Below are 55,356 nucleotides of genomic sequence, written 5' to 3' on the forward strand. Positions count from 1 at the left end.
GTGTGAAGAAATTCGGTGGAGCGGTAGTTCAGTCGGTTAGAATACCTGCCTGTCACGCAGGGGGTCGCGGGTTCGAGTCCCGTCCGTTCCGCCACTTATTAAGAAGCCCTGAGTATTTACTCAGGGTTTTTTTTCGTCTTAATAATTATTATTGCGAATCAAACAAAAAACTCCTGCTTTTATTACTCTTTTTCATCTCAATCATTCCTCTCATAATCTCTTTATATTCAGAAGAGAGGTAAAACATGAGAGTTCCTGCATTCGGTTTAGGTACGTTCCGTCTGAAAGATGACGTCGTCATCGCATCGATAAAAGATGCTCTTGATGTGGGCTATCGCGCCATCGATACCGCACAGATTTACGATAACGAAGCGGCAGTAGGCCAGGCGATTAAAGAAAGTGGCGTGGCACGCGATGAGCTATATATCACCACCAAAATTTGGACTGAAAATCTGAGCAAAGATCGCCTGATCGTAAGTTTGAAAGAGAGCCTTCAGAAATTGCGGACAGATTATGTGGATCTCACGTTGATTCACTGGCCTTCACCAGGAAATGCTGTAAGCGTTCAAGAATCTCTGGAGGCATTGCTTGAAGCCAAAGCACAGGGCCTGACGCGTGAGATTGGTATCTCTAACTTTACGATTGCGCTGATGCAGCAAGCAATAGATGCCGTGGGCATTAATAATATAGCAACCAATCAGATTGAGCTGTCGCCTTATCTGCAAAACCGTAAGGTGGTTGAATGGGCGCAGGCACAGGGGATTCATATCACTTCTTATATGACGCTGGCCTATGGCAACGCGCTCAAGGATGAAACGATTATCCGAATCGCGCAGAAGCATAATGCTACGCCTGCGCAGGTCATCCTCAGTTGGGCGATGGCACTGGGCTATTCAGTGATCCCGTCCTCAACGAAGCGTGAGAATTTACAAAGTAATCTGGGCGCTTTGTCGCTTACGCTGAATGCTGACGATATGTCGGCTATCGCCGCTCTCGATCGTAATGATCGTCTGGTGAGTCCTGATGGCCTGGCACCAGACTGGGATTGAAACTAGCCCCTGTTGGGGCTATTTTTTTATCCATTCACTCAGAAAATCAATGAAGGTCCGGATTCGCGTACTCACAGCCCGATCGCTGTAATAGACTGCACTAAAGGGCATTTCTACCGGCAATCTATACTCCGCCAATAACTCGACAAGTTTTCCCTGTTCGATTTCTTTATCAATCATAAAGTCAGATAAGCACGCGATCCCATTACCGGTAAGGCACAGTTGCTTGAGCGTTTCGCCGCTGTTCGAAGTCATTCCCGGCGTAATTTCCAGTAGCTGGCCATCTTCACAGGCAACCGGCCAGGTGTTCAAAGATACGGGTTCGGTAAAACCCAGACAGACATGATCGTTGAGCTCGCATATATTTTTCGGCACGCCATAACGCTCAAGGTAATCGGGAGCAGCAACGATTTTCCGGTAACTGGTAAAGAGCGGTCTGGCGCGCAGGCTGGAATCCGTCAGCGTACCCGCACGTATGGCTACGTCTACTTTGCGCTCAATCAGGTTGATAAACGTCTCGGAAGAAACCAGCGACAGCGCGACTTCAGGATAGCGCTCGCGAAAGGGCTTGATCATCGGTATCAGCAAATGAAGGATCACAGGCGTAGCGGCATCGATCCGTAACAGCCCGCGCGGCGTCTGACGGCTTTCCATCAGCTCGGTTTCAGCTGCCGCCATCTCCTGTAACACCTGCTGAACGCGGCGAAAATATCGTTCGCCTTCCTCTGTCAGACTCAGCTGGCGCGTTGTGCGATTAAGCAAGCTGACACCAAGTTTCATCTCAAGCTTCTTCACTGCGCGACTGACCGCTGAATTCGCGAGGTTGAGCTGTTCTGCCGCCCGGCTAAAACTTCCGCTCTCTACCACAGCGACAAAAATAATCAGTTCATCAGAAGAGGCTTTCATTGTTGCTCCACAGGCAAAATTTGCATGGCATTTTAGAGAATTCGGTTATTTAACCACAGCGTTTTATAGCACGCCATGTACGAACTGATGCGCTGATATAACCGACGACACTCACGCGCGGCTTTCATCCCGCCCATTGCATCCGTGAGCTAAAATCCCTATAACAGGTAAAGGTCGCTTATCTTGCGAACACATCTACAGGGGTTAGCAGCGAAACGTGCGAAAAAATACTTATGCCATGCGCTATGTCGCCGGTCAGCCAGCAGAACGTATTCTGGCGCCAGGATCGTTTGCGAGTATAGGAAAGGCATTACCCGCCGGCGCTCCCTTGCCCGGAGATGGCTCTCTCCGGGTGCTGGTCTGGAATATCTTCAAGCAACAGCGTGCTGAATGGCTTTCTGTCCTGCAAAATTTCGGCAAAGAGGCGCATCTGGTCTTATTACAGGAGGCGCAGACCACGCCTGAGCTGGTGCGCTTCGCGACAACCAACTATCTGGCTGCGGATCAGGTTCCTGCCTTTGTGCTGCCGCAACACCCGTCAGGCGTGATGACGCTCTCTGCCGCACATCCGGTCTATTGCTGCCCGCTGCGTGAGCGTGAGCCTATCCTGCGTCTCTCTAAATCGGCGCTGGTCACGGTCTATCCGCTGCCCGATGGCCGCTTACTGATGGTGGTGAACATTCACGCCGTCAATTTCAGCCTGGGTGTGGATGTCTACAGTAAACAACTCGGCCCTATCGGCGACCAGATCGGCCATCACAGCGGCCCGGTCATTATGGCAGGTGATTTCAACGCCTGGAGCCGCCCGAGGATGAATGCGCTTTACCGCTTCGCGCGTGAAATGTCACTGCGTGAAGTGCGTTTTACCGATGACCAGCGCCGTCGTGCGTTCGGTCGCCCGCTCGATTTCGTGTTTTATCGCGGTCTTGCCGTACAGGAAGCTTCCGTCCTGGTGACGCGCGCCTCCGATCACAACCCGCTACTCGTCGAATTCAGTCCCGGCAAACCTGAGCAGAAGTAAGGTGTGTCAGGTCTGCCGTTGGGCAGACCCTGCGCCTGCCCTTTCTTTTACTCAACGCAAGGACATGACAATGACAACACACTCTCATCACGACAACGTCGAAAAGCAGTTTGGCTCCCAGGCGAAGGCCTATTTGACCAGCCAGGTGCATGCTACAGGGCGCGATCTCGTTCATCTGCGCGCGCGGCTGGCGGCATTCCCGCAGGCGCGCCTGCTCGATCTGGGTTGTGGGGCAGGGCATGCCAGCTTTACGGCCGCGGAACAGGTACGCGAAGTGGTAGCGTACGACTTGTCCTCTTCCATGCTCACGGTCGTGAAAGAAGCGGCGCGTGAACGCGGGCTTAAGCATCTGTCGACCTGTCAGGGTTATGCCGAGTCGTTGCCTTTTGAGGCGGAGAGTTTTGATATCGTCATCAGCCGCTATTCGGCGCACCACTGGCACGATGTCGGTCTGGCGTTGCGTGAGGTAAAGCGTGTTCTGAAGCCCGGCGGCATGATGATCATGATGGATATTCTCTCGCCCGGCCATCCGGTGCTGGATATCTGGCTGCAAACGATCGAAGCGCTGCGTGATACCTCGCATGTTCGTAACTATGCCAGTGGCGAGTGGTTGCAGATGTTCAATCAGGCCGGGCTTATCACGCGGGATGTGCGTACCGACAAACTGGCGCTGGAGTTTGGCAGCTGGATCGCACGAATGCGTACACCCGACACGCTGTCGCAGGCTATTCGGGTTTATCAGCAAAGTGCGTCAGCAGAAGTGCAACGCTATTTCGCGCTGCAGGAGGACGGATCTTTTACCAGTGATACGATTATCATTGAGGCGAGCAAGGCGGCATAACGCCAGATAAAGAAAAAGGCACCGGGGGAATCGGTGCCTTTCTTGTTTATACGGCTTGTCGTCAGGAATCTGGCGTCGAACTGTTCTTAACAAACAGGGTGATTTGATCGCCCGGTTGCAGATTGTCCGTATCGCTGTTCCAGCGCAACACATCCTTAATGTTAACGCCGTGACGCTTAGCAATGCTTGCGAGCGAATCGCCCTTGCGCACTTTATAGGTGATACTGTCGTTATTGCTTGCCAGTTCACCCGCGCCGCTAACCGTGCCGACAGAGAGCGTCTGGCCTGGTTTCAGTTTCGCGCCGCGCAGATTATTCCAACGCTGCAAATCTTTGGTGCTGACGTTCATCCGTGCGGCAATCGCGGAAAGCGTATCGCCAGAACGGACTTTATACGTCCGCGCAGACAGTGAATTGTCCGCAACCATAGTCGGCTGAACCGCAGCGATTTCACCGGCGGCCAGAGACGTACGCAACTGCTGCGCATGTTTCTGTGGAACCATCACGTACTGCGGCCCGCTTACGCCGAGGGTTGAGCCCTTAACGCCTGCGTTGAAGGTTTTCAGTTTATTCACTGAAATCCCGGCCATTTCCGCCAGTTGTTCCATTTCCACCGGGTTATTCACCTTCACGCGTGCCAGCGCGCGGCTTTCATCCGTTGTTGGTAAACGCACCCCATACCGCTTGCTGTTTTTGAGTATGTCACTCAGCGCCAGCATTTTCGGCACGTAAATTTTGGTTTCCTGTGGCAGTGAGAGCGACCAAAAATCCGTGGGTTTGCCACGTGCTTTATTCGCTTTCATTGCCTTCAATACACGACCTTCACCGCTGTTGTAAGCCGCGACAGTGAGTAGCCAGTCGCCGTCAAACATCCGGTTCAGACGTTGCATCATGTTGAGTGCGGCAGTGGTTGAGGCCACCACGTCACGACGCGCGTCATAATTTCGGGTCTGTTTTAAACCATAATTCCGCCCCGTGCTCGGGACAATCTGCCAGATGCCTGCGGCATTCGCGCCAGATGTCGCGTGGGGGTTAAAAGCGCTCTCCACTATGGGTAGTAGTACCAGTTCCATTGGCATATTACGTTTTTTAATCTGCCCGGCTATCCAGTACATATACGGCTCTGCCCGTAAAGTTACATCGTGGAGATAGCTCTTATTACTCAAGTACTTCAGTTTTTGTTCGCGGATCCGGTCATTTTCCGGAATCCCCATCTTTAGCTCGTCGCCAATGAAAGTCCACAGGTCCTGATCTTGCGCGAGGAAAGTTCCATCATCCATCCAACGCGCAGAAGCCGCTCGACCAGCGAACTTTCCTGCTTCCCCTTGACCAGCCGCAGAAAGGCTCTGTGCATGCTGTTGAACGCCGCCGTCATGTTGAGACGCCTGGCACCCCACAAGCAGGACAGAGGCGAGTAAGATCGCTTTTGCCTTCATGTGTGTGTCAATAGTTGCTTAAAAGACGAGCAATGATAACGGCGAACTTTCCCGAATACAAGCAAGAATTTCTAGAAGTTATCTTTCTTTGACCTTAACCATGCAAATCTCTCTTCAGGAGTGGACAACCGAAGATCTGGATTAATTTTATCAATTAAATCATCGTCTTCTAATCGCAGGTAAAGATTTATTTGGCGCTCATTTTTAAGAATTGAGGGTAGTGTTTTTTGATTTTTTGCACGTAACTCATTAACTTCTCGATAATATTGGGTTAAAGCGGGATCGTCCGGTAAAATAGCCACTAAAAACTTAAGATTGCTTAATGTGTACTCATGCGCACAGCAAATAAGCGTATCTTCAGGCAGCGCGTTTATTTTCTGAAAGGAGTGATACATCTGCGCGGGCGTGCCTTCAAACAGGCGACCACAGCCAGCGGAGAACATCGTGTCGCCGCAGAAAAGATAAGGGAAACTGAAATATGAGAAATGTCCTAAAGTGTGACCTGGCGTAGAGAATGCAAGGAATTCGCAGCCAAGGATGTTGAACTTCTCCCCATCGTTGACTACAACCTGCGCGCCTTTGCTGCGGGTCTCTTCCGGCCCGTACACAGTAATATCCGGGAACCGCGCCACTAAGGCTTTCACGCCGCCCGTATGGTCGTGGTGATGATGCGTAAGCAGGATAGCCACCGGCTGCCACTGGTTTTCCTCAAGGGCGCGAAAAACGGGTTCTGCCTCGCCAGGGTCGACAAGCAGGCATTTTCCTTCATCATCATTCAACACCCAGATGTAGTTATCCTCGAAAGCAGGAATACTGTTAAGATTCATAAATCACCTCTTATGCGTTACGGAAGGTAGTGATGAAACCGGCACGGACACCCGCGACACTCAGCGCTCCGGCCCACTGGGATGCGTTTTCCTGGGGCGACCATTATCGCGCGACGCTTGAGCGGGAACTCCAGCCCTGGCTTGGGAAAATGTATGGCTTTCATTTACTTAAGATAGGCAATCTCAGCGCGGAGATAAACACCGAAGCCTGCGCGATTTCACATCAGGTCAATGTCGCCTTACAGGGCGACGCATTACAGGTTAAGTGCGATCCGCTGCATCTGCCGTTTGCCGCGAAATCCGTGGATGCCTGTCTGCTGGCGCATACGCTGCCCTGGTGCCCCGATCCGCACCGTCTGCTTAATGAGGCGGACCGCGTGCTGATTGACGACGGCTGGCTGATTATGACGGGATTCAATCCCGTCAGCCTGCTCGGGGCGGCCAAACTTCTGCCGTTTGTGCGCAAACGTGCGCCCGTAAATAGCCGCATGTTTACCATGATGCGTCAGATGGACTGGCTATCGCTGCTCAATTTCGAACTGCTCCATTACAGCCGCTGCCAGGTATTGCCGTGGTGTCGGCAGGGCGGAAAGATGCTGACCAGGCATCTGCCGGCACTCGGATGTTTGCAGGTGATGGTAGCGCGTAAGCGCACCATCCCGCTGACCATTAACCCGTTAATGAAGCCGCGCGCCCGTACGCATCTGCGCCCGGCGGTCGGCGCCACGCGCCAGTACCGTAAACCTTAGCTGGCTGTCGCTTCAGGCTGATAGCCGGTATCTTCCAGCGTCGGGGCCATTGCGGCTGCGCGGGCCAGTTCGTCGCAGCGTTCGTTTTCCGGGTGACCGGCATGGCCCTTCACCCACTCCCATTTGATTTCGTGCTGGCTCAGCGCCGCATCCAGCCGCTGCCATAAATCGACATTTTTTACCGGTTTCTTCTCGGCGGTTTTCCAGCCGCGTTTTTTCCAGTTATGGATCCACTGGGTGATGCCCTGGCGGACATACTGGCTGTCGGTACTGAGCGTCACAATGCAGTGCTCACGAAGCGCCTCAAGGGACACAATCGCCGCCATCAGTTCCATACGGTTATTGGTGGTCAGACGATAGCCAGCGCTGAAGGTCCGCTCATGCTGTTTATAGCGCAGGATAGCGCCATAGCCGCCAGGCCCCGGGTTGCCGAGACAAGATCCATCGGTGAAAATTTCTACCTGTTTACGCATCTCTGGTAGACTTCCTGTGAGTAAAAAGCCAAGTCTGACATAAACGAGCGCTATGAGCACAGCTATTACACGACAGATCGTTCTGGATACCGAAACCACCGGTATGAACCAGATAGGCGCCCATTATGAAGGGCACCGCATTATTGAGATCGGTGCGGTTGAAGTCATCAACCGCCGCCTGACCGGCAATAACTTCCACGTCTACCTGAAGCCCGACCGGCTGGTGGACCCGGAAGCTTTTATGGTTCACGGAATTTCCGATGAGTTCCTGATGAATAAGCCCGTGTTCGGCGATGTAGTGGATGATTTTCTCGATTACATCCGCGGCGCTGAGCTGGTCATTCATAACGCTTCGTTCGATATCGGCTTTATGGATTACGAATTCGGCATGCTCAACCGCGGCATTCCGAAAACCGAAACGTTCTGCAAAATCACCGACAGCCTGGCGCTGGCCCGTAAGATGTTCCCGGGCAAGCGCAACAGCCTCGATGCGTTATGCTCGCGTTATGAAATAGACAACACCAAACGTACGCTGCACGGGGCGTTGCTCGATGCCCAGATTCTTGCGGATGTCTATCTGGCGATGACCGGCGGGCAGACGTCTATTGCGTTCGCGATGGAAGGTGACGGGCAACAGCAACAGGGCGATACCGGCATTCAGCGCGTGGTACGCCAGGCCTCTCGCCTGAAAGTGGTCCGGGCGTGCGATGAAGAGCTGGCGGCGCATGAATCACGTCTCGATCTGGTACAGAAGAAGGGCGGCAGCTGCCTCTGGCGCGCCTGATTGTACTGAAAACGCTGACAAAATCGCCGGGCGGGCGATTTTTAAAGCAAACGATTCAAAATGTGAGAAAAAGCGTTGACGGCACAGGGGGCAGCCCGTAATATTCGCCCCGTTCCCAGGGGAACACAACGCGGAGCGGTAGTTCAGTCGGTTAGAATACCTGCCTGTCACGCAGGGGGTCGCGGGTTCGAGTCCCGTCCGTTCCGCCACTATTCAGAAAGCCCGAATCAGCAATGATTCGGGCTTTCGTCATTTCAGCGTCAGGAAAAAACGCGGGCCGCAAACGACCCATAGCGTTTTACTCAAGCGTAAAACGGTCGGCATCCTGCCAGGCGGGGAATTTCTCGCGGTACTCTCTGAGCGACTCCAGCGACAATTCGGCTTCCACACGCACTGCCTGGTGTGGCTCGCTGGCGGCGATGATGTCGCCCTGCGGGTTGATAATACGGCTGTCGCCGCGGTAGTGGTGACCGTTACCATCGCTGCCGACGCGGTTACAGCCCGCGACATACGCCTGGTTCTCAATAGCGCGTGCGGTCAGCAGCGCCTGCCAGTGCAGGGCGCGCGGAGCGGGCCAGTTCGCCACATACAGCGCCAGGTCGTAATCGTCGCGGTTGCGCGACCACACAGGGAAGCGCAGGTCATAACAGACCAGCGGCAGAATGCGCCAGCCGCGCCACGCCACCACCAGGCGCGTGTCGCCCGCCACATAATGCTGATGCTCATCGGCCATGCGAAACAGATGCCGTTTATCGTAGCGATGCACCGCGCCCTGCGGCTCCACCAGCAGAAAACGGTTCACCGGCCCGCGCTCGCTCTGCAACGCCGCGCTGCCGGCCACCATCGCGCCGGTCTGGCGGGCTTTTTCCTGCATCCAGGCGACGACGGTCTCTTCGGGCAGCGATGACTGCGCGGCTTCCATCGCAAAGCCCGTGGTAAACATCTCCGGCAGCACAATCAGATCCCGTCCCTGGACCTTCTCCAGTAGCAGGTCGAAGTGGCGCAGGTTAGCGGGCCCGTCCATCCAGCTGAGTGGCTGCTGCATCAAAGAAATTTTTAAACCAGACACGTTCAGACTCCCCCGTCATTGGCAACTCAGGTCACTTTATCATGCACGCGACAGGATGCGAGGCAATAAAAAACCCCGCCGGAGCGGGGTTTTTAACAGGCCAGAATCAGGCTGCTTCGACTTTACGTACCGTCTCCGGCAGCTTTACCGGCTGTGTCGCCAGCGCGTCCGGTTCGAAATCGTCTACGTTAATACTGCGCAGACGGCTCTCTTCGGCGCGGATAAGAATGGCGGCCTCATCTTCATTGATACGGCCTTCTTTCAGCGCGCGTTTCGCCAGCTCATCAAGGCGGGTGAACGGCAGGTTTTTGCCCATCTCTTTGCAAATGCGCTGGTGGATAGGATCGGCGGCCATCACTTCCAGCAACGCCTGTTCCAGCAGCCCGACCGGGTTATGCTCGCTCGGCGTCAGGTACTGACCACGGCCGATGCGCGAGCGGGTCGCCGACGGCGTTTGCAGGATCTTCGCAAGCTTATGGTCGAGCTTATCGGAAGGCGCGTCGTAACGGCGGCCCGCCGGGAAAATCGCCAGGCTCAACAGGCCAGCCACCGCGCCATTCGGGAAGTTACGCAGCAGATCGCTGATTGCCTGCTCGGCCTGATGCAGCGCATCCTGCACGCCCCAGTGCACCAGCGGGAGATCCGCTTCCTGGCGGCCTTCGTCGTCATAGCGCTTGAGCACCGCCGAGGCCAGATAGAGCTGGCTCAACACATCGCCCAGGCGCGCCGAGATACGCTCGCGACGCTTCAGGCTGCCACCCAGTACCGCCATCGACACGTCGGAGAGCAGGGCCAGGCTGGCGCTCAGGCGGTTGATATGCTGATAGTAGCGGCGCGTGGCGTCTCGGGTCGGGCTGCGGCTGGTCAGGCCGTTGGTCAGGCCAAGCCAGAAGCTGCGCACCAGGTTGCTGCCCACGTGGCCGATATGGCGGAACAGCAGTTTATCGAAGGCGTTCACGTCGTTATTCTGCGCCGCCGCCATCTCTTCCAGTACATACGGATGGCAGCGGATCGCGCCCTGGCCGAAGATCATCATGGTGCGGGTCAGGATATTCGCGCCTTCCACCGTAATCGCGATAGGCGCGCCCTGATAAGCGCGGGCCAGGAAGTTGCCCTCGCCAAGCATAATGCCTTTACCGCCTGCGATATCCATCGCGTCAATAATGGACTGCTGACCGCGGTGGGTGCAGTGATATTTCACAATCGCCGACAGGACCGCCGGTTTTTCGCCAAGCATAATGCCGTAAGTAATCAGCGACGCCGCGGCGTCCATCACGTAGGCGTTACCGGCGATACGCGCCAGCGGCTCTTCAATCCCTTCCATCTTACCGATAGAGACTTTGAACTGACGGCGAATATGGGCGTAGGCACCGGTGGCGAGCGCAATCGACTTCAGGCTACCGGTCGAGTTAGACGGCAGCGTAATGCCGCGGCCCACCGACAGGCATTCCACCAGCATACGCCAGCCCTGACCGGCCATTTTCGGCCCGCCGATAATGTAATCGATAGGGACGAAGATATCTTTGCCGCGCGTCGGCCCGTTCTGGAACGGCACGTTGAGCGGGAAGTGGCGACGGCCGATTTCCACACCCGGCGTGTTTGTCGGGATCAGCGCGCAGGTAATGCCGAGTTCCTGCTCGCCGCCCAGCAGGCGATCCGGGTCAGAGAGTTTGAACGCGAGGCCCAGTACGGTGGCGATAGGCGCGAGCGTAATGTAGCGCTTGTTCCAGGTGAGGCGCATGCCGAGCACCTGCTCGCCCTGCCACTCGCCCATGCAGACCACGCCGGTATCCGGGATAGCACCGGCGTCAGAGCCCGCTTCCGGGCTGGTGAGCGCAAAGCAGGGGATTTCCTGGCCACGCGCCAGGCGCGGCAGGTAGTGGTTTTTCTGCGCGTCGGTGCCGTAGTGTTGCAGCAATTCGCCGGGGCCGAGGGAGTTCGGCACGCCAACGGTGATGGCGAGAATGCCGGAGACGCCAGCGAGTTTTTGCAGCACGCGGGACTGCGCGTAAGCCGAGAACTCCAGACCGCCGTACTCTTTTTTGATGATCATCGCGAAGAAGCGATGCTCTTTCAGAAATGCCCACAGCTCCGGCGGTAGATCCGCCATTTCGTGGGTTATCTGGAAGTCGTTCGCCATGCGGCACGCTTCTTCCACCGGGCCGTCGAGAAACGCCTGCTCTTCGGCGGTCAGCTTCGGCTGCGGGTAGTTATGAAGCTTCTGCCAGTCCGGGTTGCCGCGGAACAGATCGCCTTCCCACCAGGTCGTCCCGGCGTCGATCGCTTCTTTCTCCGTGCGCGACATCGGCGGCATCACTTTACGAAAGCCGCGGAACACCGGGGCGGAGATCAGCGATTTACGCATCGGCGTAACGTTGAGAGGCACCAGAATGATCGCCAGCGGCACCAGCAGCCACAGCGACCAGAGGCCAGCGGCGCCGAGCGCGGCGGTCCAGGCGAGCAAAATCAGGCTGCTGAGCGGCAGGCTGACGCGATGGTAAAACAGCGCACCGATAAGAACGAGGGTGGCAACGATACTCAAGATCATCATAAAGAAAAGCTCCCTTGCTTGTAGGAGGTCTGACCACTTGTGATGATATGGTTGTAGAGGATGTTGCTTTTTTTAGCAATGCGTTCACAAAATAATTACAACCTGGCTCACATTGTTGCCGCACGTAAACGCAAAACCTGTATGCCCGGCGCGGTGTAGCGCTTCTCGCTCCCGGCGCTATCCGGTACACTGCATCCGGTTACTTTTTAATGCTGAAGGATATCCCTCATGTACCAGGATCTGATTCGTAACGAGCTGAACGAAGCGGCCGAAACGCTGGCTAACTTTCTGAAAGATGAAGCCAATATTCACGCTATCCAGCGTGCGGCGGTGTTGCTGGCAGACAGCTTTAAAGCGGGCGGTAAAGTGCTCTCCTGCGGTAACGGCGGCTCGCACTGCGACGCGATGCACTTCGCCGAAGAGCTGACCGGGCGCTACCGTGAAAACCGTCCGGGCTACCCGGCGATCGCGATTTCCGACGTCAGCCACATCTCCTGCGTCGGCAACGACTTCGGTTACGACCACATCTTCTCCCGCTATGTCGAAGCGGTGGGGCGCGAAGGCGATGTTCTGCTCGGCATTTCTACCTCCGGCAACTCCGGCAACGTGATCAAAGCGATCGACGCCGCGCGCGCCAAAGGCATGAAAGTCATCACGCTGACCGGTAAAGACGGCGGCAAAATGGCGGGAACGGCGGATGTGGAAATTCGCGTACCGCATTTCGGCTATGCTGATCGTATTCAGGAAATTCACATCAAAGTGATCCACATCCTGATCCAGCTTATCGAAAAAGAGATGGTCAAAGCCTGATAAGGCGCTGTCGCCGGGCGCGCGACGCACGTCCGGCATGCCCCAGTGACGCCTTCCGAAAGGAGGGCGGCGTGTGATGAGGTGATTTATGTGCGAACTGCTCGGGATGAGCGCCAATGTGCCGACGGATATCTGCTTTAGCTTTACCGGCCTCGTGCAGCGGGGCGGGGGAACCGGGCCGCATAAAGACGGCTGGGGCATCACCTTCTATGAAGGCAAAGGCTGTCGCACGTTTAAAGATCCACAACCGAGCTATAACTCGCCCATCGCGAAACTGGTGCAGGACTACCCCATTAAATCGTGTTCCGTGGTGGCGCATATCCGCCAGGCGAACCGCGGCGAAGTCGCGCTCGAAAACACCCATCCGTTTACCCGTGAGCTGTGGGGCCGCAACTGGACTTATGCCCATAATGGCCAGCTGACCGGCTACCGCTCGCTCGATACCGGCCCGTTTCGCCCGATTGGCGAAACCGACAGCGAAAAAGCGTTCTGCTGGCTGCTGCACAAACTCACCACGCGCTACCCGCGCACGCCAGGCAACATGACGGCGGTCTTTCGCTATATCGCGGAACTGGCGGGTGAACTGCGGGAGAAGGGCGTTTTCAATATGCTGTTGTCAGACGGGCGCTATGTGATGGCGTTCTGCTCCACCAACCTTTTCTGGATAACGCGTCGCGCGCCGTTTGGCGTCGCCAAACTGCTCGATCAGGATGTGGAAATTGATTTTCAGGAAGAGACCACACCTAATGATGTGGTCACGGTGATTGCCACTCAGCCGCTGACGGGCAATGAAACCTGGCACAAAATCATGCCAGGCGAGTGGGCGTTATTTTGTCTCGGGGAGCGTGTAGTTTGACGCCAGCTGCGGGTGCACCACGCTGCTGCTGAGCGGTTTGCTGACCACGTAACTGCCGTTCACCACAGAGACCACCGGCGGCTGACGGGTCGCCATAAAGTAGTCGTAGCCTGGCTTAAGCTGTTTCCAGAAGCCGATGTAGTACGAATACTTGTGGCGCTCCATATTGGCGTCGGTCATGCGGAACGGATAGATGCTGACCTGCACGTTCGGCTGACCAAACACCAGCGCGCCGGTGACGAACTGGAAAATCTCATCGATATTTTTATCGGTCATCGCGTAGCAGCCCACAGACACGCACGCGCCGTGGATCATCAGATATTTCCCTTCATACCCGTTAGCGCGGTCAAACGCGTTCGGAAAACCGATATTGATCGCTTTATAAAAACGGCTGTCGGGTTTGAGCTGGCTGCGCTGCACGCTATAGAAGCCTTCCGGGCTTTTGAAATCGCCCTGGCGGCGTTTCGGCCCAAGACCGCCGGAATAGTTGCAGATGCGGTAGCTATCCAGTAACTGATACTGCTCGCCCATCTTGACGTACAGCTCAAGCGTGCGCTCTTCCTTAAAGATCTGGATATAAACCGGGGAACCCATTAACTGCTGTTTTAATTCTTTTTTTATTGGGGTAACGCTGTCGCTACTGACTGTACTGGCCCATGAAAAGCACGACACCAGAAGCATTGCGATTAACAATGCGATTTTACGCATACTGCTTGTTTCCTTGATAAAGCTAAGACCGATGCCGAAAGGCGAAGGGACCCAAAATAAGACTATTCTGGTTCAGGAGCGCTCACATTAGCATCGCTGTTATTTTTCGCAAGCGCTGCCTGCAGCGTTTACAATTAAGTTTTGCTTAACTTCCTTACGCCCCAGAGAATTTACGCAATTATGGCGGAATAAGGAAGGTTGCCGCCGCCCCCATTTTTTGCCAGACTGTATGGACATACAGTGCGGGGCGTGGCGATGCGCAAAATCATTCATGTCGATATGGACTGCTTTTTCGCGGCGGTAGAGATGCGCGATAATCCAGCCCTGCGCGATATTCCGCTCGCCATTGGCGGCAGCCGCGAACGGCGCGGCGTTATCAGCACCGCCAACTATCCGGCGCGTAAATATGGCGTGCGCAGCGCCATGCCCACCGCGATGGCGCTCAAGCTCTGCCCGCATCTCACGCTGTTGCCGGGGCGTTTTGACGCCTATAAAGAAGCGTCTGCCCATATCCGGGAAATATTCTCGCGCTATACCTCGCTGATTGAGCCGCTTTCGCTCGACGAAGCTTATCTGGATGTCACCCACAGCCCGCACTGTTACGGCTCGGCGACGCTGATGGCCAAAGAGATCCGCCAGACGATTTTCGACGAACTCCAGCTCACCGCGTCGGCGGGTATCGCGCCGATCAAATTCCTCGCCAAAATAGCCTCCGATCTCAACAAGCCCAACGGGCAGTATGTGATAACGCCTGAAGAGGTGCCGGCGTTTTTGCGCACGCTGCCGCTTGGCAAGATCCCGGGCGTTGGCAAGGTGACGGCGGCGAAGCTTGAGAGCCTCGGCCTTCGTACCTGCGAGGATGTGCAAAAGAGCGATCTCGCCGCGCTGCTCAAACGCTTTGGCAAGTTCGGGCGCGTGCTGTGGGAGCGCAGCCAGGGGATAGACGACCGTGAAATCAGCAGCGACAGGCAGCGTAAATCGGTCGGCGTCGAGCGCACGCTGGCAGAGGATATCCACGAATGGACGGAGTGTGAGGCGATTGTGGAGCGGCTCTACCCGGAGCTTGAGCGCCGCCTCGCCGCCGTTCAGCCGGATCTACGCATCGCCCGCCAGGGCGTGAAGCTCAAATTTAACGATTTTCAGCTCACCACGCAGGAGCATGTCTGGCCGAAGCTCAATAAAGAGGATTTGCTCGCCACGGCGCGTAAAACCTGGGAAGAGCGCCGCAGCGGGCGCGGCGTGCGGCTGGTGGGGCTGCACGTGACGCTGCTTGACCCGCAAATCGAGCGGCAGCTGGTGCTGGGGTTGTAGGGGCTTTTCCTCGGGCCCGGTGGGTGCGCTCCGCTTACCCACCCTACATGGCTGACGTTGCAGCTTTTTGTCGTCGGGACTGACGGGTGCGCTCCGCTTACCCACCCTACAAGCTGAAGTTGTCGATTCTTGTCATTAGGTCTGGTGGGTGCGCTCCGCTTACCCACCCTACATGATGATAGCCGTCGGGAAGCGTAGGGCGGGTAAGCGTAGCGCACCCGCCTTTTAAACCCGCCCTGCCAAAACAAAAAAGGCGGCCCCAGGGCCGCCTTTCTTTTACATCAAACGCTTATTTCGCCGGGATCGCTTTCAGCAGCTCGGTCAGCAGCGTCCAGTAGTGGCCCACGCTTTCAATATGCACCTGCTCATCCGGCGAATGCGGCCCGGTAATGGTCGGCCCGATGGAGACCATATCCATCTGCGGGTACGGTTTCTTGAACAGCCCGCACTCCAGACCCGCGTGGATCACCTGGATATTCGGCGTCTTGTTAAACAGACGCTGATAGGTTTCACGCACCAGCGCCATCACCGGCGAGCTGGCGTCCGGCTGCCAGCCAGGGTAGCTGCCCTTGGCCACGGTTTTCGCGCCTGCCAGCGCGCCGAGCGATTCCAGCATGCTCACCACGTAATCTTTACCGCTGTCGATAAGCGAGCGGATCAGGCAGATGATTTCCGCCTGCTCGTCGGTCATGGTCACCACGCCCACGTTCAGGGAGGTTTCTACCACGCCTTTCGCCACGTCAGAATTGCGAATCACCCCGTTCGGCGTCGCGTTCAGCAGCGCGATAAACGCATCGCGGCTCTGCGCGGTCAGCGCGGCTTTATCGGTCGAGGCCGCTTCCAGCACAACGGTGATGTTCTTCTCTTTAACGGAGAGCTCGTTTTTCAGGATATCGAGATAGGTATTCGCCAGCGTTTTCAGCTCGCCTGCATTAGCGGCAGGCACCGCGACGGTCGCGAACGCTTCGCGCGGGATGGCGTTACGCAGCGTACCGCCGTTGAAATCCACCAGGCGCAGATCCAGCTCCTGCGCATGACCGCACAGGAAACGCGCCAGCAGTTTGTTGGCGTTGCCGAGGCCCAGATGAATATCGCCGCCGGAGTGACCGCCTTTCAGCCCTTTGAGCGTCAGTTTGAACGTCTCAAAACCGGCCGGGATAGCTTCGCGGGAGAGCGGCAGCGTGGAGATAAAATCGATACCACCGGCGCAACCCATATAGATTTCGCCTTCTTCTTCGGAATCGGTATTAATGAGGATATCGGCCTGCAGCCAGCCTGCCTGCAAACCAAACGCGCCGTCCATGCCGGCTTCTTCGGTCATGGTCAGCAGCACTTCCAGCGGGCCGTGTACGACGCTGTCGTCCGCCAGTACCGCGAGCGCGGACGCCATACCGATGCCGTTATCCGCGCCAAGCGTGGTGCCGCGCGCTTTCACCCATTCGCCATCGATATACGGCTGGATGGGATCTTTTGTGAAATCATGAACGGTGTCGTTATTCTTCTGCGGCACCATATCGAGGTGCGCCTGCAGCACGACCGGTTTACGGTTTTCCATGCCGGCGGTCGCCGGTTTGCGAATTAAAATGTTGCCCACCTGATCGCGCTCGGCAAACAGGCCTTTTTCCTTCGCCCAGCCCATGATGTGTTCGGCGAGTTGTTCTTCATGGTAGGACGGATGCGGAATGGAGCAGATTTTCGCGAAAATATCCCACAGCGGTTGAGGGGAGAGTTGAGACAGTTCAGACACGTTAAGTCTCCTTGACTGGGCCCGGTGCAGCGCGGCGTGCGGGCCTCTGGGTTATCGTTGTGATGTGCCGCAAGACGGGCCTGGGCAATAGCCCGAGAATACCACTTTCTTTTATGCTGTGCAGACCAAAGCGAGCAAAAACCACGGCCCATGCCGCGTGGCACTGGTTTTTAGCGGCTCAGATCTCTATAATCTCGCGCAACCTATTTTCCCCCTGAACACTTTTTAAGCCGTTTTTTAAACTGGCCGGGACACTTCACATGAGCGAAAAATACGTTGTCACCTGGGATATGTTACAGATCCACGCGCGCAAGCTGGCGAGCCGTCTGCTGCCTGCCGAGCAGTGGAAAGGCATTATCGCCGTCAGCCGCGGCGGTCTGGTGCCGGGCGCGCTGCTGGCGCGCGAACTGGGTATCCGTCACGTCGATACCGTCTGTATCTCCAGCTACGACCATGACAACCAGCGCGAACTGAAAGTTATCAAGCGCGCAGAAGGCGATGGTGAAGGCTTTATCGTGGTGGACGACCTGGTGGATACCGGTGGCACCGCAGTGGCTATCCGTGAGATGTACCCGAAAGCCCGCTTCGTGACGATTTTCGCTAAACCGGCAGGCCAGCCGCTGGTGGATGACTACGTGATCGACATCCCGCAGGACACCTGGATCGAGCAGCCGTGGGATATGGGCGTCGTTTTTGTGCCGCCGCTGTCCGGCCGTTAATCCCGTCCTTACGCATCTTTACGCCCGGCACTGCCGGGCGTTTTTGTTTTTATCCGCCGCCTGCGAGTACAATCATGTTTTGTGCTGTTTTTACGGAGGCAGAAAGCATGTCGCAGGCCAATCTGAGCGAAACCCTGTTTAAGCCGCGGTTTAAATACCCGGAAACCTCGACGCTGGTACGTCGTATTCAGCACGCGCCGCCTCCGGTGATCCAGTCCACGCTGGACGGTAAAACGGTGCCGCAGTGGTATCGCATGATTAACCGCCTGATGTGGGTCTGGCGCGGCGTCGATCCGCGGGAAATCCTTGAAGTGCAGTCGCGCATCGTGCTGAGCGACGCCGAACGCACCGATCCCGCGCATTACGACACCGTCATCGGCTATCGCGGCGGCAACTGGATTTATGAGTGGTCGAAGCAGGCGATGGCGTGGCAGCAGCGCGCCGGGCAGGAGACCGACGAAGCGGCCATCGGCAAGGCTTGGCTGATGGCTTCCACGCTCTACAGTATTGCCGCCTATCCGCACCTGAAAGGCGATACGCTCGCCGAACAGGCGCAGGTGCTGGCGAACCGCGCATATGAAGAGGCCGCCACGCGGCTTTCCGGCGAACTGCGCGAGCTCTCGTTCCCGATCCCCGGCGGCGCGACCATTACTGGCTTTCTGCATCTTCCCAAAGGCGGGCAGGGGCCGTTCCCGACCGTTCTGATTTGTGGCGGCCTGGACGCGCTGCAAAGCGACTACTTTACGCTTTTCGAGCGCTACTTCGCGCCGCTCGGCATCGCGATGCTCACCATTGATATGCCCTCGGTCGGCGCGTCGTCCAAATGGACGCTGACGCAGGATTCCAGCCTGCTGCATCAGCATGTGCTTCAGGCTCTGCCAAACCTGCCGTGGGTCGATCACACCCGCGTGGCGGCGTTTGGGTTTCGCTTCGGGGCGAACGTGGCGGTGCGCCTCGCGTATCTTGAAGCGCCGCGCCTTAAAGCCGTGGCCTGTCTCGGCCCGATGGTGCATCAGCTCTTCAGCGATCCGGCGCGCCAGGATCAGGTGCCGGAGATGTATATGGATGTGCTGGCGAGCCGTCTTGGCATGTATGACGCCTCGGACAACGCGCTGCGTGTCGAGCTCAACCGCTATTCGCTGAAAACCCAGGGGCTGCTCGGCCGCCGCTGCCCGACACCGATGCTCGCAGGCTACTGGAAAAACGACATTTTCAGCCCGGAGGAGGAGTCGCGTTTAATCGCCTCGTCATCTGTGGACGGTAAGCTGCTGGAGATCCCCACTTCGCCGGTGTACAGCAACTTTGATAAGGCGCTGCATCAGATTTCCGGGTGGGTAAACCATAAATTGCGTTAATCATTGGCTAATTTCCATTGGTTTGGTAAAACAATGGCTTCACAAAAGGAGATCGCAATGACGTTACCGAGTGGACACCCGAAAAGCAGGATGATTAAGAAATTCACTGCCCTTGGCCCGTATATTCGGGAAGAGCAGTGCGAAGGCAACCGCTTCTTCTTTGATTGCCTGGCTGTTTGCGTCAACGTCAAACCTGCGCCGGAGAAGCGTGAGTTCTGGGGCTGGTGGATGGAGCTGGAAGCGCACGAAGACCGCTTTACCTATACCTGGCAGTTCGGCCTGTTTGATAAAGAGGGCGACTGGACGGCGGTGCCTATCAAAGACGACGAGGTCAAAGAAAAGCTTTCGCAAACGCTGCGCGGTTTTCACGAAAGACTGCGCGCGCTGCTCGCCTCGATGGATTTAAAACTGGAGCCGGTAACAGAAGATCTTAAGCTTTCTGCCTGAGCCGCATTTCAGTTAATACTTAAATAACGCATAAAAAATAACCCCGCCGACGCGGGGTTATTTTTTTATCGTAGCCACACGATGTGATAAACGCCCACGGCGTGGGCGTGGGGAATATTAATCAGAACTGGTAAACGAGGCCCAGCGCAACAACGTCATCGTTGTTGATCTTAAGCTTGTTGTCGTCGTCCAGCTGGTTAATTTTATAATCCACGAAAGCGGACATGTTTTTGTTGAAGTAATACGTGGCCGCCACGTCGTAATATTTCACCAGATCAACGTCGCCAATGCCGTTTTCAACATCTTTGGCTTTAGACTGCACGTAACCGATGGACGGACGCAGGCCGAAGTCGAACTGATACTGCGCAACCACTTCGAAGCCCTGGTTTTTATTGGCAAAACCGCCGGTGATCGGGGTCATGTTGCGGGTTTCCGCATAGGTCGCCGCCAGGTAGATATTGTTGGCGTCATACTTCAGGCCGGTCGCCCAGGCTTCCGCGTTATCGCCTTTACCGAGCGTGGAATTACGCTGCGCCAGCGTACGGTTTGATTTGGTGTAAGCGCCGCCGATGCTCACGCCGCTGTCGCCCAGCGCGTAGTTAACAGAGGCACCGTAGCCGTCGCCGTTGGCTTTGCTGGCGGCACGGCTGTCGTTCTCGTTCTTGCCCTGGTATTGCAGGCCGAATTTCAGACCATCCACCAGACCGAAGAAATCGGTGTTGCGGTAGGTGGCCACGCCAGTGGTACGGCCGGTCATAAAGTTATCGGTTTTGGTGTAAGCGTCGTCACCGAATTCCGGGATCATATCGGTGTAAGAACCCACGTCATACAGGATGCCGTAGTTACGACCGTAATCAATGGAGCCGAGATCGGCGAATTTCAGGCCCGCAAAAGCCAGACGGGTTTTGGTTGCGCTGTTCGTGCTGTCGCCTTCCACTCGGTTAGCGGCAACCTGATATTCCCACTGGCCGAAACCGGTCAGTTGATCGTTAATTTGGGTAGCGCCTTTGAAGCCCAGACGGATATAAGACTGATCACCGTCTACAGCGTCGTTATCGCTCATATAATGTTCGGCTTTAACACGGCCATAAAGATCCAGCTTGTTGCCGTTCTTGTTATAAATTTCTGCGGCCTGAGCAGCAGAAGACGCAACAATACCCATCACCACTAATGCCAGAGTGCTCTTTTTCATCATTAATCCCAATCATTATTTACGCGCTAAAATTCGCGGGTCAAAGACCTGTGAAAAAACAAGATGGGTTTTAACGGTCGGATATGAAAAAAATATGACAAAGTAAGATAAATTTTAAAAAGGTATATTTTTCGTAAACTGTAATAAAACTATCAAAATTCACCGCTATGCTTGCCGGTTCGCTTGCGCGCCGTGCGGTTTTTATGGCCGGGAGTTGGCAAGGGCGCGCTCTCCTGTTACAACGTCATTTTGGGTTTAATTTTTCCAATTTCGTTGATACGGCAAAACATCATGAGTAACAGCCAGACCCTGGTGGTGAAACTGGGGACCAGCGTCCTGACGGGCGGCTCCCGCCGCCTGAATCGCGCCCATATTGTCGAACTGGTGCGCCAGTGCGCGCAGCAACACGCCGCCGGGCATCGCATTGTCATCGTCACGTCCGGGGCGATTGCCGCCGGGCGCGAGCACCTGGGCTACCCGGAACTGCCGGCGACTATCGCCTCCAAGCAGTTGCTGGCGGCCGTCGGGCAGAGCCGTCTGATCCAGCTCTGGGAGCAGCTTTTTTCGATTTACGGCATCCATGTGGGGCAGATGCTGCTGACCCGCGCAGATATGGAAGATCGCGAGCGCTTCCTGAACGCGCGCGACACACTCACCGCGCTGCTGGATAACCGCATCGTGCCGGTGATTAACGAAAACGACGCGGTCGCCACGGCGGAAATTAAAGTCGGCGATAACGATAATCTCTCGGCGCTGGCGGCGATTCTGGCGGGCGCCGATAAACTGCTGCTGCTGACCGACCAGCAGGGTCTCTTTACCGCTGACCCGCGCAACAACCCGCAGGCCGAGCTGATTCAGGATGTCTACGGCATTGACGACACGCTGCGTGCGATTGCGGGCGACAGCGTCTCCGGCCTCGGCACCGGCGGCATGGGCACCAAGCTTCAGGCCGCGGATGTCGCGGGCCGCGCGGGTATCGAAACCGTGATCGCGGCGGGCAGCAAGCCGGGCGTGATTAACGATGTTATCGAAGGGCTGCCGGTCGGCACGCGCTTCCACCCGCAGCAGACGCCACTCGAGAACCGCAAGCGCTGGATCTTCGGCGCGCCCCCCGCAGGCGAAATCACCGTCGACGAGGGCGCGCAGTCGGCCATTCTGGAACGCGGCAGTTCGCTTTTGCCGAAAGGCATTAAAAGCGTGACCGGCAACTTTTCGCGCGGCGAAGTGATTCGCATCCGTAATCTGGAAGGGCGCGACATCGCCCACGGCGTCTCCCGCTATAACAGCGACGCGCTGCGCCGCATCGCCGGGCACCACTCGCAGCAGATTGACGCCATTCTCGGCTATGAATATGGCCCGGTAGCGGTTCACCGCGACGACATGATCACCCAATAAGGAGCCTGCCATGCTGGAGCAGATGGGCCAGGCGGCCAAAGCCGCCTCATATCAGATGGCGCTGCTCTCCTCGCGCGAGAAAAACCGCGTGCTGGAGAAAATCGCCGACTATTTAGAAGCGAACGCCGAAGAGATTTTGCTCGCCAACGAGCAGGATCTGCTGGAGGCGCGCCGCAGCGGGCTGAGCGAGGCGCTGTTAGACCGCCTGGCGCTCAACCCGCAACGTTTACACGCCATTGCGAACGACGTGCGCCAGGTGTGTCAGCTGGCCGATCCGGTAGGGCAGGTGATCGACGGCGGCCTGCTGGAAAGCGGCCTGCGCATCGAGCGTCGCCGCGTGCCGCTTGGCGTGGTCGGCGTGATTTATGAAGCGCGCCCGAACGTGACGGTGGATGTCGCCTCGCTGTGCCTGAAAACCGGCAACGCGGCGATTCTCAGAGGCGGCAAAGAAACCTGGCGTACCAACGCGGCGACTGTAAAAGTGATTCAGAAAGCGCTGGAAGAGTGCGGCCTGCCCGCCGCGGCCGTTCAGGCCATCGAAAGCCCGGACCGCGCGCTGGTCAGTGAAATGCTGCGCATGGACAAATACATCGACATGCTGATCCCGCGCGGCGGGGCAGGGCTGCATAAGCTCTGCCGCGAACAGTCGACCATTCCGGTTATCACCGGCGGCATCGGCGTTTGCCATATTTTCGTTGATGAAACGGCGGAATTCGCGCCTGCGCTCAACATCATCACCAATGCCAAAACTCAGCGCCCGAGCACCTGTAACACGGTGGAAACGCTACTGGTGCATGAGTCCATTGCAGAACGTTTCCTGCCGGAACTGAGCCGCGCGATGCATGAACGCGGCGTGACGCTGCATGCAGACGAGCGCGCGCTGGCGCTGCTTTCCGGCGGCCCGGCGACCGCTGTGGCGGTGACTCCGGAAGCGTTTGACGACGAATGGCTGTCGCTCGATCTTAACGTGAAGCTGGTGGCAGGCATCGACGAGGCCATAGCGCATATTCGCGAGCACGGCACCCAGCATTCGGACGCCATTCTCACCCGCACGCTGCGCCACGCTGACCGTTTCGTGAATGAAGTGGATTCGTCCGCGGTGTACGTGAACGCCTCGACGCGCTTTACCGACGGCGGGCAGTTTGGTCTTGGCGCCGAAGTGGCCGTCAGCACGCAGAAGCTTCACGCCCGCGGCCCGATGGGCCTCGAAGCGCTGACCACCTACAAGTGGATCGGCTACGGCGACGATACGATTCGTGCTTAACGGAGGGCCGGGTGATGCAAAAATCGCCGCTTGAATCGCAAGGGCATTGACGCATCACCCACTTTTTCATAACCTCTTACCCCGTGCTCACGCACACCCTTCCTCAGGGCCGATATAGCTCAGTTGGTAGAGCAGCGCATTCGTAATGCGAAGGTCGTAGGTTCGACTCCTATTATCGGCACTCACACAACAAAACCCTTTAAAAACAATAAGTTAAGACGATTTTCGCTCTCAAGGTACAATCTTTTTTAAGGGGTTCTATGACCAACAGTTGCCGCTATTGTTAACAGTGGCTACATAGGGATGTTAGCACGTAGCGGCCTGTAGTTGTAAAGCTCGAACAGGTACAAAGCGTGAACAGTCCACATGAACCGCTATCAACTCGAAGCTAATGACGCTGCCAACGTCTCTAAATCCTCCCGAAACAGATTGAGCACACGCATTTAAGCCCGATGTGTGGCCCTATGAGCCACGTAAACAGGTGAATAGTGGTAAACGTACCTGCACACGACATGCAGGCTCTGCCAGCGCTTCGCTCACGCTCCGAAAGGTACACGAGCATCCTGATAAGGTGTGATCCTTCTGACAATCTGATTTGGTCACTGGTGACTTTCGCAAAGCGAAACCAACCAGGTTGGCCTGATGAAGTCGCTGCGCTCCGCTTGTTGCTTGTACCACTAACGGGGCTTTATGGCTTCTATTGTCTAAAATTGCTAATAAAGACCTTAATACGGCTTATAGCTATCAACTTGAAAGACATCTCTTTTTTCGGTCTTTGGATCAACCTCAATGATTGCCCTTATTCCTGTATCAATCCAGAGCTTAGTCACAACATATAAATCTTTCGTGCAACTAAAACCGTCTGCATTGTAGGCATTCCCTTCCTGATCAATGCCTTTGGATGAACTTTTAAAGGTACATTTTATTTGCTTGTCGAGCCGAGAGTAAGTCACTTGACCTGCATAGTATGTCAAAGACCTGCCACCATCTTTCGTTACGACTTTATATCCGTTAGCAAAAGCGAGACTAGGGAGAAGGCACAGTACAGCCAATACTATATTTTTCATTCTCTGACTTACCTCATTTCTTCTCACAGTTGCGCATCTTATAGAAGAACCCTGTATTTGCATCTTCCACAATGAACCTATCGCCAAAGGTTGGACGGCGAATGAAGGTCACGCCACCTTTTTCGGCTTTTTGTTTTAATCCATCATCAGTGTTTTCCAGTTCAGGGGAATACAACTGATCACCATTGGGCATTTGGACGATGAAGTTATTTTCATTATCAAGAACAGTCGAGGCTCTCGACAGAATTTTGGTAGCTGTGTCTTGGCTGGATATGCGAATGTCACAAATATATTTTCCAGGCCCCTGATCTTCTTCTGCGAGTACAGGTAAGGAGAATAACGAAAGCGCGATTATGAGAGCTGTTTTCATGGGAGGCCTTAGGATGTTAACAAAAGTAACATTTTACAGAGGGAATGGATAAGAGCAAATAAGGCGTTATGAATGGGAGAGCTCTAAAACCGAAAAAGTCAATCTTACAAAAACTTGGGGCGGTCTATTCCGTAAAAAGGAAGGGGCATGAAGCCCCCTCCTTCAACATTAGCCAGCGTGACGGTAGGATTCACGCACACCATCACGGTAACCATCAGCAAACGCTGCCTGAGGACTTTTGTGGCGAACGGTTCCCGCCTGACTATCAGGTAAGGCGGCTAAGTCCACCCAAACTTGTCCTGTGCGAGCCAAGCCGGCACGGTAGCCCTGATCGTAAGCGCATCCGCAACACTTATGGCGGCCTTCACCACCTTGATCGTGAGGTAAGCTGATAAAAAGAGTGTTGTAACGGTGCGACTGTTTACAAATGGTCATGCAATGCTCCTTGTGAGCGTCATTTTAAGGTTTACATGATCCTCTTCGCCTGGCACAATCAAGCCGTGAGAAATGAAGGCAAGGCTAAGATTCATACGAGTTTGACGACTCCTATTGGTCATGCTTTGTAAGCCGGGTTCGTGAAAATGAATCCGGTTTTTTACGCCTATAAATCAGGCATAGCACTACATGTAGGGTACATCAATCAATGTTTGCCCTACATAGTCGATATTGTAGAGATGATTCTTTTGTGCACAAGGGGTGATTTTGACGTTAAGTTAAGGCTGCGAAAGGGTAAAAAGGCATAACCCCATATCCCGTAAGGCCTGAGCGGCATGTCAATAATTAAGAAAAAAAATTCAAAATTTAATCGAGCGCTGATTTCTTCGACATGATTTTGGCTAGGCGGATTGATGTTACTGGTAACTATGATAAAAATACATGATTGAGTATTCGTCTCTGGTGCTGAAAATAATCAGTCCAGGTTACTGTTGTTGATCTGATAGACCGTAAGCCTAGGCCCTCCGCAAAAAAAGAATGTTCACCAAATATTCCAAGGCCGACAAACCCCGCAATTTACTTCACCATTCCGCCCCCTAGAGCATCAAAACAGGGGAAACTTGCCACAACAGGTTATTTTAATGTTCGTTAATGTTCTTTTTTTTGTTCTATTTAACATAGTGTACTTTGTCCGTATTTGCTCATATTGGTCTGATATTATCTTTAAAAATTTAATATGAAGCAGAGCAACCAACCGGTACACCATTAACCATATAGAGCTAATACACAGCTTTGAAGGAGTTGATATTGTTAAAAAATTTAGTTGCGGTTTACAGCAAAATAAAAAAATTATAGTTTGGGCTGTTAATTTTTCACTGCGCCTGACCTACTAAAAATGCATTCACCTGTTTGCCTATAGATACAGTCCATTTTTAATGGTGCTATGAGCCAGTCTGTAGTTCCCAACTATCAATCCAGGATCGTTAACGTTTTTTTTCAATGAAATTCATACTATTAAATAAATAGTAAGCACGATAATAAGTAATTAAGTTTACTGATTTGTATTTTTGTGACATAACCGTTAAAATCAATTCGCTCTATTTTATTCCTTTTGATTTTAATTGCTTAATGAATTTAAAAAATAGTTCGGAATGTTTATTAATTATTTCGCCGTTAAATGAGTGAACGCGCTGTTTATATGCGGAAAAAATAACTCTTCCTAACGATTTTTTCCTTTCTAAACTTTCTCTGATTTATCCATCCCGTCTTTAATAACACACTCTTTTTTATTGGGTGCCCTGACCCAATAGCGTATTCTGTTTGTCATTGAGCCCACCGGCTCAATAAGCGAGACCCGAAAGTGCGCCAACACTTCCGGGCCTCTGACCACAAACGTTATTGGAGCTAACGCTATGGCTAACGTCAATAGTAACACACCCGCACGCCCTGAAAATGAGGGCCATAATCTCAATCTGAACGCTACCGCCACCCCGATGCCGCCGTCGGCGCATTCCAGAATGTTGAGCCTGCATACGCTGTGCGAAGGGCCGATCACGGCGGAAATGGATTTCTTCACGCTCGCCACGCTGTGTGAAGAGACGGTCAGCGAACTGATTGAGTGTAAGGACGCGACGCTGTTTCTGGCGCTGGCCGGGAGACTGGCGCTGATGCTGGAATCCCTCGCGGCCGCGCTCGACAGACCGGTGCCGGCGCATCTGTTTGCTTCACTGACGGCCGACACGCTCCCTTCAGAGGTGCCGTTCTGCATCGGCAGCGACGCGCAGATGCTGAGCCGCTACTGTAAAGCGCTGAATAGGGCGTTAATAAGCCGCGCGCTCCCGCCGGAAATAGCGGAAACGCTCACGGGGCTGCTGTTTGATCTCGTGAATCATCTGGTGGAATTTGTGAGAGCGCCCTGTTTTGTGCGCACCGGGGAGGGCTATGAAGACTGGGCCGGGCAGCACGTCATGTCGCTGAACTGACAATAAGGCCGGGGGTTCCCGGCCTTTGTTTATCTGGCGCGCCAGTACAATGCAATAATCAGAAAGGGATTAAAACACCTTCTATTCCAGGCTCGTTATGTGAAGCATCTGTATTTCTTTTATACGCTGCCTGTTCATATTGATATTACAGGCCGTTGCGGCATTCCCCAGGTAGTGCGTGCTCGCTGCTTCTGCCACTGCAACGCCGCAATAATCATCACGATATTTGAGCCATTCGGCCTGGCTTCTTTTGAATAATTCAATCATCCGTTTTTTGCGGTCTTCATCGCCCATCCACCATTTAGTGTAATCAAAGTTCTCCATCTCTTTAAGCTTATCCGCATAAGCCTTATTGAGCGCTCCGGTGGATTTTTCATCAATGTCGCCTAAGCATTCGCTGTTCTCGTCGCCATATTGATCTTCGCAGGCTTTTACTTCGTCATTTCTCGTTACGTTTGCTGTCTCAACCGCCAGCGAAGTGTGGCTGACCAGTATCACAGAAATGATAAAAACGATTTTTTTCATTGCAGTAAATCCCTTACTTTTTTCTTGAACCTGAACTCTGAATACCGCCATTCTACTGCGCGTAGCCGCCTTTAACCGACGTCTCTTTATAATAAAAATTTGTCACCCTGCCAGACGCGTTAGCAAGGGTAGCCAGGATTCTTCACCGTGTCGTCTCAACCACTGTCAACTGTATTTCTTTAATACGCTGTCTGTTCATATTGATGTTACAGCCTGTCCACGCCGCGCCAATAAAATGCGTTTCCTGCTCGCCGATAGTCGCTACCTCGCAGTAACTGTCCCGGTAGGTCAGCCAGTCACGCTGGCTTTTGCGAAAGGCCTCAATCATCCTTTTTTTACGATCTTCATCGCCCATCCACCATTTGGTGTAATCAACACGCTCCAGCGATTTAAGCTTCGTCTCATACGCCTTTTTGAGTTCGGCTTCGGTTTTATCGTTGAGATCTTCCAGACACTCGCTGCTGAATTCGTAATACTTATCCAGGCACTGGTCAACGGCGTTATCTGCGGTAATGTCTTTCTGATCGGCAGCCATTAACGTGTGGCTGAGCAAAAGCGTGGAAAAGAGGAAGACAATTTTTTTCATTGCGGTAATTCCTTTACTTTTATCCTTTATTCCCTCGTTACATGCAGTCTGTAGAGGGCATAATTATCAGGGGCTTAGCCCGTACAGACTTTCAATCTCATGCTGCCGTGCATGATTCATGTCGATAACACACTGACTTTCAAGGTCGTACTGCGTGGGTGCCCATTCCCCGACAAGAGAAGCGCGCGCCGCACAGAATGCCTCTCTGGATTGCAGCCAGAGCGCCTGTGAGCGTGCAAACCTTTCCCGGAAGACGGCGCTCATCGTCACGCCCCCAAAATCGTTTAATTTGAAGGGAACGTCATAATTGTTATCAATCGTTTTATAGAGCCGTTCTATGGTTTTACTGAGCGCCTCATCCGAACGTTCTCTCGCCTGCGCTTTGCATTCTGACTGCCTTTTTCCGTCTTCTGCATATTCCGGCAGAGAAAAGCAGGGAGCGAGTTCTTTATCAAACTGAAAAGAAACGGCCTGTGCGGCAGCGGGAATAAAAGGCACCGCGATGAGAAGTGCCGTTATTAACTTCATCTCTTTATCAGGCTCCGTTGGGTTAGCGTTCCGGCATAATTCTTCACCGTTTCATCTCAACCACTGTCAACTGTATCTCTTTGATGCGCCGTTTGTTCATATTGATGTTACAGCCTACCGACGCCGCACCGAGAAAGTGAGTACCCTGGGCTGCGGTAGTCGCTACGTCGCAGTAACCGTCCCGGTAGGTCAGCCAGTCACGCTGGCTTTTGCGAAAGGCCTCAATCATCCTTTTTTTACGATCTTCATCGCCCATCCACCATTTGGTGTAATCAACACGCTCCAGCGATTTAAGCTTCGTCTCATACGCCTTTTTGAGTTCTGCTTCGGTTTTATCGTTGAGATCTTCCAGACACTCGCTGCTGAACTCGTAATACTTATCTAAGCACTGGTCGACGGCGTTATCAGAAGTAATGTCTTTTTCATCTGCCGCCAGCGAAGCGGTAGCTATCATTAACAACGGGATTATTGCCATGATCCTCTTCATTTTTGCAGATTCCTTATTCTTATTTGTGTTCTTTGCGCGTCGCGTCTTGAGCTTACGTCATTTCGAAGATAAGTAATAATTTCATTCCTGCTACCGCCTTTCGCTATAATTGCCACCATCTCATTTGCGGTAACATTACCCTGAAAAATGGTGTCGATAAATGTATCTCTAATCACGGTATCAATGCGGCTCCAGGGTAACGCATTCGGTATATTTAAATGACGGGCATGTCGGTCATAAACCCCCTTAGCATATATGACCTTTTCCTTATACGCGATTTCAAATAACCGAATTTGTTGCTGATGAGTAATCTCGCCTACCAGAGGCCCATAAAATTGAACAAACATCTCCGCTTCCCGTCCGGTCAGATAAGCGGCTTTAGAGCAAATGACAGCCTTATATTCCTCAATATCTGCGTGTCGCAGCGTAGCGATTATTTCGCCGGCGCTGCGCTTCTTCATATCAAACCCCCGCCCAAGCGTTACACCAGACTCAAACCTGGGATGGTGGAGTATCCTCGAAAATTGCAGCAGATGTTTCGGTTGTCTGAAAGGCGCAACGGCGGTGATGTAATCCACGCCTTCACTGTCAAACGTCGTCTGGCCTTGCCGGACAATAAGGGGCCCTGCGACATGCCGTGGCCGCCAGCGGGGCGTCGTGGCTTCATGCAGGGCGTGCATAAACCAGTAATCAACCGGATGGATCAGCCCGGATGGTTTCATATTCAGTAAGCGCTGATACCAGTAAATGGCCTCCTGCGTTTGCAAATCACAGCGTCCATTTACGGTAATGTATCGCCCCGTCGTTTGACTGTAACCCGCATCGGCGATGAGTTTTTGCAGTGTTTTAACTTCATCCGGATTATTCGTTCCGCAGAAGCCAGCCGAACCTGTGAGTCTGAATACCCTCGGATTAGGATAATGACGTTTTGGCATATTTTTCTCCCTGCCTGCCTGACAATTAGTTATTCCCGGGATGGTAGGCAGCGGGAGTGAACAGAAATATGATTCCTGTCATTCTTTAAAAGGGTACTATACCGCTCAGCATTCAATGCTAACGCTATTAATCGATGCTGTTAATAGAATCGTTCATACATTTTATGAATGCTTTTTATATTTTCAGTTGGCTGGGAATATTGATTTAATAAATATTATGAAGCCTCTGCTTCCCGCCTCAATGCGCGTAAAGCGCGTTGCGCCAGCGCCATTAACGCTGCGTATGCTTGCTGAGTCCGCAAAGGCGGGCCACTGGCTTTATGAGTAATAAACGGGCTGCAACTGATAAGGCCGGAGTCTTCCGGCCTTTGTATGTGGTGCCGGTCAGAAAAATCATTTACGGAAGAAAGCGCTCATGATCCGAAGAGGCCTGTGTATATCGGTATTGTTCTTTATGCTGGCAGGCTGTGTCACGTTGCCGCCGAGGCATACGGCCAGCGTGACAGCGGTCAGGGGAAATATCTGCATCCGCGTGCCAGCACAACAGGGCGAAAGGCTCGACTGGATGGAAATCATGGAAGGCGCCAGGCCCTCCAGCACTATTCTTCATTATGACGTTGCTCACCCGGTTTGGGTTTCCGCCGGGGAGTGTTTACCCGTTAAAGGGTTTCACTTCGTTGCAGGAAAATCTTACTCGGTGCTGATTGCGACCGTTATCAACGCGAAAGAGGCGCGTCAGTACGAATCAACATTTACAACGCGGCAAGGGCTAACTGTCATTCAGGAATAATCGAACATGCAGGCGCTATATGACACGTTGAAACAACGTGACGGCAAACCGCAGCGGCCTGGCATAGTATAAAACCCATTAAGTTTTGGATGGCCTGCAACAGTGATCAGTAAATACGAAGCCTTGCGCATCGCAAAAGCCTGTGCGAAACAGTATCGCTTAAGCTGGAATGAGAAAAACCTGACGGTAACGAAAGGCCGGCTTGATGAAACGCCCTGTTTTATCGTTTCGACGCTCGACGACGGTATGGCAGAAACCGGCTCGTGGGTGGATTTTATCTTTTCTACACCGGTGCGGTTTTATATTGATGCGTTAAACGGCACGTTTTTGGGATATGAAGCAGGCAACCGCGGCGTGAACCGGGTCAGGCCTGCGTCATCTTAAGTCCCGAGATTACCCCGCCGCGAGCAAACAGATCTTCAGCGCCACGTTATACGACGCCTCAAACGATTTCACCGGCAGAAACTCAAAGCGCGAATGGAAGTTATGCGCGCCGGTAAAGAAATTCGGCGTTAACAGGCCTTTGGCGGAGAGCGCCGCGCCGTCGGTGCCGCCGCGCATCGGAATGGTTTTCGGCGCAATGTCGAGCGCCTCCAGCGCCTGGTAAATCAGGTCAATCGGGCGGCGGTCGTCGCCAATCGCGTTGCTGATATTGCTGTAAACGTCGCTGATGGCGATTTCCACTTTCGCGGTCGGGTGCGCGGCGGCGATTTTTTCCGCTACGTCATGCAGCTGCTGTTTACGGCGCTCAAAGGCCTTAAGGTCGAAATCGCGAATGCTGGCGTTCAGCGTCGCGCTGTTCTGGCTCGCCTGCATTCCGTTAAACCACACATAGCCTTCGCGCCCGGCGGTGTGCTCCGGTGTCTCCTGGCGGTCGAAGTGGCTGATAAAATCGGTCGCCATCAGCAGCGGGTTCACCAGCACGCCTTTCGAGGCCATCGGGTGCGCCGTCACGCCGGTAAAGCGGATCTCCGCCTGCGCCGCGTTGAAGTTCTCATAGACCACTTCGCCCAGCTCGCAGCAGTCGATGGTATAAGCGAAATCCACATCAAAGCGCGCGAGATCCAGCGCCTTCGCGCCGCGCAGGCCAATCTCTTCATCCGGCACAAACGCCACCACGATATCGCCGTGGCGCATCTCGGGCGTCAGGTTCTCCAGCAGCGTCATCACCACCGTCACTGCCGCTTTGTTATCCGCGCCGAGAACGCTGGTGCCGTCGCTGAAAATAATCTCTTCGTTCGGGTAAGCGGTTATCTCCGGGTGCTCCGCCACGCGCAGCCAGATATCTTCTCTGGCGTTCAGGCAGAGATCTTCACCGGTAAACGTCAGGATCTGTGGATGAATCTCCGGTGACAATCCGACGTCCACAGTGTCGATATGCGTGATAAAACCGATGCGCGGCGCGCCCGGCACCGTGCCCTTTTTCACGGCGGTGACGGTCGCGTGTTCATCAATAACAATCTGCGTGAGACCCAGTGTTTGCAGCTCATCGGCGAGGGCGCGGGCCATCTCATGCTGGCCCGGCGTGCTGGGCAGCGTGGTGGCGGACGCATCACTCTGGCTGGTGATTGCCAGGTAGCGAAAAAAGCGGCGGGTTAATTGACTGCCGAGCGGTGATGGCATGGTGGATCCTTCTTTATTTGTGTTATCAGGTGTTTGCGTTGTGATTTTAATGTTATTGATGAAGTGACGAAGAGTCAGGCTCCTTTGGCACGAAATAAAAAACATAAAGGAATTACGATGATTAGCAAGCACACGATTCACGCGCTGGCGCTCGCCGCCCTCACTACCAGCGCCGCGGCAGGCGCGAGCACGCTGGTGTATTGCTCTGAGGGCTCGCCGGAGAACTTCAACCCGCAGTTGTATACCTCCGGCACCAGCGTCGATGCCAGCGCCGTGCCGGTCTACAACCGTCTGGTGGATTTTAAAACCGGCACCACCGAACTCGTGCCGAGCCTGGCGGAGCGCTGGGAGGTCAGCGACGACGGTAAAACGTACACCTTCCATCTGCGCAAGGGCGTGAAATTCCAGAGCAACAAATATTTCAAGCCGACGCGCGATTTCAACGCCGACGACGTCATCTTCTCGTTTATGCGCCAGAAGGATCCGAAACACCCGTATCACAACGTCTCGAACGGCAACTACTCCAACTTTGAAAGCCTGGAGTTCGGCAAGCTCATCACGGCTATCGATAAAGTGGATGACTACACTGTGCGCTTTACGCTGGCTCACCCGGAGGCGCCGTTCGTGGCGGATCTCGGCTGGTATTTCGCGTCTATCCTGTCGGCGGAATATGCCGACGCGATGCTGAAAGCCGGCACGCCGGAGCGCGTGGACATGGACCCGATCGGCACCGGGCCGTTTAAGCTCGCGCAGTACCAGAAAGATTCACGCATCCTGTTTACGGCGTTTGACCAGTACTGGCAGGGCAAAGCGAAGCTCGACCGGCTGGTGTTCAGCATCACCCCAGACGCCTCGGTGCGCTACGCCAAACTTGAGAAAAACGAGTGCCAGGTGATGCCGTTCCCCAACCCGGCGGATCTGCCGCGCATGAAGCAAAACCCGGATCTCACGCTGATGAGCAAATCGGGGCTGAATACCGGCTTCCTTGCGTTCAACACCCAGAAACCGCCGCTCGATAACGTCAAAGTGCGCCAGGCGCTGGCGATGGCCATCAACAAGCCCGCGATTATCGACGCCGTTTTCCAGGGCACCGGCACGGCCGCGAAAAACCTCCTGCCGCCGGGCGTCTGGAGCGCGGATCAGGGGCTTAAAGATTACGACTACGCGCCGGAGCAGGCCAAAGCGCTGCTGAAAGCGGCGGGGATGCCGGATGGCTTCAGCATCGATCTCTGGGCGATGCCGGTGCAGCGGCCCTATAACCCGAACGCCAAACGCATGGCGGAGATGATCCAGGCCGACTGGGCGAAAATTGGCGTGAAGGCGCATATCGTCACCTATGAGTGGGGCGAATATTTAAAACGCGTGAAAGGCGGCGAGCACCAGGCGGCGCTGATGGGCTGGACGACCGCGACCGGCGATCCGGATAACTTCTTTGGCCCGCTCTTTACCTGCCAGTCCGCCAACGGCGGCTCGAACTCCGCGAAGTGGTGCTATGCGCCGTTCGATAAGCTCATCAGCGAGGCGAAAGCCACCAGCGATCGGCCGAAGCGTGAAGCGCTCTATCGTGAGGCGCAGCAGATGATGCACGATCAAATGCCCGCCGTGATGATCGCCCATTCGACGATCTTCGAGCCGGTACGCAAAAACGTCACCGGTTATGAAGTCGATCCGTTCGGCAAACATATTTTTTATCAGGTGGATCTTAAGAAATAAGCCTGCGAAACCGCCTCTGCGGAGGCGGTTTTATCACGGCGACGGGCGGGGGAGATTACGCGAAAACGCCACATTCGCCACCGACTGCACTTTCCAGGCATTCCCTTCTTTGACCATGCAATCAATCACCATGTGATCCTGTTTTTCACCAAACGCGATATAGACCTGCTCGCAAGCCGCATCGACATCGCTGGCGACGGCGGCGATTTATCACTCCCCGCCTTCCCCCGTCACACAGCCCACCCACGCTTTTTGTGTAACGGCGCGCCACGCCTCACCCTGGCGTTCGAAAAACGCGGTGGTTTCATTTAACAGCGCATCGGGTGACAGATGCGGCGACTGCAACAGCGCCAGCAGCCCTTCGTAGCCTGCGCAGGTGTGCCACTGGCACTGCGCCACGTAACCGATATTATTCTCCACCCGCATATGCTGGAAAAACGGCGCGTGAAGCGTGGTGGCGGCCTCGCGCTGCGAGGCCACAAGCGGCATGAAAAGGAGCAGGGCGCTGTCGGCACCGTTCGCGGGCAGGGTAAAACGGTGTGGCGCGGGCAGCGGGCGCGGCGGCTTCGGGGTGACGAGCGGAAAGGGGAAATCGGTTAAGCGGCGCGCGAGCGCGTCGCGCAGCAGCGGGCCGCCGCCCTCAAGCGTGGCCTGCCACGCCTGCGCGCTGGTGTCGCCTGCCGCCTTCAGCAGCTCGCGGGGAAGCTGCGCCAGCAACCGGCGTACCGCAATGGCCTGATCTTCCTGCGCCTGCGCGCGCGCCGCCAGCCGTTCGGCTTCGGCGCCGTAGCGATCATCCGGTTCCCAGAGGTATGTCATCATCTCGGTCGCCAGCATCATCAGCAGCGCCTCATCGCCACAAAGCGTGATGCGCCAGCGCCCTTCAACAAGGCCTGTGCGCAGCACGCCGCCGCTCAGGCGCGCCCGGTCGCACAGCGGACGCAGGCGCGCGAGCAGCTCCATGCCGCGACGATCGCTGACCCGCGTGCCCGGCGCGGGCTCAAGCGTCAGCGTGATGCGTTCCGCGTCAGGCTGCCATGCCAGCGGCGCGCTGTCGCCCGGCAGCGCCACGGAAAGCGGCGGTGGAAAATGCGGCGCGGGCGTAAATGGCGTTACAGGCGGTGCGTCACCCGGCGCATACGGGAAATCGCCTGTGATGAGCGTCAGCCCCTGGGTCGCTACCGGTGTACCGTTCACATTGGGGGAAAGCCACAGGCGCGTCGGGCGCTGGGCCAGGAGTGCCGCCAGCAGCGGGCGCAGCGCATTGCCTTCCACCGGCGGCAGGCCGAACGCGCGGGCGCGCAGGTGGTCCATCGGCGCGAGCGCATTAACGTCTTCTTCAGCGAGGCGCAGCAGCGGCGAAAGCGCGTCCTCCGGCAGCGCGGCAAGCGCCGCTATCCACTGGCGCAACAGAGCCTCCACGTGCGCCGGGTTCACGGCGTCACTGGCGAGCGCGAAAGAAAACCGCAGCCAGAGCGTGTCGTCATCGAGCGCATCGGCTTCAAGCGTGGCGTCATCGGCAAGCGTCTGCGCGCGCAGCGCGGCCATTAGCCCGCCGGGCGCTTCGCTGCGCAGGCACTGCTCCAGCAGGCGCAGGGCCGGGCGCACGTCAGCAGGCAGCAAAAAGCTCAGTTCCAGTTGCGCAAAGCCCGGTTGCGCCAGCGCGCCCGATGCGCCCGTATGGGCGTCGATCGCGAGCGGTGCTGCCACCCCCGGCCGGATACGCGCGGCGGCCTCGCAGGCAAGCGCCTCCAGCGTCTCCAGCGGTTGCGGGCCGCAGAGCCACAGGTGCAGGTTCCCGGCGTGGTAGTGCCGCTCATGAAAGGCTGTCAGTGCCGCGCGCAGCCGCGCCGGATCTTCGCCGAAGGCCGCCTTATTGCCGATGCGCAGCCGCGTGAGACGTGCATCGCCCGCCATTAACGCCAGCAGCGCCGCCTCGCGCCGGGTGGCGGCGTCCTGCGCCAGCAGCCGGTATTCGGCGTCGATCACCTGCGCCTCCTGCATCAACGCCGCTGGCGTAAAGCGGGGCGTGGCGAGCATATCGGTCAGGCGCGAAAGCCCGGGCGCGAGCGCCTGCGCAGGCACTTCAAAGAAAAACGCGGTCTGGCACAGCCGGGTGGAGGCGTTAAGCCGCCCGCCCTGATCCGGCACCCAGCGCATCAGGCGCTCGTCATCCTGGTAGCCCTCGCTTTCGCGAAACAGCATATGCTCCAGCAGATGCGCGAGCCCCGGCCAGTCATCCGGTTCGTGCAGGCTGCCCGCGTTCACGCGCCACAGGGCCGCGGCCTGCGTGGCCTGCGGCTGGTGGATAAGCGTGATCGTGATACCGCTCTCAAGCCTGCGCGTTCGGATCATTGCGGCGTTTTGAAAATCAGCTGTGAGTTGGCGCGGTTGCGAAACCGTAGATCGCCAATGCCCATCTGCGTGCTATTGGCCGCCTCGCGCGCGGCGAGGATCGTGCCATGATGCGGCGATTTACTGCATACCGGGTCGGCGTTGGCCGCGTCGCCGGTCAGCATAAACGCCTGGCAGCGGCAGCCGCCGAAATCCTGCTCTTTTTCCGGACAGGAGCGGCACGGCTCCGGCATCCAGTCGTTGCCGCGGTAACGGTTAAAGCCGAACGATTCATACCAGATATGCGACAGCGTCTGCTCCAGCACCGACGGGAATTTCACCGGCAGCTGACGCGCGCTGTGACACGGCAGCGCGGTGCCCTCCGGCGTGACGGAGAGGAAAATCGCGCCCCAGCCGCCCATGCAGCCTTTCGGGCGCTCTTCGTAATAATCCGGCGTCACAAACAGCAGGTTAGCGAGATTACCGGTGTCGGCCATTTTCTCGCGGTAGTGTTTCACCACCTCCTCGGCGCGCGCGATCTGCTCGCGGGTCGGCAGCAGCCCTTCGCGGTTCAGGTGCGCCCAGCCGTAAAACTGGCAGGTGGCGAGTTCCACGTCGTCCGCGTCCAGCTGGATGGCGAGCTCGATAATGCGGTCGATCTGGTCGATGTTGTGGCGGTGCAGCACGAAGTTCAGCACCATCGGGTAGCCGAGCGCTTTTACGGCTTTCGCCATCGCGAGCTTCTGGTGGAACGCTTTTTCATTGCCCGCCAGCGCCGCGTTCAGCGTCTCGTCGCTCGCCTGGAAGCTTATCTGGATATGATCCAGCCCGGCGTCGGCGAAGGTCTGGAGTTTTTTCTCGGTAAGCCCGATGCCGGACGTGATCAGATTGGTGTAAAAGCCCATGCCGCGCGCGGCGGCGATAAGCTCCGGCAGATCTTTACGCACCAGCGGCTCGCCGCCGGAAAACCCGAGCTGCACCGCGCCCATGGCGCGCGCCTGGCGAAACACATCAATCCACTGCGCCGTCGTCAGCTCATTCTCCTGGGCTGCGAAATCGAGCGGGTTTGAGCAATACGGGCATTGCAGCGGGCAGCGGTAGGTCAGCTCCGCCAGCAGCCACAGCGGCGGGTTTACGGGTTTCGCGTCACTCACGGAAAATCACCCATTTTTGTTGATACGCGAGGCCCAGAAAGCCCAGCACGTCGTCGGTCAGCGGGGCGGCTTCCGGGAAGCGCGCTTCCAGCGTGTCGATTATCGCGCCCGCGGTCTGCTGGCCGTCCACCAGTTGCAGAATGGCGGCGGCGCTCTCGTTCAGCTTCGCCATGCCTTCCGGGTAGAGGATCACATGCGTGTTCTGCGCCTCTTCCCATTGCAGGCGGTAGCCGCGGCGAAATTGCGGAATATGATGGCGTTCAGGCTGCATCAGACCAGTCTCCGTTTGTGCCACACCGCCTCGCGGGTGACGGTGTGATAAGGGGCTCTGTCCAGCGTATAGGCCATGGTCATGGCGTCGAGCATGCTCCAGAGGATGTCGAGCTTAAACTGCAGAATTTCCAGCATTCGCTGCTGGCGCTCCATCGTGTTGCAGTATTCGAGTGCGAGCGAAAGCCCGTGCTCGACGTCGCGGCGCGCCTGGCTTAAGCGGCTGCGGAAGTAGTCATAGCCTTCCGCTTCAATCCAGGTGTAGTGCTGCGGCCAGCTGTCGAGGCGCGCCTGGTGGATCTGCGGGGCGAACAGCTCGGTCAGCGAACTGCACGCGGCCTCTTCCCAGCAGGCGCGGCGGGCGAAGTTGACATAGGCGTCCACCGCGAAGCGCACGCCCGGTAGCACGCGCTCTTCAGAGAGCAGCGACTCGCGCGACAGCCCGACCGCCTCGCCAAGACGCAGCCAGGCTTCAATACCGCCTTCGCTGCCGTCATAGCCGTCGTGGTCGAGAATGCGCTGCACCCACTGGCGGCGCACTTCCGGGTGCGGACAGTTCGCCATAATGGCGGCGTCCTTGATGGGAATGCTGGTCTGGTAATAAAACCGGTTCGCCACCCAGCCCTGGATCTGCTCGCGGGTCGCCTCGCCGTTATGCATGGCGATGTGATAAGGGTGGTGAATGTGATAGAACGCGCCTTTCGCGCGCAGCGCCGCTTCGAATTCGTCGGGCGTCAGCAGTCGTTGCTCGGTCATAAAGCCTCTTATAGCGCGATTACCATCCCGTCGTGGCTCACCTCAATGCCCAGCTGGTGCAGGGACTGGCGCTCCGGGGACTCCTCGTTGAGGATCGGGTTGGTATTGTTGATATGAATGAGAATTTTGCGCTCGGCGGGCAGGCGCGCCAGTAAGGCCGCCAGACCCTGTTCTTCCGACAGCGCCAGATGGCCCATCGCTTTGCCGGTGTTATGGCCAACGCCGGTGGCGGCAAGCTCGTTGTCGCGCCACAGCGTGCCGTCAATCAGCAACACGTCGGCGCGCTCAAGCCACGGCAGAATGGCGTCGTCCGGCTCGCCGAGGCCCGGCGCGTAGAGCAGGCTTTTGCCGCCTTCTTCTTCGATAAACAGCGCGACGTTATGGCCCGGTAGCGGGCGGTCGCGGTACGGCGAGTAGGGCGGCGCGTTGCTCAGCAGCGGAATGGCGGTGAAATGCACGCCAGGGCAGACCCGCACCTGAAAGCGCGACAGCGGCGCAATCGGGTGATGAATCAGCCCGCCGTTCCAGTGGGAGAGCATCGGGAAGACCGGAAAACCGGTGCAGAGATCGTCATGCACTTCCGGCGTGCACCAGACGTGGTGCGGGCAGCCTTCACGTAAATTGAGTAATCCCGCGCTGTGATCTATCTGGCTGTCGGTGAGAATAATCGCGCCGATGCCGGTGCCGCGCAGCACCCCGGGATTATGCAATTCGGGTGAGGCGAGAAGCTGGTGGCAAATGTCGGGCGAGACGTTGCACAGCACCCAGTTTTTCCCGTCATCGCTGACGGCGATGGAAGACTGGGTACGCGCGGACGTTTTCATCGTGCCGTTACGCACGCCCTGGCAATTGGCGCAGTTGCAATTCCACTGAGGGAAACCGCCGCCCGCCGCCGAGCCGAGAACTTTGATTTGCATGTGCAGAACCGGAAAGGAAAAGAGAAAAGGTGCCCGCGAAGCCGCGGGCACAGGCGATTAACGGTTGGAAATGTACAGGGTCACTTCCAGACCCAGGCGCAGGTCAACAAACGCAGGTTTAGTCCACTTGGTCATAGTTTTATTCCTCATCTAACGGGTGATTTTTTACCACCCTGGTGAAACCGATTACCGGCGCGCTTATGTTGCGTAAATGTGATCGAGATCGCAACTTAAATGCTTATCCATTTATTGCGATTCTCCCCAGGCGAGCCTGAGCACGCGCAACCAGTTGCGCCAGGCGAGCTTTTCCAGCAGCGGCGCGTCGAACCCTGCCGCTGCCAGCGCCTGCATCAGACGCGGTAAACCGGTGACATCGCTCATCGCATCCGGCAGGCTGATGCCGTCGAAATCCGATCCGAACGCCACGCGGTCTTCACCCAGTTTAGTAATCAGATACTCAACGTGCGTAACAATTTCGGATAAGGGCGTATCGCCGTTGCGCTGTCCGTCGGCGCGCAGAAAGGCGGTGCCGAAGTTCACGCCGACCAGACCGTCGCTCGCCTTAATGGCCGCGAGTTGCTCATCGGTAAGGTTGCGCGGCTGCGCGCAGAGCGCGTGCGCGTTGGAGTGGGTCGCCACCAGCGGCCCGCCGCCGATGGCCGCGGTATCGAAAAACGCCTTCTGATTCATATGCGAGACATCCACCAGCACATGGCGCTCGCGACACGCGCGGATGAGCGCTTTACCCGCAGGCGTTAACCCGGCGCCGGTATCGGGCGAGCCAGGAAACGGCCCGCAGACCCCTTCGCCAAAAATGTTCGGCGTGTTCCAGAACGGCCCGATGCTGCGCACTCCCTGGGCGAGCAGGGCGTCGAGCGGTTTCAGTTGCGCGTCGATCGCCTGCGCGCCCTCGATATGCAGCACCAGCGCCACCACGTCATCCGCCATGCACTGCTCGATATCCGCCACCGTCCGGCAGACGCGCATTTTCCCACCGGAGGCCTGGGCCATCGCGTGAAACAGCCCAATCTGCGCCTGCGTGATGGCGAGCGGATCGTGCATCGTTTCGGCATCCGCCAGCGGCAGATTGCGCATCTGCGCGACATACTCCGGCGGCGGCACAAACACCGCGAACAGCCCGCCGGCAAAGCCGCCCTGGCGCATGCGCGGATAGTCCAGATGGCCGCCTTCCAGGCCGCTGAACACCGCCCCGACAGGCTCGGCCTCCGCGCGCAGCCACAGGCGCAGCAGCAGATCGTTATGGCCGTCAAACACGGGCGGGAAAGAAGAGTGAAGGGCGTGCATCGGCGCTCCGAAGTAAAAAAACGGTTAACTTATTGTGGCATGGGTGAGGGGCGACTGCTTAAACGTGGGTGCGGTTTGAGGAGAGGGGAAGATTGTTTTTATTTCAAAGCCTGTAAGCGACGTAGGCCTTTCGCGGATATGCTGCATCTTTTCGTCTGAGGTTTGTAAGTAAATATCATCATCTATGCGGTATTCAGTGTTGCCGCTTCGGGTTGTCCTGAGAGGTTAATATATTAATTGCCAATGATAATTAGCACTTTATGACCTAAATGAATGATCTTGGCAGTGGTAATGCAAATGATCCCACTATCTTTATTGGTTTTCTTTTGTTTTATGGCTGAAGGGAGGAATAATGCATGGCTTTATACTGAGGCGAATTGAAGGCATTCATAACGGCAGTCTATTATAAAAAAGAAATATATCATTGGGGATTTTGCAGAAGATAATTTTTTTGCGGTTCGTCATGTTTCAACGAAAATGGTTTGAGCCGCTTAATAAAAGCGTATAATGATATTTCACCCAATGGATATATAAGGATGTGATTCAATGAGTGGACTCGCGCAGCCGTTAACTGTTTTTACAAGCCAAAAACCTTTTAACGATCGCAACGCTGATGATATGAAGTGTGGCGATCTGGATGAGAAAACGCTTAAGGATCGTTTTAAACTGTATCAGGTGTCACCCTTTATTGATTATTGTACCTATCGCTCTCCCTATGATCACCCGGCGCTGCGCCGCCTTGCGCCTTATACGAAAGAGAGAGTGATAGAAATGCTTTTTAATGATATGAAAACGCAGTCCAAAGCTTTCTCTTTTGTCGGCACATATAAAGGCCTTATCGCCAGGTTAATTGATCATATGCATTATAAAGATGGTGCGGGTTATTATGATTTACAGATGAATGAAGCATATAGAAAAGTTATAACCCAGGATAAAAGTAATACAAGTGCAGTAGGTACTATCAAATATATTCTTGATAGACATAATTTTGATAAGTATGTGTTAACGAAAGATCATTTTACAAAACCTTTTACGAGTGTGCACTTGCCTAAATTTGTTGGTTGGCAGTCATGCATTAACGGTTTGGGAATTTCCATACATGATGTTAATAGTACACAAATTTCTATTGACTCGCTGGTTCTGAATAATAAAAAATACATTGCTGTTATTCGTTTTAAAGGTCAGGATCATTTTGGGCTTGATACTGATGATATCAGTAAAGTACAATTTAATGCCTTCACTTTCTTTAGAATCTGGTTTGTCTTGCAGAGGTTCAATAAATTCGGATTTAAACCATTCTTTACAAATTTTGAAGCTAAAATAACCATTGCAGGTGAATATAATGCTTAAGAGAATTCTTTTTGCTTTGTTGTTAATATGTGTTGCATGGTTTTGCTGGGATTTTTTTGCGCCAACAGAAATAATTAGGGTGGCTGATGGTAAAGTATATATTAATCATCCGCCGCTCACAGAGCGGGGTAAGATTGACTGGTGGAATAAAAACAAAGATAACCTGCAAGAAAAATATCATTTAATCGATAACCCCGAAGACTTTACAATCACCATCATGTATTTCGGAGGGTATGTCGCGGCACCGACAGGCAGTAACGATGGCACTATAGACGATTATAATTGTTTCGATGATATTAAAAGTGATGAAAATTGTATTTATAATGATGTCGTGATGAGGGTTGGAGGGGATTATAGTAGTAAAGTGTTTTTTGGTCTAAATGGTAAACTCTACAGACAAACCCCTGATGGTAAACTCACGCTACTTGAAACTCATTAAATGTTGAGCCTCTGCGCGTTAGTGGCGCAGAGGCTTTATCTGTGTACGGTTTATTTTTTAAACCTGATATAAGAGGGCACATATTTCACAAACCAGTACAGCACATGCATCAGCCACATAAACGTTAATGCGCCCGCGTGCTCGGGAACAACATAATGAAAAATAACACTACCGAGCACAATGAAGAAAAGGGCGACGTAAGGTAAATACGGCTCAATGAAAAAGAAAATACCTTTTTTCAGCATGACGATTTCCCTTATTTATCTCTTATTCCGCGCTTCGGTTATTTTACACGGCTCCGGCACATTTCGCTTCCCTGTACTACCCTTTATTTTTAACCTGTTGAAGGAGGCACGATGGCACAGCCGCATCTGATCGATACCCTGGAATTTGGGCCGGAAAACGCGCCTGAGTGTAAATATGAAATCTACGGCGAGGATGACAAGCAGCCGCAATACGCCACGCGGTTAGTGCGTGACGATAACGGTGAATGGCAGCCGCAGCAGGATGAGATCCGTTTTGCCGCGCAGCAGGAGCAGCAGGCCGCCAGCAGCACGATGGATTACGGTTACAGCGACGGCGCGCCGGAGCTGCGCGATCTCCTGGCCGAAGCGAAAGAACACTGCGAGCGCGACTGGCAATCGCGGCAGTAACGTCAGCCCCGCTGCGCCAGCGGCGGGAATTTCCATTAGTAAATACACCAGCGCGCTCTGTTTCCCCTCTCACTAAAACCCGCCTCCTTTTTATTTATTGCGATTTTACTTATTCCACAAAGCGTTACCTGTGCTCAATGCCGGGCTGAGCACGCCATCACACGCTCTGAAACCGCCATACGCTTAAGCGCCTGTGTTGACTTAATTTGTATAAAGCGTATTTTTCAGGACATGAAAACTATTCTGATTATCGCCCCGGAAGGGGGCATGCTGCTGGAAGCGACCGGCATCGCCGATATCTTCACCCGGGCCAACCAGTTGCGGTCTGCGGATGCCCCTGAGCCGCATTATCAGGTGACGCTTGCCACCACCCAGCCGCACCACGTCATCCACGGTGCCTCCGGCTTTAAGCTGCTGGCGGAGCACCGCTTGTGCGATCTCGCGCCACACACGCCCTTTGACACCATCATGGTGACGGGCCGCGGGCTGACGGAAGAGGAGGGCGACCAGGTGGCGCAGTGGCTGTCACAGGCGGCACCGTATGCCCGGCGCGTGGTCTCGGTGTGCGGCGGGGCGCTGCTGCTCGCGCAGGCCGGTCTGCTGGACGGGCGGCGCGCCACCACCCACTGGCGGCTGCTTGATACGCTCGCCGCGCGTTTCCCGGTAGTGACGGTAGAGCGCGGGCCGATTTACGTGCAGGACGGCGATATCTGGACGTCGGCAGGCGTAACCTCCGGGTTTGATCTGACGCTGGCGCTGCTGGAAGAAGACGGCGGTTTTGAGCTGGCGCGTAACGTCGCGCAGGAGCTGGTGATGTATCTGCGTCGCCCCGGCGGCCAGTCGCAGTTCAGCCGCTATCTGCTGACTCAGGCGAAAACGCCAGGCCCGATCCGCGATCTCCAGGGCTGGATCCTTGAGAACCTGGCGCAGGATCTCAGCGTTGAGCGGCTGGCGGAACACGTGGCGATGAGCCCACGCAATTTCACCCGTGTCTTTACGCGCGAAACCGGCGTGTCGCCCGCCCGTTATGTGGAAGAGGCGCGCCTTGACGCCGCCCGCCAGCGCCTGGAGCAGGGGAGCGAAAGCATTGAGCAGGTCGCGACGCAGTGCGGTTTCGGCAACGGTATCAACCTGCGCCGCGTCTTTGAGCGCAATCTGCATCTCACGCCGTCCGACTACCGCGAACGCTTCTGCGTGCGCATGATGGCGTAAAGTGATCTAATCTCGTCATTTACGCCATTGGCTCTCTGTTACACACTCTCTACAGAACGTTAACAGAGGAGCTTCATCATGGTTAAAGTAGGCATTAACGGATTTGGCCGTATCGGCCGCAACGTACTACGCGCTGCGCTGGGCAATGAGGCGTTTCAGGTGGTAGCGATTAACGATCTCACCGACAGCAAAACCCTGGCGCATCTGCTGAAACATGACTCCCTGCTCGGCACGCTGCCGGCGACCGTAGAAGCGGGCGAGGGCGAGCTGAAGCTCGACGGGCGCGCCATCCGCGTCTTCTCCGAGCGCGACCCCGGCAATATTCCGTGGAGCAGCGTGGGCGTGGAAATTGTTATCGAAGCCACCGGCTTCTTTACCGATAAAGCCCAGGCCGAAGCGCATATCACCAAAGGCGGCGCGAAACGCGTAATCATTTCGGCCCCGGCGAAAAACGACGACCTGACCATCGTGATGGGCGTTAACCATGAGCAGTACGATCCGGCGCTGCATCACGTCGTCAGCAACGGCAGCTGCACCACCAACGGTCTCGCGCCCGCAGCCCAGGTGCTGCATCAGCAGTTCGGCATTCAGCACGGCCTGATGAACACTACCCACGCCTACACCAACAGCCAGGCGCTTCACGACCAGCCGGAGAAAGATCTGCGCGGCGCGCGTGCGGCGGCGCTCTCCATCGTGCCGTATTCCAGCGGGGCGGCGAAGGCGATCGGTAAAGTGATCCCTGAACTCGATGGCCGCATGACCGGCTACTCGCTGCGCGTACCGGTGCCGGTGGTGTCGATTGTCGATCTCACCGTCACGCTGGCCCGCGATGTCACCGTGGAAGAGGTCAACGCCGCGTTCCTGAAGGCGTCCCAGGAAGGGCCGCTGAAAGGCATTCTCGGCTACAGCGATGAACCGCTGGTCTCCAGCGATTACCGCGGCGACCCGCGCTCGTCCATTATCGACGGCCTCTCGACGCTGGTGATTGGCGGCAACATGGTCAAAATCCTCGCCTGGTATGATAACGAATGGGGCTTCTCAAACCGGCTGGTGGATCTGGCGCTGTTAATGGCGCGCCGCGGCCTGTAACGCGCAGTGGCTGATAAAAAGGATGGCCCTGAGCCATCCTTTTTTATTATGCGCGCGGCCCGTCCGGGATACGGGCAATCACCTTAATTTCAAAATCAAAACCCGCCAGCCAGTTGACGCCGACCGCGGTCCAGTTCGGGTACGGCGGCGCCGGGAAAAGAGCCTGTTTAACCGCCATAATGGCCGGGAACTGGCGCTCGGGATCGGTATGAAACGTGGTGACATCCACCAGATCGTCAAAGGTACAACCGGCGGCGGCGAGCGTTGCGCGCAGGTTCTCAAACGCAAGCCGCACCTGCGCGTCGAAATCGGGCTCCGGCGTGCCGTCGGCGCGGCTGCCCACCTGGCCTGAAACAAACAGCAGATCGCCGCTGCGAATGGCGGCGGAATAGCCGTGTTCTTCATACAACGCATGACGGTTAGCGGGGAAGATAGGTTCGCGAGAAGTCATAGAGTGTCCTGTTAATGTTGGGCAAGAAGCCGGGTGCGCCTTGCCGGGAATTGATTTAATATACGCGGCGTATGTGAACAATCATTGCACATACGCTGCGTATGTCAATTGAAATACGTCGCGTATGTGAAAAGGAGATTTTATGGCCGCAAGACGGCGCATCGATACCATGGAAGAAAACCGCGCGAAGCTCATCGCGGCGGCGCGAAAGGCGTTTGCTGAGAAAGGGTTTGCGGCGGCTTCAATGGATGAACTCACCGCCAGCGTCGGGCTGACGCGCGGCGCGCTGTATCATAATTTCGGCGATAAAAAAGGGCTGCTCGCCGCCGTGGTCGCCCAGGTGGACGGCGAGATGGCGCAGCGCGCGAAAGCGGCCGCCGCAGGCGTCGAAGACCCCTGGGAAACGCTGATCGCCGAAGGCGTCGCCTATATTCAGATGGCGCTGGATGAAGAGGTGCGGCGCATCGTGCTGCTGGATGGCCCGGCGTTTCTCGGCGATCCGGCGCAGTGGCCGAGCCAGAATAGCTGCCTCGACGCCACGCGCGAGACCGTTATCAGCATGATGGCGAGCGGGATAATCAAACCGGTGGATGCCGACGCCGCCGCGCGGCTGCTGAACGGCGCGGCGCTCAATGCCGCGCTGTGGGTGGCCGCAAGCCCGGAGCCCGAAGAAGCGCTGCCGAAAATGATCGAGGTGTTTACGCTGCTGGCGGGCGGTCTTCGAGCCTGAGTGGCCGGCGTTTTCCCTGAAAGAAAAAGGATGGCCTGGCGCCATCCTTTTTTGTCAGCGAAACCGAAAGAATGGATGGATCGCAAGAGGTTTCTTTCAGGCCACACGTCACGGCTAAGCCAGCCATCATTGATTAACCGCGTGAAACAGTCTCACTAAGACAGGTGCGAATGTGATAACGCCCATTTGGCATAAGGCGCTTTTAGCATGACCGGGCTGTAAGCGATACAGAGCCGTTCGCAGGCCATTTACAGGTCTTTCCAGTCAGGCAAATTATTGGCCTTTTTACGCCAGCTATGAAACGCTGCCATGATTATGCCGAACAGAAGCCCACCTGCGAGGCTCCTTAATATCGCCGAGGAAGGTTGGACGCCCATTGCTTGCCATGTGAAAAACCACATAACGAGCCCCCATACAAGGCTAAACCCGAATCCCATAATTAATGTTACTTGCCAGAACGACGCGAAAGGTAAGGGAGGGATTTTTAATCCTGACTTCCATAACAGACGCAACAGAGGAGGGGCATAGTTGCTGCGCCACATGTTTTTACTTTCCATCATGGTAAGTGCACGTTCCTTTTTTCGCTCAAAACTCATCTTTGTTCTCCCTGAATGACGCTTTATCTGTTTGTACAATTTGTATTGTGATTGCTTGCATTCACATCTGGGCTGAACCGCGCTGACTTCACCTGGTATCATAACTCAAAAGATACTGTTTAATTCCGCCCACGCCCATACCAAATCCCTAATACCCGTCTCCCCTCAAACGAACCGGTTTTAAGTTCAGGATCAGCTGGCGAATAAAAGCCATCTTTTTGCGTTCTGCGCATCCCGGTCCAGACTGAAAGCTGGGCCGCGCCGCCCTTCGGGCCTGAAGCGGCGCGGCAATCTGCTGATAAAAAGAGGGGCCGCTATGTCTGAAGAACGAATGATCAACACCACTATCGTTATCACCGGGGCGTCGAGCGGTTTTGGTCGCGGGGCTGCGCTGGCGCTCGCTAAGCGCGGCGCGAACGTCGTGCTGGCGGCGCGTCGGGGTGAGGCGCTGGAGGCGCTGGCGCAGGAGATTAACGCTGACAACGGCCACGCGCTGGCGGTAGAGACAGACGTCAGCCAGCCGGATCAGGTGGAGCGCCTGGCGCAGGCGGCGATTGCGCGCTTCGGGCCGATTAACGTCTGGATCAATAACGTCGGTATCGGGGCGCTCGGCTGGTTCTGGGAGATCCCGATAGCCGATCATGAGCGGCTGGTGGATGTGAATCTGAAAGGCGTGATTTACGGCGCGCACGTGGCGATGAAACATTTTATCGCCCAGGGCTTCGGCGTGCTGATTAACACCGGCTCGGTGGACAGCGAAGTGCCGCTGGCGTTTCAGTCGAGCTACGCCGCCACCAAAGCCGCCGTGCTGAGCCTCGGTCGCACCATTAACGAAGAGCTGCGGCTTAACGATTACCACGACATCAAAGTGGCGACCATCATGCCGTGGGCGGTGGATACCCCGTGGTGGACGCACGCCGCCAACTATACCGGCCACGCGCCGCGCATGGCCGCGATGGATTCGCCGGAGAAAGTCATCGACGCGATGGTCAAAGCCTGCTTTAAACCGCAAGAGGAGATCCCGGTGGGCTGGAAGGCGCGCTCGTCGAATTTATCGCACCATCTGTTCCCGGATATGACGGAAAAACTCTCCGCGAAAGTGATTAACCGCTCGGTGGAAAAAGCGCAGCCGCTGGCCCCGACGACCGGCGCAATCTATACGCCGATGGCGGACACCACCACCATTGACGGCGGCATCCGCGCGCGAATGAAGCAGGAAGATAAAGCGCGCTGAGGCTCAGCACTCGCGCAGGGCTTTCACCAGGCGCGCCATCTCATCGAGCAGCCGTTCGCGAGAGGCGTTGCGGTCGCCCAGCGGCGCGGTAGAGCGGCGTTCGATAAAGCGGGTCGGCAGCAGGGTGGAGCCGCTCTCGCCGTGTCCCGTGAGGCGCGCCACCATGCGGCTCACCGCCTGCGCGCCCAGCCGGTTGAAATCCTGCTCGACGGTGGTAAGCGGCGGAATGAAATAGGCGCTGTCCGGCGTGTCGTCATAGCCAATCACCGAGACATCCTGCGGCACGCGCAGGCCCAGCTCATCCAGCGCGCTCATGGCGCCGAACGCCATCTGATCGTTCGCCACCACCAGCGCCGTGATATCGCGCCGGGTGCGGAACAGGCTCAGCGTCTGCTGCCAGGCGTCTTTCGAACTCCAGTCGCCGTGTAATACCGCGCAGGGGGCCAGCCCGTGCGCGTCCAGCACCTCCTGCCAGCAGGCGAGACGCATGCCGGACGCCACAGAGTGTTCGGGCCCCGCGAGCAGCGCGATGCGCTGATGCCCGCCGTTCAGCAGAAACTCCACGCTCTGGCGCGAGCCGTCGCGCGGGTCAAAGCTTACGTGAAAGACGTCGCTGTCGGCGGGCACGTCGAGAAACAGGCACAGCAGATCGCTGTTGTCGTTAACGAGGCTTGCGGCCGCTTCCGCCCCGAGCGGCAGGTTGATAATGACGCCATCCACTTTCTGCGCGCGCATTTCATTGAGCGAGCGCTGCAACTCCGCCAGCGTGCCGGTTTCCAGCGTGGCGATCACCACGCTGTAGTCCGCCCGCGCGGCGTGGCTTTTAATGGCGGCGGCAATCTGCGAGGGCGCATGCAGCGCCAGAGAAACGGTGATAAACCCGAGCGTGCGGGTGGCTTTCCCGGCCAGCAGCTGCGCGCTGCGGTTTGGCACAAACTGTAAGGCGTCCATCGCCTCCAGCACCCGCTGGCGCGTCGCGGGCGAAACCATCTCTGGCTTATTAAGCACGCGCGACACAGTCTGGTGCGACACCCCGGCTTTCTGCGCCACGTCATCCAGCGTGCTGAGTCGTTTTTTCATCGCCATTCCTCTGCCTGTGTAGCCTGAATCATCGGCGATGGCGCGCGATAAAGTCAATTTCTGGCGCGTAATGTCGTGCGCTAACATCGCTGCTGTGACGCAGATCGCAATTCACGATCCTACCTGCGTCATGATGTGATCCAGGATCGCATTCTGCAACGCCGCTATTCGCGATCTGTCCGGTTTCCCGCCATGCTGATCCTTTATGTTAGCGCACGACATTTTTATTGTTTCCAGGGAACCATCATGACAGAAAACCCCACCACGACCGCTTTTAACGAACTTCAGACGCGCCCGCTGGCGACGATCCTTGCCCGCAATGACTGGCAAAACCCGGCGATCACCAGCGTTAACCGTCTGCCGTCCCATACGCCGCTGCACGGCTGGCGCGACGCCGATCAGGCGCGCCGGGGAGAGCCATCCGACGCCGTGCTGTCGCTCGACGGCGAATGGCAGTTCAGCTTTTTCACCAGCCCTCACCAGGTGCCTGAAGTCTGGCTGGCGGCGGATCTCAGCGACGCCCGCGCCACGCCGGTGCCGTCAAACTGGCAGATGGAAGGCTACGACACGCCGATCTACACCAATGTGCGCTACCCGATCCCGGTGAATCCGCCGTTTGTGCCGGACGACAACCCGACCGGCTGCTATTCGCGCGATATCGAGGTGCCGCAGGCGTGGCTGGAGACGGGCCGCACGCGCATTGTCTTCGGCGGCGTGAATTCGGCGTTTTATCTCTGGTGTAACGGTCAGTGGGTGGGCTATTCGCAGGACAGCCGCCTGCCGGCGGAGTTCGATCTTACCGGCGTGCTGCACGCGGGCCGCAACCGCCTGTGCGTGCTGGTGCTGCGCTGGTCGGACGGCACTTATCTGGAAGATCAGGATATGTGGCGCATGAGCGGCATTTTCCGCCCGGTCAGCCTGCTGCATCTCCCGGAGCAGGCGCTGGCCGATGTGCGCGTGCATACTGAGCTTGCGCCGTCGCTGCGTCACGCCACGCTGTTCAGCGAGGTGGAAGTGACGCCCGCCGCGCGCGGGCTTAGCGTCACTCTCGCGCTGTGGCACGGCGAAAACGAAATCGCGAGCCAGACGTTGCCGCTCGGCTCCGCCCCGATTGATGAGCGTGGCAACTACGCCGAACGCGTCACGCTCTCGCTTGACGTTGACAACCCGCTGCTGTGGAGCGCCGAAGCGCCGCACCTGTACCGCGCGGTGGTGACGCTGCTGGACGCCGACGGCATGCCGCTGGTCTCTGAGGCGCACGACGTCGGCTTTCGTCGCGTGGAAATCAACAACGGCCTGCTGACGCTCAACGGCCAGCCGCTGCTGATCCGCGGCGTTAACCGTCACGAGCATCACCCGGAAAAAGGCCAGGCGGTGGACGAGGCGGCGATGGTGCAGGACATCCTGCTGATGAAGCAGAACAACTTCAACGCCGTGCGCTGTTCGCACTACCCCAACCAGCCGCGCTGGTATGAACTGTGCAGCCGCTACGGGCTGTACGTGGTGGACGAAGCCAATATCGAAACCCACGGCATGGAGCCGATGAGCCGTCTTTCGGACGATCCGGTGTGGCTTGGCGCGTACAGCGAGCGCGTCACGCGCATGGTGAAATGCAACCGTAACCACCCGAGCATTATTATCTGGTCGCTCGGCAATGAGTCTGGCAACGGCGCGAACCACACCGCGCTCTATAACTGGATCAAGCATCAGGACCCGACGCGCCCGGTGCAGTATGAAGGCGGCGGGGCAGATACCCGCGCGACCGACATCATCTGCCCGATGTACGCGCGCGTAGAGACCGACCAGCTGATTCCTGCGGTGCCGAAATGGTCGATCAAAAAGTGGATTTCAATGCCTGGCGAAACCCGCCCGCTGATCCTCTGCGAATACGCGCACGCGATGGGCAACAGCCTCGGGAATTTTGCCGATTACTGGGCCGCGTTCCGCCAGTATCCGCGCCTGCAGGGCGGTTTTATCTGGGACTGGGCCGACCAGGCCATTACGCGCATCGAGCCTGACGGCAGCCGCTGGTGGGCCTACGGCGGCGATTTCGGCGACACGCCGAACGACCGCCAGTTCTGCATGAACGGGCTGGTCTTCCCGGATCGCACGCCGCACCCGGCGCTCTTTGAGGCGAAGCATCAGCAGCAGTTCTTCCAGTTCCGTCTGGTGAGTGAAAACCCGCTGCAAATCGAGGTGACCAGCGAATACCTGTTCCGCGAGAGCGACAACGAGCGCCTGCTGTGGAGCATCGAGGTGCGCGGCGAGACGCGCCTGAGCGGAGAACTGACGCTGGAGCTCGGCCCGCAGGCATCCCGCGTGCTGACGCTCAGCGACACGGGCTTTAGCGCCCGCGCGGGCGACGAGGAAATCTGGCTGCATGTGCGCGTCGAACAGCCGCAGGCGACGCCGTGGTCGCCCGAAGGGCATCTCAGCGCCTGGGCGCAATGGCCGCTCGCCGCACCGCTCGCGCTGCCGGAGCCGGTTGCGGCAGGCGACGCGCCGCAGCTTGAGATCACCGACGCGGAATTTGTCATTCGCCACGGGCGTCAGACCTGGCACGTGAGCCGCGCCAGCGGTCAACTGACGCAGTGGAGCGACGACGGCGTGGATCAGATCATGACGCCGCTTGCCGATCAGTTCATCCGCGCGCCGATCGATAACGATATCGGCGTCAGCGAAGTGGAACGCATCGATCCGAACGCCTGGGTGGAGCGCTGGAAAGCCGCCGGGCTGTATAACACCGAACACCGCTGCCTGGCCTGCGACGCCCAGACCACCCGCGACGGCGTGGAGATCGTCGCGCAGCACGCGTACTTCGTAAAAGGCGTGGCGGACGGCCCGGCTATTCTCAGCCGCTGGCGCATGGTGGTGGATAACCAGGGCGCGCTGCACTGCGATATCAACATCGCGCGCAGCGCCGCACTGCCGCCGCTGCCGCGCGTGGGTGTCGTCTGCCAGTTACGCGGCGGCGAAGAGACGGCAAGCTGGCTCGGCCTCGGCCCGCATGAAAATTACCCGGACCGACTGAGCAGCGCGTGCTTCTCGCGCTGGACGCTGCCGCTTTCAGAGCTCACCACGCCGTATATTTTCCCCGGCGAAAACGGCCTGCGTTGCAACACCCGCGAGCTTAACTGGAACGGCTGGCAGGCCGAGGGCGAGTTTCATTTCTCGCTAAGCCCTTACGGCACGCGTCAGCTGATGGAAACCAGCCACTGGCATAAATTGCAGCCGGAGGTGGGTATCTGGCTGACGATTGACGGCTTCCATATGGGCGTCGGCGGCGATGACTCCTGGACACCGAGCGTGCACCCGGAATATCTGCTGACCGCGCGGGAATACCGCTACCGCTTTACCCTGCGCAGACGGCAAGGCTGACAGGGCGCGACCGCCGGGGCGCGCCCCGGCGTTAACAACAAAAACAACCTCCACACAGAAGGTGAAAGATGAATAAGCCTGCCCTGACCCCGGTTGAAAAACAGAACTTCATATTCTTTTTGCTGTTCTTCTTTTTCTACTACTTCATTATGTCGGCCTACTTTCCGTTTTTCCCGGTGTGGCTGGCGGATGTCGCGCATCTCAGTAAAACGGATACCGGCATTGTCTTCTCGTGTATTTCGCTGTTCGCGATTATCTTTCAGCCGGTGTTTGGTCTCATCTCCGACAAGCTCGGGCTGCGCAAACACCTGCTGTGGACGATAACCGGCCTGCTGGTACTGTTCGCGCCGTTTTTTATCTTTGTGCTCAAACCGCTGCTGGCGTTTAACATCTGGGTTGGGGCGTTTGTCGGCGGCTGCTATCTCGGGATTGTCTTCTCAAGCGGCTCCGGCGCGGTGGAGGCGTACATTGAGCGCGTCAGCCGCGCCAATAATTTTGAATATGGCAAAGTGCGCGTCTCCGGCTGCGTGGGCTGGGCGCTGTGCGCCTCGATGACCGGCATGCTGTTTGGCGTGAACCCCAATATTATCTTCTGGGTGGCGTCGGCGTGCGCGCTGATCCTGGCGGGCGTGCTGTGGTTCTCGCGTCCGGCGGGGGAGAGCGGCAACCTGATCTCCGGCACGAAGGAGACCAGCCAGGCGTTCTCGATGAAGCTCGTTAGCGAGCTGTTCAGAATGCGCAGCTTCTGGGCGTTTATCATCTACGTGGTGGGCGTGGCGAGCGTGTATGACGTCTTTGACCAGCAGTTCGCCAACTTCTTTAAAGGCTTCTTCTCAAGCCCCGAGCGCGGCACCCAGATTTTCGGCTTCGTTACCACCGGCGGCGAGCTGCTTAACGCCACCGTGATGTTCTTCACGCCGTTTATCATCAACCGCATCGGCAGCAAAAACGCGCTGCTTATCGCGGGCGCGATTATGTCGATGCGCATTATCGGCTCGTCATTCGCCACCGCCGACTGGCAGGTGATCATCCTCAAAACGCTGCATATGTTTGAGCTGCCGTTCCTGCTGGTGGGCACGTTTAAATACATTTCCGCCGTTTTTGATCCACGCCTTTCCGCCACGCTGTTTCTGGTGGGCTTTAACCTCTCCAAACAGCTCTCCGGCGTCGTGCTCTCCACCTGGGCGGGACGGATGTATGACACCGTGGGCTTCCAGCAGACCTATCTGGTGCTTGGGTTGATTACGCTTGGCTTTACCGTTATCTCGTTCTTTACGCTCCAGGGCCGACCGCGCCCGGCGCTTGAGAAGTCGCCCGATTCTTCGCTGGCCTGACGGCCACACCGTTCACGGGGGAGCGCGTCTCCCCTAAATTCTTCATGATGAATAAATTGCATGGTATTGATGCGACAAATCTGTCCATTAAGGGAAGAGTGCCGGGCCGCTTTCTTATACACTATGTGCCGCTATGGTAATCCGCCCGTTCCGACGCGGCCCCCAGAAAGCCAATGGTGAGGCTTCTGCCGCGCAAAAAAGAGTGAGACAGATGGAAATCAAACACAAAAAAAACCGTTCGCTTTACATTCCCTACGCCGGCCCCGTTCTGCTGGAGTTCCCGCTGCTGAACAAGGGCAGCGCCTTCAGCATGGAGGAGCGCAGCAACTTCAACCTGCTGGGGCTGTTGCCGGAAGTGGTGGAAACCATTGAAGAGCAGGCGGAGCGCGCGTGGCGACAGTTTGAAGATTTCAAAACGGATATTGATAAACACATTTACCTGCGCAACATCCAGGACACCAACGAAACCCTGTTTTACCGCCTGCTGGAAAACCATCTTGAGGTGATGATGCCCATCATCTACA

General features: G+C 56.3%; 56 protein-coding genes, 3 tRNA genes and 1 pseudogene (1 of these 60 only partly in view). 31 read left to right on the forward strand and 29 right to left on the reverse strand.

The window, feature by feature from the left end; genetic code table 11:
* The first annotated feature begins 17 nt into the window (after window positions 1–17).
* Window positions 18–94: transfer RNA gene (locus ACUW6V_RS15520), tRNA-Asp, on the forward strand.
* A 151-nt stretch (window positions 95–245) separates the two neighbouring features.
* The gene (gene dkgB, locus ACUW6V_RS15525) at window positions 246–1,049 is read left to right on the forward strand and encodes a 2,5-didehydrogluconate reductase DkgB (RefSeq protein WP_012125695.1); all 804 of its coding nucleotides are present in this window, start codon (window positions 246–248) and stop codon (window positions 1,047–1,049) included.
* Between the two features lie 18 nt (window positions 1,050–1,067).
* Here dkgB and yafC read toward each other — a convergent pair whose 3' ends face one another.
* Entirely contained in the window at window positions 1,068–1,955 is an 888-nt protein-coding gene (yafC, locus tag ACUW6V_RS15530) for a DNA-binding transcriptional regulator YafC (RefSeq protein ID WP_012125694.1), read from the reverse strand.
* Between the two features lie 217 nt (window positions 1,956–2,172).
* Here yafC and ACUW6V_RS15535 point away from each other — a divergent pair, with 217 nt between their 5' ends.
* Window positions 2,173–2,976, forward strand: coding sequence for an endonuclease/exonuclease/phosphatase family protein (locus tag ACUW6V_RS15535; RefSeq protein WP_004387420.1), 804 nt, complete (start codon window positions 2,173–2,175; stop codon window positions 2,974–2,976).
* A 70-nt stretch (window positions 2,977–3,046) separates the two neighbouring features.
* On the forward strand, window positions 3,047–3,817 hold the full coding sequence (locus ACUW6V_RS15540; RefSeq protein ID WP_041460606.1) for a class I SAM-dependent methyltransferase: 771 nt from the start codon (window positions 3,047–3,049) through the stop codon (window positions 3,815–3,817).
* Window positions 3,818–3,878: 61 nt separating this feature from the next.
* Here the strand turns inward: ACUW6V_RS15540 and mltD are convergent, their stop codons facing one another.
* Together mltD and gloB are read right to left on the reverse strand one after the other, a co-directional pair.
* On the reverse strand, window positions 3,879–5,252 hold the full coding sequence (gene mltD / locus ACUW6V_RS15545) for a murein transglycosylase D (RefSeq protein WP_004387418.1): 1,374 nt from the start codon (window positions 5,250–5,252) through the stop codon (window positions 3,879–3,881).
* 71 nt (window positions 5,253–5,323) lie between these two features.
* Entirely contained in the window at window positions 5,324–6,079 is a 756-nt protein-coding gene (gene gloB / locus ACUW6V_RS15550) for a hydroxyacylglutathione hydrolase (RefSeq protein WP_007892232.1), read from the reverse strand.
* Between the two features lie 32 nt (window positions 6,080–6,111).
* Here gloB and ACUW6V_RS15555 point away from each other — a divergent pair, with 32 nt between their 5' ends.
* Entirely contained in the window at window positions 6,112–6,828 is a 717-nt protein-coding gene (locus ACUW6V_RS15555; protein ID WP_004387416.1) for a class I SAM-dependent methyltransferase, read from the forward strand.
* Here ACUW6V_RS15555 and rnhA read toward each other — a convergent pair.
* On the reverse strand, window positions 6,825–7,400 hold the full coding sequence (rnhA, locus tag ACUW6V_RS15560) for a ribonuclease HI (protein WP_161571848.1): 576 nt from the start codon (window positions 7,398–7,400) through the stop codon (window positions 6,825–6,827). The genes ACUW6V_RS15555 and rnhA overlap by 4 nt on opposite strands.
* Between rnhA and dnaQ the strand changes: the two genes are divergently transcribed.
* Window positions 7,354–8,085, forward strand: a complete 732-nt coding sequence (gene dnaQ / locus ACUW6V_RS15565; protein WP_007864609.1) for a DNA polymerase III subunit epsilon — start codon at window positions 7,354–7,356, stop codon at window positions 8,083–8,085. The genes rnhA and dnaQ overlap by 47 nt on opposite strands.
* A 132-nt stretch (window positions 8,086–8,217) precedes the next feature.
* Window positions 8,218–8,294 (forward strand) — tRNA-Asp (locus ACUW6V_RS15570).
* An 89-nt stretch (window positions 8,295–8,383) separates the two neighbouring features.
* Here ACUW6V_RS15570 and ACUW6V_RS15575 read toward each other — a convergent pair.
* Window positions 8,384–9,154 (reverse strand): amidohydrolase, encoded by a 771-nt coding sequence (locus tag ACUW6V_RS15575; RefSeq protein WP_032988186.1) that lies wholly within the window; start codon window positions 9,152–9,154, stop codon window positions 8,384–8,386.
* A 106-nt stretch (window positions 9,155–9,260) separates the two neighbouring features.
* Window positions 9,261–11,705 carry an acyl-CoA dehydrogenase FadE gene (fadE, locus tag ACUW6V_RS15580; RefSeq protein ID WP_454038574.1) on the reverse strand — a complete coding sequence of 815 codons (2,445 nt, stop codon included), beginning with the start codon at window positions 11,703–11,705 and terminating at the stop codon, window positions 9,261–9,263.
* Between the two features lie 228 nt (window positions 11,706–11,933).
* On the opposite strand from fadE, the gene lpcA reads away from it, so the two are divergent.
* On the forward strand, window positions 11,934–12,515 hold the full coding sequence (gene lpcA, locus ACUW6V_RS15585; RefSeq protein WP_007698112.1) for a D-sedoheptulose 7-phosphate isomerase: 582 nt from the start codon (window positions 11,934–11,936) through the stop codon (window positions 12,513–12,515).
* An 88-nt stretch (window positions 12,516–12,603) separates the two neighbouring features.
* Window positions 12,604–13,371 (forward strand): class II glutamine amidotransferase, encoded by a 768-nt coding sequence (locus ACUW6V_RS15590; protein WP_004385353.1) that lies wholly within the window; start codon window positions 12,604–12,606, stop codon window positions 13,369–13,371.
* Here ACUW6V_RS15590 and dpaA read toward each other — a convergent pair.
* The gene (dpaA, locus tag ACUW6V_RS15595) at window positions 13,342–14,079 is read right to left on the reverse strand and encodes a peptidoglycan meso-diaminopimelic acid protein amidase (protein ID WP_004385352.1); all 738 of its coding nucleotides are present in this window, start codon (window positions 14,077–14,079) and stop codon (window positions 13,342–13,344) included. The genes ACUW6V_RS15590 and dpaA overlap by 30 nt on opposite strands.
* A 255-nt stretch (window positions 14,080–14,334) precedes the next feature.
* On the opposite strand from dpaA, the gene dinB reads away from it, so the two are divergent.
* Window positions 14,335–15,390 (forward strand): DNA polymerase IV, encoded by a 1,056-nt coding sequence (gene dinB, locus ACUW6V_RS15600; protein ID WP_105536702.1) that lies wholly within the window; start codon window positions 14,335–14,337, stop codon window positions 15,388–15,390.
* Window positions 15,391–15,679: 289 nt separating this feature from the next.
* On the opposite strand, the gene pepD is transcribed toward dinB, so the two are convergent.
* Complete coding sequence (pepD, locus tag ACUW6V_RS15605) at window positions 15,680–17,137, reverse strand: cytosol nonspecific dipeptidase (RefSeq protein WP_032988167.1); 1,458 nt, start codon at window positions 17,135–17,137, stop codon at window positions 15,680–15,682.
* Window positions 17,138–17,397: 260 nt separating this feature from the next.
* On the opposite strand from pepD, the gene gpt reads away from it, so the two are divergent.
* From gpt to crl, 3 genes are all read left to right on the forward strand, one after another.
* Window positions 17,398–17,856, forward strand: coding sequence for a xanthine phosphoribosyltransferase (gene gpt / locus ACUW6V_RS15610; RefSeq protein ID WP_004385350.1), 459 nt, complete (start codon window positions 17,398–17,400; stop codon window positions 17,854–17,856).
* Window positions 17,857–17,963: 107 nt separating this feature from the next.
* Entirely contained in the window at window positions 17,964–19,211 is a 1,248-nt protein-coding gene (gene frsA / locus ACUW6V_RS15615) for an esterase FrsA (RefSeq protein ID WP_004385349.1), read from the forward strand.
* A 57-nt stretch (window positions 19,212–19,268) separates the two neighbouring features.
* Entirely contained in the window at window positions 19,269–19,658 is a 390-nt protein-coding gene (gene crl, locus ACUW6V_RS15620; protein ID WP_004385348.1) for a sigma factor-binding protein Crl, read from the forward strand.
* Window positions 19,659–19,779: 121 nt separating this feature from the next.
* Here crl and ompC read toward each other — a convergent pair whose 3' ends face one another.
* Window positions 19,780–20,850 (reverse strand): porin OmpC, encoded by a 1,071-nt coding sequence (ompC, locus tag ACUW6V_RS15625; protein WP_004385347.1) that lies wholly within the window; start codon window positions 20,848–20,850, stop codon window positions 19,780–19,782.
* A gap of 291 nt (window positions 20,851–21,141) precedes the next feature.
* Between ompC and proB the strand changes: the two genes are divergently transcribed.
* The 3 genes from proB (at window position 21,142) to ACUW6V_RS15640 (ending at window position 23,690) form a co-directional block, all read left to right on the forward strand.
* Window positions 21,142–22,245 (forward strand): glutamate 5-kinase, encoded by a 1,104-nt coding sequence (gene proB, locus ACUW6V_RS15630; RefSeq protein WP_004385346.1) that lies wholly within the window; start codon window positions 21,142–21,144, stop codon window positions 22,243–22,245.
* Between the two features lie 10 nt (window positions 22,246–22,255).
* A complete protein-coding gene (gene proA / locus ACUW6V_RS15635) occupies window positions 22,256–23,509 on the forward strand; it encodes a glutamate-5-semialdehyde dehydrogenase (RefSeq protein ID WP_454038575.1) in 1,254 nt (417 codons plus the stop codon).
* Between the two features lie 108 nt (window positions 23,510–23,617).
* Window positions 23,618–23,690 (forward strand) — tRNA-Thr (locus tag ACUW6V_RS15640).
* Window positions 23,691–24,234: 544 nt separating this feature from the next.
* Here the strand turns inward: ACUW6V_RS15640 and ACUW6V_RS15645 are convergent.
* Together ACUW6V_RS15645 and ACUW6V_RS15650 are read right to left on the reverse strand one after the other, a co-directional pair.
* On the reverse strand, window positions 24,235–24,576 hold the full coding sequence (locus tag ACUW6V_RS15645) for a hypothetical protein (RefSeq protein WP_454038576.1): 342 nt from the start codon (window positions 24,574–24,576) through the stop codon (window positions 24,235–24,237).
* A 13-nt stretch (window positions 24,577–24,589) separates the two neighbouring features.
* Window positions 24,590–24,946, reverse strand: coding sequence for a hypothetical protein (locus ACUW6V_RS15650; RefSeq protein WP_097570069.1), 357 nt, complete (start codon window positions 24,944–24,946; stop codon window positions 24,590–24,592).
* A gap of 1,847 nt (window positions 24,947–26,793) precedes the next feature.
* On the opposite strand from ACUW6V_RS15650, the gene ACUW6V_RS15655 reads away from it, so the two are divergent.
* A complete protein-coding gene (locus ACUW6V_RS15655) occupies window positions 26,794–27,363 on the forward strand; it encodes a hypothetical protein (RefSeq protein WP_105596373.1) in 570 nt (189 codons plus the stop codon).
* 81 nt (window positions 27,364–27,444) lie between these two features.
* On the opposite strand, the gene ACUW6V_RS15660 is transcribed toward ACUW6V_RS15655, so the two are convergent.
* The 5 genes from ACUW6V_RS15660 to ACUW6V_RS15680 all read right to left on the reverse strand — a co-directional run bounded on the left by ACUW6V_RS15660 (window position 27,445) and on the right by ACUW6V_RS15680 (window position 30,424).
* Window positions 27,445–27,888, reverse strand: a complete 444-nt coding sequence (locus ACUW6V_RS15660; RefSeq protein ID WP_105596372.1) for a lysozyme inhibitor LprI family protein — start codon at window positions 27,886–27,888, stop codon at window positions 27,445–27,447.
* 142 nt (window positions 27,889–28,030) lie between these two features.
* Window positions 28,031–28,474, reverse strand: a complete 444-nt coding sequence (locus ACUW6V_RS15665; RefSeq protein ID WP_105622923.1) for a lysozyme inhibitor LprI family protein — start codon at window positions 28,472–28,474, stop codon at window positions 28,031–28,033.
* 66 nt (window positions 28,475–28,540) lie between these two features.
* Complete coding sequence (locus tag ACUW6V_RS15670) at window positions 28,541–29,002, reverse strand: lysozyme inhibitor LprI family protein (protein WP_105622922.1); 462 nt, start codon at window positions 29,000–29,002, stop codon at window positions 28,541–28,543.
* 43 nt (window positions 29,003–29,045) lie between these two features.
* The gene (locus ACUW6V_RS15675) at window positions 29,046–29,489 is read right to left on the reverse strand and encodes a lysozyme inhibitor LprI family protein (protein ID WP_012125586.1); all 444 of its coding nucleotides are present in this window, start codon (window positions 29,487–29,489) and stop codon (window positions 29,046–29,048) included.
* Complete coding sequence (locus ACUW6V_RS15680) at window positions 29,486–30,424, reverse strand: peptidoglycan-binding protein (protein ID WP_454038577.1); 939 nt, start codon at window positions 30,422–30,424, stop codon at window positions 29,486–29,488. The genes ACUW6V_RS15675 and ACUW6V_RS15680 overlap by 4 nt, the downstream gene beginning before the upstream one ends.
* A gap of 241 nt (window positions 30,425–30,665) precedes the next feature.
* Between ACUW6V_RS15680 and ACUW6V_RS15685 the strand changes: the two genes are divergently transcribed.
* The 3 genes from ACUW6V_RS15685 to ACUW6V_RS15695 all read left to right on the forward strand — a co-directional run bounded on the left by ACUW6V_RS15685 (window position 30,666) and on the right by ACUW6V_RS15695 (window position 31,598).
* Window positions 30,666–30,752, forward strand: a complete 87-nt coding sequence (locus ACUW6V_RS15685; RefSeq protein ID WP_225805812.1) for a DUF1493 family protein — start codon at window positions 30,666–30,668, stop codon at window positions 30,750–30,752.
* A gap of 87 nt (window positions 30,753–30,839) precedes the next feature.
* The gene (locus tag ACUW6V_RS15690; RefSeq protein ID WP_454038578.1) at window positions 30,840–31,214 is read left to right on the forward strand and encodes a putative T6SS immunity periplasmic lipoprotein; all 375 of its coding nucleotides are present in this window, start codon (window positions 30,840–30,842) and stop codon (window positions 31,212–31,214) included.
* 102 nt (window positions 31,215–31,316) lie between these two features.
* Window positions 31,317–31,598 carry a hypothetical protein gene (locus ACUW6V_RS15695; RefSeq protein WP_454038579.1) on the forward strand — a complete coding sequence of 94 codons (282 nt, stop codon included), beginning with the start codon at window positions 31,317–31,319 and terminating at the stop codon, window positions 31,596–31,598.
* 9 nt (window positions 31,599–31,607) lie between these two features.
* Here ACUW6V_RS15695 and pepT read toward each other — a convergent pair whose 3' ends face one another.
* Entirely contained in the window at window positions 31,608–32,837 is a 1,230-nt protein-coding gene (gene pepT / locus ACUW6V_RS15700) for a peptidase T (protein WP_454038580.1), read from the reverse strand.
* A 117-nt stretch (window positions 32,838–32,954) separates the two neighbouring features.
* Between pepT and ACUW6V_RS15705 the strand changes: the two genes are divergently transcribed.
* Entirely contained in the window at window positions 32,955–34,550 is a 1,596-nt protein-coding gene (locus tag ACUW6V_RS15705; protein WP_097564234.1) for an ABC transporter substrate-binding protein, read from the forward strand.
* 33 nt (window positions 34,551–34,583) lie between these two features.
* On the opposite strand, the pseudogene ACUW6V_RS15710 reads toward ACUW6V_RS15705, so the two are convergent.
* The 8 genes and pseudogenes from ACUW6V_RS15710 to ACUW6V_RS15745 form a co-directional block, all read right to left on the reverse strand.
* Window positions 34,584–34,757, reverse strand: a pseudogene (locus tag ACUW6V_RS15710) (DUF3828 domain-containing protein); the annotation flags it as partial.
* 3 nt (window positions 34,758–34,760) lie between these two features.
* The gene (gene pqqF, locus ACUW6V_RS15715; protein WP_454038581.1) at window positions 34,761–36,905 is read right to left on the reverse strand and encodes a pyrroloquinoline quinone biosynthesis protein PqqF; all 2,145 of its coding nucleotides are present in this window, start codon (window positions 36,903–36,905) and stop codon (window positions 34,761–34,763) included.
* Window positions 36,902–38,038: a pyrroloquinoline quinone biosynthesis protein PqqE gene (pqqE, locus tag ACUW6V_RS15720; RefSeq protein WP_454038582.1), complete on the reverse strand. Its 1,137-nt coding sequence runs from the start codon at window positions 38,036–38,038 to the stop codon at window positions 36,902–36,904. Before pqqE ends, pqqF begins: the two co-directional genes overlap by 4 nt.
* Window positions 38,031–38,309: a pyrroloquinoline quinone biosynthesis peptide chaperone PqqD gene (gene pqqD / locus ACUW6V_RS15725; protein WP_004387128.1), complete on the reverse strand. Its 279-nt coding sequence runs from the start codon at window positions 38,307–38,309 to the stop codon at window positions 38,031–38,033. Before pqqD ends, pqqE begins: the two co-directional genes overlap by 8 nt.
* Window positions 38,309–39,064 carry a pyrroloquinoline-quinone synthase PqqC gene (gene pqqC / locus ACUW6V_RS15730; RefSeq protein ID WP_007781046.1) on the reverse strand — a complete coding sequence of 252 codons (756 nt, stop codon included), beginning with the start codon at window positions 39,062–39,064 and terminating at the stop codon, window positions 38,309–38,311. Before pqqC ends, pqqD begins: the two co-directional genes overlap by 1 nt.
* Window positions 39,065–39,072: 8 nt before the next feature.
* Window positions 39,073–39,981 (reverse strand): pyrroloquinoline quinone biosynthesis protein PqqB, encoded by a 909-nt coding sequence (gene pqqB / locus ACUW6V_RS15735; protein ID WP_088275988.1) that lies wholly within the window; start codon window positions 39,979–39,981, stop codon window positions 39,073–39,075.
* 57 nt (window positions 39,982–40,038) lie between these two features.
* Window positions 40,039–40,116 carry a pyrroloquinoline quinone precursor peptide PqqA gene (gene pqqA / locus ACUW6V_RS15740; protein WP_004387125.1) on the reverse strand — a complete coding sequence of 26 codons (78 nt, stop codon included), beginning with the start codon at window positions 40,114–40,116 and terminating at the stop codon, window positions 40,039–40,041.
* Window positions 40,117–40,227: 111 nt separating this feature from the next.
* Complete coding sequence (locus ACUW6V_RS15745; RefSeq protein WP_454038583.1) at window positions 40,228–41,286, reverse strand: dipeptidase; 1,059 nt, start codon at window positions 41,284–41,286, stop codon at window positions 40,228–40,230.
* A 546-nt stretch (window positions 41,287–41,832) separates the two neighbouring features.
* Between ACUW6V_RS15745 and ACUW6V_RS15750 the strand changes: the two genes are divergently transcribed.
* Both ACUW6V_RS15750 and ACUW6V_RS15755 read left to right on the forward strand, forming a co-directional pair.
* Entirely contained in the window at window positions 41,833–42,636 is an 804-nt protein-coding gene (locus tag ACUW6V_RS15750) for a DUF3289 family protein (protein WP_454038584.1), read from the forward strand.
* A complete protein-coding gene (locus ACUW6V_RS15755) occupies window positions 42,629–43,075 on the forward strand; it encodes a DUF943 family protein (RefSeq protein ID WP_454038585.1) in 447 nt (148 codons plus the stop codon). Before ACUW6V_RS15750 ends, ACUW6V_RS15755 begins: the two co-directional genes overlap by 8 nt.
* A gap of 50 nt (window positions 43,076–43,125) precedes the next feature.
* On the opposite strand, the gene ACUW6V_RS15760 is transcribed toward ACUW6V_RS15755, so the two are convergent.
* Window positions 43,126–43,320: a hypothetical protein gene (locus ACUW6V_RS15760; protein WP_097648846.1), complete on the reverse strand. Its 195-nt coding sequence runs from the start codon at window positions 43,318–43,320 to the stop codon at window positions 43,126–43,128.
* Window positions 43,321–43,431: 111 nt separating this feature from the next.
* On the opposite strand from ACUW6V_RS15760, the gene ACUW6V_RS15765 reads away from it, so the two are divergent.
* From ACUW6V_RS15765 to gap, 3 genes are all read left to right on the forward strand, one after another.
* A complete protein-coding gene (locus ACUW6V_RS15765; RefSeq protein WP_004386323.1) occupies window positions 43,432–43,728 on the forward strand; it encodes a hypothetical protein in 297 nt (98 codons plus the stop codon).
* 231 nt (window positions 43,729–43,959) lie between these two features.
* A complete protein-coding gene (locus tag ACUW6V_RS15770; RefSeq protein ID WP_454038586.1) occupies window positions 43,960–44,940 on the forward strand; it encodes a GlxA family transcriptional regulator in 981 nt (326 codons plus the stop codon).
* Window positions 44,941–45,018: 78 nt separating this feature from the next.
* On the forward strand, window positions 45,019–46,029 hold the full coding sequence (gene gap, locus ACUW6V_RS15775; protein ID WP_014729506.1) for a type I glyceraldehyde-3-phosphate dehydrogenase: 1,011 nt from the start codon (window positions 45,019–45,021) through the stop codon (window positions 46,027–46,029).
* Between the two features lie 46 nt (window positions 46,030–46,075).
* Here the strand turns inward: gap and ACUW6V_RS15780 are convergent, their stop codons facing one another.
* Window positions 46,076–46,480: a RidA family protein gene (locus ACUW6V_RS15780; RefSeq protein WP_454038587.1), complete on the reverse strand. Its 405-nt coding sequence runs from the start codon at window positions 46,478–46,480 to the stop codon at window positions 46,076–46,078.
* Window positions 46,481–46,622: 142 nt separating this feature from the next.
* Between ACUW6V_RS15780 and ACUW6V_RS15785 the strand changes: the two genes are divergently transcribed.
* Window positions 46,623–47,210 carry a TetR/AcrR family transcriptional regulator gene (locus ACUW6V_RS15785; protein WP_319704161.1) on the forward strand — a complete coding sequence of 196 codons (588 nt, stop codon included), beginning with the start codon at window positions 46,623–46,625 and terminating at the stop codon, window positions 47,208–47,210.
* A 248-nt stretch (window positions 47,211–47,458) separates the two neighbouring features.
* Here the strand turns inward: ACUW6V_RS15785 and ACUW6V_RS15790 are convergent, their stop codons facing one another.
* Window positions 47,459–47,806: a DUF6404 family protein gene (locus tag ACUW6V_RS15790; RefSeq protein WP_014729503.1), complete on the reverse strand. Its 348-nt coding sequence runs from the start codon at window positions 47,804–47,806 to the stop codon at window positions 47,459–47,461.
* 316 nt (window positions 47,807–48,122) lie between these two features.
* On the opposite strand from ACUW6V_RS15790, the gene ACUW6V_RS15795 reads away from it, so the two are divergent.
* Window positions 48,123–49,040: an SDR family NAD(P)-dependent oxidoreductase gene (locus tag ACUW6V_RS15795; RefSeq protein WP_007895807.1), complete on the forward strand. Its 918-nt coding sequence runs from the start codon at window positions 48,123–48,125 to the stop codon at window positions 49,038–49,040.
* 3 nt (window positions 49,041–49,043) lie between these two features.
* On the opposite strand, the gene ACUW6V_RS15800 is transcribed toward ACUW6V_RS15795, so the two are convergent.
* On the reverse strand, window positions 49,044–50,120 hold the full coding sequence (locus ACUW6V_RS15800; RefSeq protein WP_181144672.1) for a LacI family DNA-binding transcriptional regulator: 1,077 nt from the start codon (window positions 50,118–50,120) through the stop codon (window positions 49,044–49,046).
* A gap of 246 nt (window positions 50,121–50,366) precedes the next feature.
* On the opposite strand from ACUW6V_RS15800, the gene ACUW6V_RS15805 reads away from it, so the two are divergent.
* From ACUW6V_RS15805 to ACUW6V_RS15815, 3 genes are all read left to right on the forward strand, one after another.
* Window positions 50,367–53,498, forward strand: coding sequence for a beta-galactosidase (locus ACUW6V_RS15805; RefSeq protein ID WP_454038588.1), 3,132 nt, complete (start codon window positions 50,367–50,369; stop codon window positions 53,496–53,498).
* A gap of 68 nt (window positions 53,499–53,566) precedes the next feature.
* A complete protein-coding gene (locus ACUW6V_RS15810) occupies window positions 53,567–54,832 on the forward strand; it encodes an oligosaccharide MFS transporter (RefSeq protein WP_012125560.1) in 1,266 nt (421 codons plus the stop codon).
* A 211-nt stretch (window positions 54,833–55,043) separates the two neighbouring features.
* On the forward strand, window positions 55,044–55,356 hold the start of the coding sequence (locus tag ACUW6V_RS15815) for an NAD-dependent malic enzyme (protein WP_015386970.1). It continues 1,388 nt past the right edge of the window; only the first 313 of its 1,701 coding nucleotides appear in the window; the start codon lies at window positions 55,044–55,046; the stop codon falls past the right edge of the window.

The sequence above is a fragment of the Cronobacter sp. 153480017-3 genome, assembly GCF_053627815.1.

What these genes read in the sequence shown, in the direction of transcription:
- ACUW6V_RS15645 (WP_454038576.1), bottom strand. Translation starts at nt 24,576, where the DNA reads ATGAAAAATATAGTATTGGCTGTACTGTGCCTTCTCCCTAGTCTCGCT.
- gpt (WP_004385350.1), top strand. Translation starts at nt 17,398, where the DNA reads ATGAGCGAAAAATACGTTGTCACCTGGGATATGTTACAGATCCACGCG.
- ACUW6V_RS15785 (WP_319704161.1), top strand. Translation starts at nt 46,623, where the DNA reads ATGGCCGCAAGACGGCGCATCGATACCATGGAAGAAAACCGCGCGAAG.
- ACUW6V_RS15590 (WP_004385353.1), top strand. Translation starts at nt 12,604, where the DNA reads ATGTGCGAACTGCTCGGGATGAGCGCCAATGTGCCGACGGATATCTGC.
- pepT (WP_454038580.1), bottom strand. Translation starts at nt 32,837, where the DNA reads ATGCCATCACCGCTCGGCAGTCAATTAACCCGCCGCTTTTTTCGCTAC.
- fadE (WP_454038574.1), bottom strand. Translation starts at nt 11,705, where the DNA reads ATGATGATCTTGAGTATCGTTGCCACCCTCGTTCTTATCGGTGCGCTG.
- proB (WP_004385346.1), top strand. Translation starts at nt 21,142, where the DNA reads ATGAGTAACAGCCAGACCCTGGTGGTGAAACTGGGGACCAGCGTCCTG.
- ACUW6V_RS15680 (WP_454038577.1), bottom strand. Translation starts at nt 30,424, where the DNA reads ATGCCAAAACGTCATTATCCTAATCCGAGGGTATTCAGACTCACAGGT.
- ACUW6V_RS15660 (WP_105596372.1), bottom strand. Translation starts at nt 27,888, where the DNA reads ATGAAAAAAATCGTTTTTATCATTTCTGTGATACTGGTCAGCCACACT.
- frsA (WP_004385349.1), top strand. Translation starts at nt 17,964, where the DNA reads ATGTCGCAGGCCAATCTGAGCGAAACCCTGTTTAAGCCGCGGTTTAAA.
- ACUW6V_RS15650 (WP_097570069.1), bottom strand. Translation starts at nt 24,946, where the DNA reads ATGAAAACAGCTCTCATAATCGCGCTTTCGTTATTCTCCTTACCTGTA.
- ACUW6V_RS15790 (WP_014729503.1), bottom strand. Translation starts at nt 47,806, where the DNA reads ATGAGTTTTGAGCGAAAAAAGGAACGTGCACTTACCATGATGGAAAGT.
- ACUW6V_RS15750 (WP_454038584.1), top strand. Translation starts at nt 41,833, where the DNA reads ATGAGTGGACTCGCGCAGCCGTTAACTGTTTTTACAAGCCAAAAACCT.
- pqqD (WP_004387128.1), bottom strand. Translation starts at nt 38,309, where the DNA reads ATGCAGCCTGAACGCCATCATATTCCGCAATTTCGCCGCGGCTACCGC.
- ACUW6V_RS15770 (WP_454038586.1), top strand. Translation starts at nt 43,960, where the DNA reads ATGAAAACTATTCTGATTATCGCCCCGGAAGGGGGCATGCTGCTGGAA.
- ACUW6V_RS15675 (WP_012125586.1), bottom strand. Translation starts at nt 29,489, where the DNA reads ATGAAGAGGATCATGGCAATAATCCCGTTGTTAATGATAGCTACCGCT.
- pqqB (WP_088275988.1), bottom strand. Translation starts at nt 39,981, where the DNA reads ATGCAAATCAAAGTTCTCGGCTCGGCGGCGGGCGGCGGTTTCCCTCAG.
- ACUW6V_RS15690 (WP_454038578.1), top strand. Translation starts at nt 30,840, where the DNA reads ATGATCCGAAGAGGCCTGTGTATATCGGTATTGTTCTTTATGCTGGCA.
- ACUW6V_RS15655 (WP_105596373.1), top strand. Translation starts at nt 26,794, where the DNA reads ATGGCTAACGTCAATAGTAACACACCCGCACGCCCTGAAAATGAGGGC.
- ACUW6V_RS15805 (WP_454038588.1), top strand. Translation starts at nt 50,367, where the DNA reads ATGACAGAAAACCCCACCACGACCGCTTTTAACGAACTTCAGACGCGC.
- ACUW6V_RS15705 (WP_097564234.1), top strand. Translation starts at nt 32,955, where the DNA reads ATGATTAGCAAGCACACGATTCACGCGCTGGCGCTCGCCGCCCTCACT.
- pqqA (WP_004387125.1), bottom strand. Translation starts at nt 40,116, where the DNA reads ATGACCAAGTGGACTAAACCTGCGTTTGTTGACCTGCGCCTGGGTCTG.
- yafC (WP_012125694.1), bottom strand. Translation starts at nt 1,955, where the DNA reads ATGAAAGCCTCTTCTGATGAACTGATTATTTTTGTCGCTGTGGTAGAG.
- dnaQ (WP_007864609.1), top strand. Translation starts at nt 7,354, where the DNA reads ATGAGCACAGCTATTACACGACAGATCGTTCTGGATACCGAAACCACC.
- mltD (WP_004387418.1), bottom strand. Translation starts at nt 5,252, where the DNA reads ATGAAGGCAAAAGCGATCTTACTCGCCTCTGTCCTGCTTGTGGGGTGC.
- ACUW6V_RS15795 (WP_007895807.1), top strand. Translation starts at nt 48,123, where the DNA reads ATGTCTGAAGAACGAATGATCAACACCACTATCGTTATCACCGGGGCG.
- pqqC (WP_007781046.1), bottom strand. Translation starts at nt 39,064, where the DNA reads ATGACCGAGCAACGACTGCTGACGCCCGACGAATTCGAAGCGGCGCTG.
- ACUW6V_RS15765 (WP_004386323.1), top strand. Translation starts at nt 43,432, where the DNA reads ATGGCACAGCCGCATCTGATCGATACCCTGGAATTTGGGCCGGAAAAC.
- ACUW6V_RS15810 (WP_012125560.1), top strand. Translation starts at nt 53,567, where the DNA reads ATGAATAAGCCTGCCCTGACCCCGGTTGAAAAACAGAACTTCATATTC.
- ACUW6V_RS15670 (WP_105622922.1), bottom strand. Translation starts at nt 29,002, where the DNA reads ATGAAGTTAATAACGGCACTTCTCATCGCGGTGCCTTTTATTCCCGCT.
- ACUW6V_RS15665 (WP_105622923.1), bottom strand. Translation starts at nt 28,474, where the DNA reads ATGAAAAAAATTGTCTTCCTCTTTTCCACGCTTTTGCTCAGCCACACG.
- dkgB (WP_012125695.1), top strand. Translation starts at nt 246, where the DNA reads ATGAGAGTTCCTGCATTCGGTTTAGGTACGTTCCGTCTGAAAGATGAC.
- ompC (WP_004385347.1), bottom strand. Translation starts at nt 20,850, where the DNA reads ATGAAAAAGAGCACTCTGGCATTAGTGGTGATGGGTATTGTTGCGTCT.
- ACUW6V_RS15745 (WP_454038583.1), bottom strand. Translation starts at nt 41,286, where the DNA reads ATGCACGCCCTTCACTCTTCTTTCCCGCCCGTGTTTGACGGCCATAAC.
- ACUW6V_RS15755 (WP_454038585.1), top strand. Translation starts at nt 42,629, where the DNA reads ATGCTTAAGAGAATTCTTTTTGCTTTGTTGTTAATATGTGTTGCATGG.
- ACUW6V_RS15780 (WP_454038587.1), bottom strand. Translation starts at nt 46,480, where the DNA reads ATGACTTCTCGCGAACCTATCTTCCCCGCTAACCGTCATGCGTTGTAT.
- ACUW6V_RS15540 (WP_041460606.1), top strand. Translation starts at nt 3,047, where the DNA reads ATGACAACACACTCTCATCACGACAACGTCGAAAAGCAGTTTGGCTCC.
- pqqF (WP_454038581.1), bottom strand. Translation starts at nt 36,905, where the DNA reads ATGATCCGAACGCGCAGGCTTGAGAGCGGTATCACGATCACGCTTATC.
- lpcA (WP_007698112.1), top strand. Translation starts at nt 11,934, where the DNA reads ATGTACCAGGATCTGATTCGTAACGAGCTGAACGAAGCGGCCGAAACG.
- gloB (WP_007892232.1), bottom strand. Translation starts at nt 6,079, where the DNA reads ATGAATCTTAACAGTATTCCTGCTTTCGAGGATAACTACATCTGGGTG.
- crl (WP_004385348.1), top strand. Translation starts at nt 19,269, where the DNA reads ATGACGTTACCGAGTGGACACCCGAAAAGCAGGATGATTAAGAAATTC.
- proA (WP_454038575.1), top strand. Translation starts at nt 22,256, where the DNA reads ATGCTGGAGCAGATGGGCCAGGCGGCCAAAGCCGCCTCATATCAGATG.
- ACUW6V_RS15760 (WP_097648846.1), bottom strand. Translation starts at nt 43,320, where the DNA reads ATGCTGAAAAAAGGTATTTTCTTTTTCATTGAGCCGTATTTACCTTAC.
- dinB (WP_105536702.1), top strand. Translation starts at nt 14,335, where the DNA reads ATGCGCAAAATCATTCATGTCGATATGGACTGCTTTTTCGCGGCGGTA.
- dpaA (WP_004385352.1), bottom strand. Translation starts at nt 14,079, where the DNA reads ATGCGTAAAATCGCATTGTTAATCGCAATGCTTCTGGTGTCGTGCTTT.
- gap (WP_014729506.1), top strand. Translation starts at nt 45,019, where the DNA reads ATGGTTAAAGTAGGCATTAACGGATTTGGCCGTATCGGCCGCAACGTA.
- ACUW6V_RS15800 (WP_181144672.1), bottom strand. Translation starts at nt 50,120, where the DNA reads ATGAAAAAACGACTCAGCACGCTGGATGACGTGGCGCAGAAAGCCGGG.
- ACUW6V_RS15555 (WP_004387416.1), top strand. Translation starts at nt 6,112, where the DNA reads ATGAAACCGGCACGGACACCCGCGACACTCAGCGCTCCGGCCCACTGG.
- ACUW6V_RS15685 (WP_225805812.1), top strand. Translation starts at nt 30,666, where the DNA reads ATGCGCGTAAAGCGCGTTGCGCCAGCGCCATTAACGCTGCGTATGCTT.